The 56833-nt window shown below is 56.7% G+C and carries 55 protein-coding genes, 1 tRNA gene and 2 pseudogenes (1 of these 58 cut by a window edge); 33 read left to right on the forward strand and 25 right to left on the reverse strand.

The annotated features are described in order from the left end of the window. Nucleotides 1-195 precede the first annotated feature (195 nt). A complete protein-coding gene (locus tag QPL96_RS05530; protein ID WP_303286150.1) occupies nt 196-1137 on the reverse strand; it encodes an electron transfer flavoprotein subunit alpha/FixB family protein in 942 nt (313 codons plus the stop codon). After that, entirely contained in the window at nt 1138-1887 is a 750-nt protein-coding gene (locus QPL96_RS05535; RefSeq protein ID WP_303286151.1) for an electron transfer flavoprotein subunit beta/FixA family protein, read from the reverse strand. 419 nt (nt 1888-2306) lie between these two features. Between QPL96_RS05535 and QPL96_RS05540 the strand changes: the two genes are divergently transcribed. Beyond that, on the forward strand, nt 2307-3959 hold the full coding sequence (locus QPL96_RS05540; protein ID WP_303286152.1) for an electron transfer flavoprotein-ubiquinone oxidoreductase: 1653 nt from the start codon (nt 2307-2309) through the stop codon (nt 3957-3959). 119 nt (nt 3960-4078) lie between these two features. On the opposite strand, the gene QPL96_RS05545 is transcribed toward QPL96_RS05540, so the two are convergent. The 6 genes from QPL96_RS05545 to QPL96_RS05570 all read right to left on the reverse strand — a co-directional run bounded on the left by QPL96_RS05545 (nt 4079) and on the right by QPL96_RS05570 (nt 8729). Next, the gene (locus QPL96_RS05545) at nt 4079-4540 is read right to left on the reverse strand and encodes a peptidylprolyl isomerase (RefSeq protein ID WP_303286153.1); all 462 of its coding nucleotides are present in this window, start codon (nt 4538-4540) and stop codon (nt 4079-4081) included. A 199-nt stretch (nt 4541-4739) separates the two neighbouring features. Beyond that, entirely contained in the window at nt 4740-5306 is a 567-nt protein-coding gene (locus QPL96_RS05550) for a DUF1285 domain-containing protein (protein WP_303286154.1), read from the reverse strand. A 103-nt stretch (nt 5307-5409) separates the two neighbouring features. Beyond that, nucleotides 5410-5859, reverse strand: a complete 450-nt coding sequence (locus QPL96_RS05555; RefSeq protein WP_303286155.1) for a histidine phosphatase family protein — start codon at nt 5857-5859, stop codon at nt 5410-5412. 24 nt (nt 5860-5883) lie between these two features. Further along, nucleotides 5884-6951: an NAD(P)H-dependent glycerol-3-phosphate dehydrogenase gene (locus tag QPL96_RS05560; protein WP_303286157.1), complete on the reverse strand. Its 1068-nt coding sequence runs from the start codon at nt 6949-6951 to the stop codon at nt 5884-5886. Nucleotides 6952-7014: 63 nt separating this feature from the next. Next, nucleotides 7015-7506, reverse strand: coding sequence for an STAS domain-containing protein (locus QPL96_RS05565; RefSeq protein WP_303286158.1), 492 nt, complete (start codon nt 7504-7506; stop codon nt 7015-7017). A 14-nt stretch (nt 7507-7520) separates the two neighbouring features. After that, nucleotides 7521-8729, reverse strand: a complete 1209-nt coding sequence (locus tag QPL96_RS05570) for a PP2C family protein-serine/threonine phosphatase (protein WP_303286159.1) — start codon at nt 8727-8729, stop codon at nt 7521-7523. Between the two features lie 114 nt (nt 8730-8843). On the opposite strand from QPL96_RS05570, the gene QPL96_RS05575 reads away from it, so the two are divergent. From QPL96_RS05575 to QPL96_RS05625, 11 genes are all read left to right on the forward strand, one after another. Continuing rightward, nucleotides 8844-10331 carry an HD domain-containing protein gene (locus QPL96_RS05575; RefSeq protein ID WP_303286160.1) on the forward strand — a complete coding sequence of 496 codons (1488 nt, stop codon included), beginning with the start codon at nt 8844-8846 and terminating at the stop codon, nt 10329-10331. A gap of 497 nt (nt 10332-10828) precedes the next feature. Then, entirely contained in the window at nt 10829-11785 is a 957-nt protein-coding gene (locus QPL96_RS05580; RefSeq protein ID WP_339750477.1) for an acyl-CoA desaturase, read from the forward strand. Beyond that, the gene (locus QPL96_RS05585; protein ID WP_303286163.1) at nt 11782-12249 is read left to right on the forward strand and encodes a nuclear transport factor 2 family protein; all 468 of its coding nucleotides are present in this window, start codon (nt 11782-11784) and stop codon (nt 12247-12249) included. Before QPL96_RS05580 ends, QPL96_RS05585 begins: the two co-directional genes overlap by 4 nt. After that, on the forward strand, nt 12246-13046 hold the full coding sequence (locus QPL96_RS05590) for an SDR family oxidoreductase (protein WP_303286164.1): 801 nt from the start codon (nt 12246-12248) through the stop codon (nt 13044-13046). The genes QPL96_RS05585 and QPL96_RS05590 overlap by 4 nt, the downstream gene beginning before the upstream one ends. Beyond that, nucleotides 13043-14308, forward strand: a complete 1266-nt coding sequence (locus tag QPL96_RS05595; protein ID WP_303286166.1) for an NAD(P)/FAD-dependent oxidoreductase — start codon at nt 13043-13045, stop codon at nt 14306-14308. Before QPL96_RS05590 ends, QPL96_RS05595 begins: the two co-directional genes overlap by 4 nt. Before the next feature lie 2 nt (nt 14309-14310). Continuing rightward, nucleotides 14311-15195: a DUF1365 domain-containing protein gene (locus tag QPL96_RS05600; protein ID WP_303286168.1), complete on the forward strand. Its 885-nt coding sequence runs from the start codon at nt 14311-14313 to the stop codon at nt 15193-15195. Next, nucleotides 15183-16457 (forward strand): cyclopropane-fatty-acyl-phospholipid synthase family protein, encoded by a 1275-nt coding sequence (locus tag QPL96_RS05605; protein ID WP_303286170.1) that lies wholly within the window; start codon nt 15183-15185, stop codon nt 16455-16457. Before QPL96_RS05600 ends, QPL96_RS05605 begins: the two co-directional genes overlap by 13 nt. Then, the gene (locus QPL96_RS05610) at nt 16454-16975 is read left to right on the forward strand and encodes a DUF2878 domain-containing protein (RefSeq protein ID WP_303286172.1); all 522 of its coding nucleotides are present in this window, start codon (nt 16454-16456) and stop codon (nt 16973-16975) included. Before QPL96_RS05605 ends, QPL96_RS05610 begins: the two co-directional genes overlap by 4 nt. Then, complete coding sequence (locus QPL96_RS05615; RefSeq protein ID WP_303286174.1) at nt 16972-17712, forward strand: hypothetical protein; 741 nt, start codon at nt 16972-16974, stop codon at nt 17710-17712. Before QPL96_RS05610 ends, QPL96_RS05615 begins: the two co-directional genes overlap by 4 nt. 81 nt (nt 17713-17793) lie before the next feature. Beyond that, nucleotides 17794-18606, forward strand: coding sequence for an exodeoxyribonuclease III (xthA, locus tag QPL96_RS05620; RefSeq protein WP_303286175.1), 813 nt, complete (start codon nt 17794-17796; stop codon nt 18604-18606). An 18-nt stretch (nt 18607-18624) separates the two neighbouring features. Next, the gene (locus QPL96_RS05625; RefSeq protein WP_303286176.1) at nt 18625-19254 is read left to right on the forward strand and encodes a TetR/AcrR family transcriptional regulator; all 630 of its coding nucleotides are present in this window, start codon (nt 18625-18627) and stop codon (nt 19252-19254) included. A gap of 41 nt (nt 19255-19295) precedes the next feature. On the opposite strand, the gene QPL96_RS05630 is transcribed toward QPL96_RS05625, so the two are convergent. Then, nucleotides 19296-19712 (reverse strand): phasin family protein, encoded by a 417-nt coding sequence (locus QPL96_RS05630; protein ID WP_303286177.1) that lies wholly within the window; start codon nt 19710-19712, stop codon nt 19296-19298. Nucleotides 19713-20050: 338 nt separating this feature from the next. Between QPL96_RS05630 and QPL96_RS05635 the strand changes: the two genes are divergently transcribed. After that, a complete protein-coding gene (locus QPL96_RS05635) occupies nt 20051-20482 on the forward strand; it encodes a TIGR01244 family sulfur transferase (protein ID WP_303286178.1) in 432 nt (143 codons plus the stop codon). A gap of 39 nt (nt 20483-20521) precedes the next feature. Continuing rightward, entirely contained in the window at nt 20522-21631 is a 1110-nt protein-coding gene (gene hemH, locus QPL96_RS05640) for a ferrochelatase (RefSeq protein ID WP_303286179.1), read from the forward strand. 29 nt (nt 21632-21660) lie between these two features. On the opposite strand, the gene QPL96_RS05645 is transcribed toward hemH, so the two are convergent. The 3 genes from QPL96_RS05645 to QPL96_RS05655 all read right to left on the reverse strand — a co-directional run bounded on the left by QPL96_RS05645 (nt 21661) and on the right by QPL96_RS05655 (nt 24515). Continuing rightward, nucleotides 21661-21876, reverse strand: coding sequence for a hypothetical protein (locus tag QPL96_RS05645; protein ID WP_303286180.1), 216 nt, complete (start codon nt 21874-21876; stop codon nt 21661-21663). Nucleotides 21877-22393: 517 nt separating this feature from the next. Further along, the gene (locus tag QPL96_RS05650; RefSeq protein ID WP_303286181.1) at nt 22394-23191 is read right to left on the reverse strand and encodes an endonuclease; all 798 of its coding nucleotides are present in this window, start codon (nt 23189-23191) and stop codon (nt 22394-22396) included. Further along, nucleotides 23184-24515: a DNA cytosine methyltransferase gene (locus tag QPL96_RS05655; protein WP_303286182.1), complete on the reverse strand. Its 1332-nt coding sequence runs from the start codon at nt 24513-24515 to the stop codon at nt 23184-23186. The genes QPL96_RS05650 and QPL96_RS05655 overlap by 8 nt, the downstream gene beginning before the upstream one ends. 246 nt (nt 24516-24761) lie before the next feature. On the opposite strand from QPL96_RS05655, the pseudogene QPL96_RS05660 reads away from it, so the two are divergent. Continuing rightward, nucleotides 24762-24899: pseudogene (locus QPL96_RS05660) on the forward strand (recombinase family protein); the annotation flags it as partial. 173 nt (nt 24900-25072) lie between these two features. Here QPL96_RS05660 and QPL96_RS05665 read toward each other — a convergent pair. Then, nucleotides 25073-25163: transfer RNA gene (locus tag QPL96_RS05665), tRNA-Ser, on the reverse strand. A 210-nt stretch (nt 25164-25373) separates the two neighbouring features. Between QPL96_RS05665 and QPL96_RS05670 the strand changes: the two genes are divergently transcribed. From QPL96_RS05670 to QPL96_RS05690, 5 genes are all read left to right on the forward strand, one after another. Beyond that, complete coding sequence (locus tag QPL96_RS05670) at nt 25374-26072, forward strand: Bax inhibitor-1/YccA family protein (protein WP_303286183.1); 699 nt, start codon at nt 25374-25376, stop codon at nt 26070-26072. A 123-nt stretch (nt 26073-26195) separates the two neighbouring features. Beyond that, a complete protein-coding gene (tusD, locus tag QPL96_RS05675; protein ID WP_303286184.1) occupies nt 26196-26612 on the forward strand; it encodes a sulfurtransferase complex subunit TusD in 417 nt (138 codons plus the stop codon). A gap of 2 nt (nt 26613-26614) precedes the next feature. After that, on the forward strand, nt 26615-26965 hold the full coding sequence (locus QPL96_RS05680; protein ID WP_303286185.1) for a DsrE family protein: 351 nt from the start codon (nt 26615-26617) through the stop codon (nt 26963-26965). A gap of 6 nt (nt 26966-26971) precedes the next feature. Beyond that, nucleotides 26972-27253, forward strand: coding sequence for a sulfurtransferase complex subunit TusB (gene tusB / locus QPL96_RS05685; RefSeq protein ID WP_303286186.1), 282 nt, complete (start codon nt 26972-26974; stop codon nt 27251-27253). A 3-nt stretch (nt 27254-27256) separates the two neighbouring features. Next, the gene (locus tag QPL96_RS05690; RefSeq protein WP_303286188.1) at nt 27257-27583 is read left to right on the forward strand and encodes a TusE/DsrC/DsvC family sulfur relay protein; all 327 of its coding nucleotides are present in this window, start codon (nt 27257-27259) and stop codon (nt 27581-27583) included. On the opposite strand, the gene QPL96_RS05695 is transcribed toward QPL96_RS05690, so the two are convergent. The 3 genes from QPL96_RS05695 to nfuA all read right to left on the reverse strand — a co-directional run bounded on the left by QPL96_RS05695 (nt 27570) and on the right by nfuA (nt 30023). Beyond that, entirely contained in the window at nt 27570-27941 is a 372-nt protein-coding gene (locus tag QPL96_RS05695) for a hypothetical protein (RefSeq protein WP_303286190.1), read from the reverse strand. The genes QPL96_RS05690 and QPL96_RS05695 overlap by 14 nt on opposite strands. Before the next feature lie 22 nt (nt 27942-27963). Next, entirely contained in the window at nt 27964-29187 is a 1224-nt protein-coding gene (locus tag QPL96_RS05700; RefSeq protein WP_303286192.1) for a DUF445 domain-containing protein, read from the reverse strand. Between the two features lie 248 nt (nt 29188-29435). Next, nucleotides 29436-30023, reverse strand: coding sequence for a Fe-S biogenesis protein NfuA (gene nfuA, locus QPL96_RS05705; RefSeq protein ID WP_303286194.1), 588 nt, complete (start codon nt 30021-30023; stop codon nt 29436-29438). A 233-nt stretch (nt 30024-30256) separates the two neighbouring features. On the opposite strand from nfuA, the gene metH reads away from it, so the two are divergent. From metH to QPL96_RS05725, 4 genes are all read left to right on the forward strand, one after another. Next, nucleotides 30257-33955, forward strand: a complete 3699-nt coding sequence (metH, locus tag QPL96_RS05710) for a methionine synthase (RefSeq protein WP_303286195.1) — start codon at nt 30257-30259, stop codon at nt 33953-33955. 33 nt (nt 33956-33988) lie between these two features. Then, on the forward strand, nt 33989-34225 hold the full coding sequence (locus QPL96_RS05715) for a DUF2970 domain-containing protein (protein ID WP_303286196.1): 237 nt from the start codon (nt 33989-33991) through the stop codon (nt 34223-34225). Between the two features lie 362 nt (nt 34226-34587). Continuing rightward, nucleotides 34588-36240 carry a nitrite/sulfite reductase gene (locus QPL96_RS05720; RefSeq protein WP_303286198.1) on the forward strand — a complete coding sequence of 551 codons (1653 nt, stop codon included), beginning with the start codon at nt 34588-34590 and terminating at the stop codon, nt 36238-36240. Further along, nucleotides 36233-36739, forward strand: coding sequence for a DUF934 domain-containing protein (locus QPL96_RS05725; RefSeq protein WP_303286199.1), 507 nt, complete (start codon nt 36233-36235; stop codon nt 36737-36739). The genes QPL96_RS05720 and QPL96_RS05725 overlap by 8 nt, the downstream gene beginning before the upstream one ends. Nucleotides 36740-37000: 261 nt before the next feature. On the opposite strand, the gene QPL96_RS05730 is transcribed toward QPL96_RS05725, so the two are convergent. Further along, nucleotides 37001-37999 carry a YhdH/YhfP family quinone oxidoreductase gene (locus tag QPL96_RS05730; RefSeq protein ID WP_303286200.1) on the reverse strand — a complete coding sequence of 333 codons (999 nt, stop codon included), beginning with the start codon at nt 37997-37999 and terminating at the stop codon, nt 37001-37003. A gap of 23 nt (nt 38000-38022) precedes the next feature. Next, on the reverse strand, nt 38023-39087 hold the full coding sequence (sohB, locus tag QPL96_RS05735; RefSeq protein ID WP_303286201.1) for a protease SohB: 1065 nt from the start codon (nt 39085-39087) through the stop codon (nt 38023-38025). 229 nt (nt 39088-39316) lie between these two features. Between sohB and QPL96_RS05740 the strand changes: the two genes are divergently transcribed. Then, a complete protein-coding gene (locus tag QPL96_RS05740; RefSeq protein ID WP_303286203.1) occupies nt 39317-39631 on the forward strand; it encodes an SCP2 sterol-binding domain-containing protein in 315 nt (104 codons plus the stop codon). A 98-nt stretch (nt 39632-39729) separates the two neighbouring features. Here QPL96_RS05740 and QPL96_RS05745 read toward each other — a convergent pair whose 3' ends face one another. The 4 genes from QPL96_RS05745 to QPL96_RS05760 all read right to left on the reverse strand — a co-directional run bounded on the left by QPL96_RS05745 (nt 39730) and on the right by QPL96_RS05760 (nt 43686). Continuing rightward, entirely contained in the window at nt 39730-41436 is a 1707-nt protein-coding gene (locus QPL96_RS05745; RefSeq protein ID WP_303286204.1) for a chemotaxis protein, read from the reverse strand. Nucleotides 41437-41654: 218 nt separating this feature from the next. Continuing rightward, nucleotides 41655-42365, reverse strand: coding sequence for a DNA polymerase III subunit epsilon (dnaQ, locus tag QPL96_RS05750; RefSeq protein ID WP_303286206.1), 711 nt, complete (start codon nt 42363-42365; stop codon nt 41655-41657). Between the two features lie 39 nt (nt 42366-42404). Further along, nucleotides 42405-42848: a ribonuclease HI gene (rnhA, locus tag QPL96_RS05755; protein ID WP_303286207.1), complete on the reverse strand. Its 444-nt coding sequence runs from the start codon at nt 42846-42848 to the stop codon at nt 42405-42407. Continuing rightward, nucleotides 42760-43686: a class I SAM-dependent methyltransferase gene (locus tag QPL96_RS05760; RefSeq protein ID WP_368388905.1), complete on the reverse strand. Its 927-nt coding sequence runs from the start codon at nt 43684-43686 to the stop codon at nt 42760-42762. The genes rnhA and QPL96_RS05760 overlap by 89 nt, the downstream gene beginning before the upstream one ends. A gap of 96 nt (nt 43687-43782) precedes the next feature. Here QPL96_RS05760 and gloB point away from each other — a divergent pair, with 96 nt between their 5' ends. The 7 genes from gloB to QPL96_RS05795 all read left to right on the forward strand — a co-directional run bounded on the left by gloB (nt 43783) and on the right by QPL96_RS05795 (nt 52884). Next, entirely contained in the window at nt 43783-44577 is a 795-nt protein-coding gene (gloB, locus tag QPL96_RS05765) for a hydroxyacylglutathione hydrolase (protein WP_303286208.1), read from the forward strand. Nucleotides 44578-44745: 168 nt separating this feature from the next. Beyond that, nucleotides 44746-46446 (forward strand): LysM peptidoglycan-binding domain-containing protein, encoded by a 1701-nt coding sequence (locus QPL96_RS05770; protein WP_303286210.1) that lies wholly within the window; start codon nt 44746-44748, stop codon nt 46444-46446. A 12-nt stretch (nt 46447-46458) separates the two neighbouring features. After that, nucleotides 46459-48282: an extracellular solute-binding protein gene (locus QPL96_RS05775; RefSeq protein ID WP_303286211.1), complete on the forward strand. Its 1824-nt coding sequence runs from the start codon at nt 46459-46461 to the stop codon at nt 48280-48282. Nucleotides 48283-48297: 15 nt separating this feature from the next. Further along, nucleotides 48298-49383, forward strand: a complete 1086-nt coding sequence (locus tag QPL96_RS05780; RefSeq protein WP_303286213.1) for a microcin C ABC transporter permease YejB — start codon at nt 48298-48300, stop codon at nt 49381-49383. Then, the gene (locus QPL96_RS05785) at nt 49380-50408 is read left to right on the forward strand and encodes an ABC transporter permease (protein ID WP_303286215.1); all 1029 of its coding nucleotides are present in this window, start codon (nt 49380-49382) and stop codon (nt 50406-50408) included. Before QPL96_RS05780 ends, QPL96_RS05785 begins: the two co-directional genes overlap by 4 nt. Before the next feature lies 1 nt (nt 50409). Beyond that, entirely contained in the window at nt 50410-52008 is a 1599-nt protein-coding gene (locus QPL96_RS05790) for an ABC transporter ATP-binding protein (protein ID WP_303286216.1), read from the forward strand. A gap of 90 nt (nt 52009-52098) precedes the next feature. Then, nucleotides 52099-52884, forward strand: coding sequence for an enoyl-ACP reductase (locus tag QPL96_RS05795; protein ID WP_303286217.1), 786 nt, complete (start codon nt 52099-52101; stop codon nt 52882-52884). Nucleotides 52885-52973: 89 nt separating this feature from the next. On the opposite strand, the gene QPL96_RS05800 is transcribed toward QPL96_RS05795, so the two are convergent. Next, nucleotides 52974-53387 (reverse strand): PilZ domain-containing protein, encoded by a 414-nt coding sequence (locus tag QPL96_RS05800; protein WP_303286218.1) that lies wholly within the window; start codon nt 53385-53387, stop codon nt 52974-52976. A gap of 23 nt (nt 53388-53410) precedes the next feature. Continuing rightward, on the reverse strand, nt 53411-55234 hold the full coding sequence (locus QPL96_RS05805) for a DUF1631 family protein (RefSeq protein ID WP_303286219.1): 1824 nt from the start codon (nt 55232-55234) through the stop codon (nt 53411-53413). 175 nt (nt 55235-55409) lie between these two features. On the opposite strand from QPL96_RS05805, the gene QPL96_RS05810 reads away from it, so the two are divergent. Beyond that, on the forward strand, nt 55410-56486 hold the full coding sequence (locus tag QPL96_RS05810; RefSeq protein WP_303286221.1) for a 3-deoxy-7-phosphoheptulonate synthase: 1077 nt from the start codon (nt 55410-55412) through the stop codon (nt 56484-56486). Nucleotides 56487-56514: 28 nt separating this feature from the next. On the opposite strand, the pseudogene cobA reads toward QPL96_RS05810, so the two are convergent. Beyond that, nucleotides 56515-56833, reverse strand: a pseudogene (cobA, locus tag QPL96_RS05815) (uroporphyrinogen-III C-methyltransferase); its annotated part runs 428 nt beyond the window's last position; the annotation flags it as partial.

The following is a 56833-nucleotide window of genomic DNA, read 5'->3' on the forward strand; positions in this document are numbered from 1 at the left end:
GCATGATTCCATCCTTGATAAACTAAATCCATTTAGTTTCGCAAAGCCAGGAGCCCCACTTCCTGCGGGTGCCCTGTCGGCTTTATACAGGAGGACAGTAGCAAAACAGAGGCTTGGAGTCCATCGTTCTTGCACAGGATTGCTCGATAATAGAAAAGGCACCCAAAGGTGCCTTTTCTAAATCTGAACAGAAAGTTACAGAACTTTCTTAAGCTCTTCCTCAAGTTGCGGAACTGCTTCGAACAGGTCCGCTACCAGCCCGTAATCGGCAACCTGGAAGATTGGCGCTTCTTCATCCTTGTTGATCGCAACGATCACCTTGGAATCAGACATACCGGCCAGGTGCTGAATGGCCCCGGAGATACCAACGGCAACATAAAGCTGCGGAGCCACAATCTTACCGGTCTGGCCAACCTGCATGTCGTTCGGTACGAAACCGGCGTCGACAGCGGCACGGGATGCGCCAACGGCAGCGCCCAGCAGATCAGCAATCTGCTCCAGCATCCTGAAGTTGTCGCCGTTCTGCATGCCGCGGCCACCGGAGATAACGATACCTGCACTGGCCAGATCCGGACGGTCAGACTCGGCTTTCTGCTCGCTTACGAAAGAAGACAGGCCGGCATCCTTGACCACGTCCAGCTGCTCAACAGCAGCGGAGCCGCCTTCGGCTGCAACAGGATCGAACGCAGTGGGGCGAACGGTGATGACCTTGATGCTGTCGCTGGACTTCACAGTCGCGATGGCGTTACCCGCGTAGATCGGGCGAACGAAGGTATCATCAGACTCAACGCGCATGATGTCGGATATCTGGGCAACATCCAGCAGCGCAGCAACGCGCGGCATGAAGTCTTTGCCCGTGGTGCCGGCAGCGGCCAGGATATGGCTGTAGCCTTTGCCCACTTCAGCAACCAGCTCACCCAGGTTCTCGCCCAGGAAGTGACCATAAGCCGCGTTATCAGCAACCAGTACCTTGTTAACGCCTTCGGCCTTGGCGGCTGCTTCAGCAACCGCACCACAGTTCTCACCGGCAACCAGTACGTCGATGTCTCCGCCGATGGCCTTGGCAGCCGCTACAACATTCAGGGTCGCCTGTTTCAGGCTGCTGTTGTCATGTTCAGCAATTACAAGGATGCTCATTCAGATCACCTTCGCTTCGTTCTTCAGTTTATCGACCAGCTCGGCAACGTCGGCCACTTTTACACCCGCCTGACGGGAAGCAGGCGCTTCAACCTTCAGGGTGGAGAGGCGCGGTGTAATGTCGACACCCAGATCGGCCGGGCTCATGTTGTCCAGCGGCTTCTTCTTGGCCTTCATGATGTTCGGCAGGGAAGCGTAACGCGGCTCGTTCAGACGCAGATCCGTGGTGACAACCGCCGGCAGGTCCAGGGAAACGGTCACCAGACCACCGTCTACCTCACGGGTTACGTTAACCTTGTCGCCGTCAACAACCACTTCGGATGCGAAGGTGCCCTGGCCCATACCGGTCAGCGCCGCCAGCATCTGGCCAGTCTGGTTATTATCGGAATCGATGGACTGCTTGCCGAGGATGACCAGCTTAGGCTCTTCCTTTTCAACAACAGCCTTCAGCAGCTTGGCCGCTTCGAGAGACTGAACCTCCTCGTCCGTTTCGACGTGGATACCACGGTCCGCACCCAACGCCAGCGCAGTACGGATCTGCTCCTGGCAGGCTTTCGGGCCAATGGATACCACCACAATTTCACTGGCAACACCTTTCTCTTTCAGACGAACCGCTTCTTCTACAGCGATTTCGCAGAACGGGTTCATTGCCATCTTGACGTTGGCGAGGTCAACACCGGTGTTGTCCGGCTTGACGCGCACCTTTACGTTGTAGTCGATTACTCGTTTTACAGCGACCAGAACCTTCATAGATTCCTCGTTCTTCTACGATGGGTTTATGACTTGCAGTCCTCACACGAAGCCTGCCGAAATTCCGTGCGCACTAATGATGGAGGCAACGCTCAGCAGAATCAATAGCCTCAGACGACGCGCCAGGACTGATGCTTCAGCCAGTTTCCCGGTATTGACTGGAAATGGCCGTGAGACGATACTTGGTTTCGACTCAAAACACACGATATTTCAGTGTGCTCCTACAATGCCAAAGGACAGACCAAATTTCAAACAAACGTTTGTTTGATTCATCAAATACGGTATTCTTTGCTGTAAACAAGTCGGTCTAGCTGACTTGTGCCAGTCGTCTATAGGCAGTTTTACCGGTATGATGGCGACCCAGAAAGATTCTGCCTGCGGGCACATAATATCCATTAAAGAAGTTTGAGGAGACCAACGTGGAACGCGAATCGATGGAATTTGATGTTCTGATCGTCGGCGGCGGCCCGGCGGGCCTGTCGGCAGCTTGCCGTGTCATGCAACTGGCACAGGAAGCTGGCGAAGAACTCACCGTATGCGTGGTAGAAAAAGGTTCTGAGATCGGCGCTCACATTCTGGCCGGCACCGTATTCGAGCCCACTGCCCTCAACGAGCTCTTCCCTGACTGGAAAGAGAAAGGCGCCCCGCTCAACACGCCGGTTACCCGTGACGACATTTTCCTGCTGAAGAACCAGGAAAACGCTACCAAGATCCCTAATGCGTTTGTGCCCAGGAACATGCACAACCATGGCAACTATATTATCAGCCTGGGCAACTTTTGCCGCTGGCTCGCGGAGCAGGCTGAAGGCCTGGGTGTTGAGGTTTATCCGGGCTTTGCCGCTTCCGAAACCATTGTTGAGGACGGCCAGGTTAAAGGCATCATCACCGGCGACATGGGCGTTGCCCGTGACGGGTCCGAGAAAGACGGCTACATGCCAGGCATGGAACTGCGCGCCAAGTACACCCTGTTTACTGAGGGCTGCCGTGGTCACCTGGGCAAGCGCCTGATCAATGACTTCAAACTGGATGAAGGCAAGGATCCGCAGCACTACGGAATTGGCATCAAAGAGCTGTGGGACATCGATCCGGCCAAACACGAGCCGGGGCTGGTTGTACATACCACCGGCTGGCCGCTGAACGAAACCGGTTCCACCGGCGGTTCTTTCCTGTACCACCTGGAAAACGGGCAGGTTTATGTGGGACTGATCACTGACCTTTCCTACAGCAACCCACACCTGAGCCCGTTTGAAGAATTTCAGCGCCTGAAGCTGCACCCGGAAGTGAAAAAATATCTGGAAGGCGGCAAGCGCGTCGCCTACGGTGCCCGAGCTATTACCAAGGGTGGCTTCAACTCCCTGCCGAAAATGAGTTTCCCCGGTGGCCTGCTGCTGGGCTGTGACGCGGGCACCCTGAACTTTTCCAAGATCAAGGGTTCCCATACGGCCATGAAATCCGGCCTCCTGGGCGCCGAGGCTGTGTTTGAGGCGATCAAGGATGGCAAGAGCGGTGAGGAAATTACCAGCTTTGAGGATCGCTTCAAGGACAGTTGGCTATACAAAGAGCTGTATGATGAGCGTAACTTTGGCCCAGCCATGCACAAGTTCGGTAACGTGATTGGCGGCGCGGTCGCCTTCTTCGAGCAAAACATTCTGCGCAGAAGCCTACCGTTCACCTTGCACGACACCACGCCGGATTATGCCACCCTGAAGCTGGCCTCTGAGTGCAAGAAAATCAGCTATCCCAAGCCGGATAACAAACTGACTTTCGACCGCCTGTCCTCGGTGTTTATCTCCAACACCAACCATGAGGAAGATCAGCCGGTACACCTGAAGCTGACTGATCCGGAGCTTCCAATCCGGGACAACCTGCCGAAATACGACGAGCCCGCGCAGCGCTACTGCCCGGCGGGTGTGTACGAAGTGGTTGAGAAAGACGACGGCAGCGGCAAGCGTTTTCAGATCAACGCCCAGAACTGCGTTCACTGCAAGACCTGTGACATCAAGGACCCGGCCCAGAATATTACCTGGGTGACGCCGGAAGGGGGCGGAGGCCCGAACTATCCGAACATGTGAGCCTGGGGTCAGATGAACCTTTCATCTGACCCCTTTTTTCGATCTGCCGGATAGCCGGTGAACTCGGGGTCAGATGAACTTTTCATCTGACCCCTTTTTCGCTAGCGCTTCGGAAAAGCTTAGTGAACGTGACCGTGCTCTTGCTCTTCGTCGGTCGCTTCGCGGGCTTCTACCACTTCTACGTCGAAGTGAAGAGTCTGTCCGGCGAGCGGATGGTTGGCATCGATGGTAACGGTCTCGTCGCTGACTTCAACCACGCGAACAACCTGGGGGCCGCCCGGGGTCTGCGCCTGGAACTGCATGCCCGGCTCGATGGTATCGACACCTTCAAATGCAGAACGCGGAACAGGCTGAACCAGCTCTTCGTTAACTTCGCCGTAGCCTTCGGCAGGTTCTACAGCAACCTTGACCTGATCGCCTGCATTCTTTTCGTTCAATGCACTTTCCAGTCCACCGATAATGTTCTGTGCACCTTCCAGATAAGACAGCGGCTCGCGACCTTCTACACGGGAGGAGTCAAGTTCCTCTCCCTGATCGTTGGTGAGCGTGTAATGGATGGTGACAACACGAGGTTGGGCCATGTGATCTCCTTGCGTGTCGCAATGACTGTTTAATTGATTTAGGCAATCGAAAGTGATCTTGAACAGCCAGACTGCACAGAGGGACTAACGACCACCGGGCCTCGTTAGAGAACCAGGCTCGTAACAAGTACGAAAACACAGTTTAACAAGTGACAAAGTGCATTTTCCACCGCCAATTCTTGGGGCTTGGTAAGGGTTTTCAACCACCCTGCCCGATTTTGTAGAAAATTCCGTGACTAAACACGCCCAGAGCCGGGTGGCCGTCTTCGTTTTGCTCGACCACATGTGCCACCAGGTCGTAGTAGGCGGCGGTCACCAACCGGGCCTCCACGCCATGCCGCACCGCCACAACCGGTCTTGGCTCCTCCGAGCAGGGATAGGTGCCAACCGCCAGCGGATGCTGCTGCCCGATTTCCAGGGATTCGCCGACATTGGTGGTCAGGGAAATCACCTGGCAGTCACCCTCACCGGTGACCTGCAGGGAATGTGCGAGCAGCGGCGTGTCCTCCACCTGAATCCGCCATTTCTCGACCGGCGTGACCAGGTAATATTCGCCATCTTCTTCCCGGCGCAGGATAGTGGAGAACAGCCGCACGATGGCCTCGCGGGCCAGTGGCTCACCCCTGAAGATCCACTGACCATTGCGGCTGATTCGCAGATCCATGTCGCCCGACAGCTCGGGGCGCCACTGATCAAGGGGCGGATTTCCGGGATTTTTCACGGTTTCCCCTACCTGGTGCGCAAGAGTTTCCGGATTCGTATGCATAATGGGGGCTCCCGGTTCAGTGAATTACAACCCGCGCATCCATTCCGCCCGAAGCATAGCCTGACTCGATTCGCCTGGATTCCGTTAGCGGGTATTCGGACTATCAGGGCAGAAACTGTGCTTTCAAGTCTGCGCAGCCGGGCCCCACCACAGGCATGTCGAGCATAACCGCCTGGGAGGTCATGAAGGGTATGCCCCGGCGATGGGCATCCACCAGCAGTGTGGCGAGGCTGCCAACCAGGGGCATGTGGGAAACAATCATCAGTGGTGATTGATGCTGCTCAATCAGCGCATCAAGGCATTCCCCGGGGTCGTCGTCCGGGGTAATGAACATTTTCTCTTCCACCGGGCAATTGAGGATCTCGGAGACAATCGCGGCGGTTTGCCGGGCTCTTAACAAGGGGCTGCTCCAGATGAGTTTCGGGCGCCAGGGGGATTCGGCTATCCCGGACGCCACTTCTGCCACTCCCAGCCTGCCGGATTCGGTCAGTTCCCGCTCTTGATCCAGGGTGTGCCAGCCGGCTTCACCGTGGCGCATGATAAGCAATTGCAAAGGCAACCTCCACTAAATGGCCGGCTACTGGGTGATGGTGCGGGGTAGTATGAATTCCACGTCGGAATTCTGGACCGACATCATCAGGCTGTTAATGACTGCCTTGATGGATGCGGAACCATACAGAATCTCATAAAGGCCACGCACCAGCGGCATGTAAATACCAATGGCTTCAGCCTTTTCTTTTACCAGTTTCAGGGTATAGATACCCTCGGCCACCTGCCCCAGTTCCGCCACGGCGTCGTCCAGCTTCTGGCCCTGCCCCACGGCGTAGCCCACCCGGAAGTTCCGGCTTTTGGGGGACGTGCAGGTCACGATCAGGTCACCAACGCCGGCCAGGCCCATGAAGGTCATAGGGTTGGCGCCAAGGCTTACCGCGAACCGGCTCATTTCAGCAAGGCCCCGGGTGATCAACATGGCTTTGGCATTCTCACCCATCTCCAGAGCGGAAGCGAGACCCGCAACAATGGCGTAGATGTTCTTCAGGGCGCCGGCGAGTTCCACACCATAGACATCCACGTTGGCGTAAACGCGAAAATACTCGCAGCCCAGCAGGTCCTGAACAGCCCGGCGTACATCCGGGTCCTTGGCGGCAATGACGGTGGCGGTGAGGTCCCGGCCAACGATTTCGGCAGCCAGGTTCGGCCCGCTGAGCACGCCGATACGGCAGCGCGGAATCTCCTCCTGGAGAATCTCACTCATCAGCTTGAAGCCATACTCCTCGATGCCCTTGGTCAGGCTGACGACAATCTGGTCGTCGCGGAATTTATCGCAGTTCTCCCGGATAACGGCACGAAAAGCCTTGCTGGGTATGGCAACCAGCACGATTTCTGCCTTGCTGACGGCGTCGGCAAGGTTCGTGGTGGGCTGAATATCGCCGGTCAGTTCGATGCCCGGCATATACCGGCTGTTGATGCCGGTGGTGCGGATTTCCCTGGCCTGGGCCCCAGCACGCATCCAGAAGTGAACGCGGTGGCCGTTCTCTCCAAGCACTTTAGCCATAGCGGTGCCAAAACTGCCGCCGCCGAGAACCGCCACGTCATGCACCGGCCCTGTTGCCTCGTTGTTTTGAGGCGTCGTTTTTTCAGACATAGTTCTTCCGTTTTTTAGGTCGGGTGTGAAACCGGTGTCGCCAGGCGCAGCAGGCGAGTGGCGTTAACCGGGCTCTTCACACTCCAGGGCGCGCACCAGATTCCTGAACTCTTCCCTGTTGCGTTTGTTCAGACCCATCAGAACCTTGTGGGCATCGAGAACCTTGTCCCGAACCTGCTGTTCGCTGGCCCTGAGAACAGGAATTTCTTCAAGTTCTTCAATACGGGACGCGGGTTCACGGACAATGATAAAGATCTTGTCGAATCCCATCGATGTGACAATGCGGGTAATGTCAGGATTGGTGGAAACCAGCGTGGGCAGGAAATGGCTCTGTTTCTGGGCGGCCATGGCAATTTTGGCCAGAAAGCCGAGCGTGGTGCTGTCGATGATCTCGGTTTCGGTGAGATCGATCACCACGGTCCTGAACTGGGGGTCCTGAGTGATGGACTCAACCAGATTGTCCAGCGTCGAACACAGGTTCAGCCGGATTTCACCGATAAACTTCAGGACGTAAATACCCTGTTTTTCAGCTTGCAGGATCTTGTAACCAGCCATGTTTCACACTGCCACTATTTTGACGAGGTGTTATCTGACCCATCCATAGTATCAGTAACCGACACAATAGCGATATCGTCCGGCAACTCTGTGATCTCCTCGAGATTCAGAGCTTCGCTAAGAGCTGCGATAGTGTGACGACCTCCGGATACGAGTTCAAGTAGTGTCTGTTCCTTTTCATCAAGACTTTTTTCCCGGATTACTTCCAGAATTCCATCTGAAAACAGGGTTAGGTGGAACGGTTTGTCCAGTGGCACCTCGTAAACTTCCCATTCCGGCGTTTCGAAAAGTCCCACCGGTAGCCCGCTTCCCTCCAGGAAAGCGGTTTCGCCGCCTTCAAATGACAGGATCGGCATCGGGAAATGCGCGCCAACCGCATACTGTAGCTTGCGTTCACTGACGGAAATGATGCCAACGAAGACGGTTACGTGTTTGCCGAGCCCGGTATCCAGCAGTTCCGAGTTGATACGTTGAAGGAACCGGTCCGGGTAGAGTATGTCGTCACTCGATCCGCGGCGGAGGTTGCGTTGCAGCCGGTTTGTAAGGTTCTTCAGCAACACGGTAACGAACGCGGAACTGGCTCCGTGGCCGGACACATCGGCAATGTAGACCAGAACCTTGTCGTCGGAAATCCGGAAGTAATCCAGAAAATCGCCGCTCAGATACAGCGATGGTTTGATCAGGTGGTCTATGCGCAGGCTACTCATCACCTGCTCACGCTCTGGCAGCATCCGCAACTGGACCTTGCGGCCTGCGCGCTGATCCGCCCGCAGCTCTGCAATGCCGTCCCGCAGATCCCGGTTGGCCTCTTCCAGTTCCTGCCGGTAAAGCTGGTTCAGTCGGTTGACCCGAACCCGGTCAAACAGCTTTCCTATGACATCATCCAGAGCGCCCTTGTCGTCGTTGCAGGGCTTCAGGACGAAATCCGCCGCGCCTGCCCGCAAGGCGCCGACCACATCGGCACTGGAACCACTGGACGAGCAGACCACGATCGGCGTGAAGGTCTCTGCTTCTTCAAGCCGGTTGGCCAGGTCCCGAATGACCTCTGGAGACAGATCTGCAAAGATGATGTCGGGAATGTTATCGTCAAACAGTGCCTTTGCGCTGGCGAGATCCGGGTAGCCAGTCACGTAGAAACCCCTCGCTTCAAGGTACCGGGCGAGATCCGTACGGGCTTTTTCATCGGCGTCTATTATAAGTATGCGCTCGGTGCGCGAGGTCATGGTGACTGCCCTAAACTACCAGCGATAAACGATAAATTGGCTTGATTAAGCCTATTCTGGCACGCCCCTGTGATATAACAAGGCCAGTTTCATGAAATTGGGAGACTCCATCTGATGCGACGTGCCGTTAATGATCTTCTCGGAGCCTATGACAAGCTGATCATGGACCCGGTTCACGGTGGTATTCCACTTTACCGGCACGAGATCCAGGTGATTGACCATCCGCTGTTCCAGCGGCTGCGGAACATCTGCCAGAACGACATCCTGAGCCTGGTATTCCCCGGCGCCACCCACTCCCGATTCCTGCACAGTATTGGTGTCATGCATGTGGGCACCCGCATGTTCCGCTCGATGATCGACGCCTATCTGCGGGAACGCCAGCTCAGCGATCAGACCGATCTGAGCCTGAGCCAGCTGGATGCCATCGACTACCTGGCAAAAACCATCCGGCTGGGCTGCCTGCTGCATGACAGCGGACATTCCAGCTTTTCCCATCAGTTCACCCAGGCCCGGCGCATCCGGGAACTGATGTCGCGGCCTGGTCGCTTCAGGGACCTCTGGCGGGGCCTGGACTACTCCGCTTATCACCCGGAAGAACCCCGGGAACTGGAGCACGAACATTACTCCGTGCGTGTCGGCCACGACGTACTGATGGCGGTGGGCCTGGAAGGTGCCGGCCTTCACGCCCGGGACGTCATCGGCATCATGGAGACCACAGAGGTAAAACCCAGCGAAACCTTCTGCCGCCATGCCCGAACCTTCTGGGCCTTTATCGCGGGTGAAGATGCCGCCGCCGGCTCGCCGCTGAGCGACAACATTCCAGGGCTGGTGATGGACCTTCTTTCGTCGATTGTATCCGGTGAGATTGATGCCGACCGGGCCGACTATATGCTGCGTGACGGCTTTCACTCATCGGTCACCATCGGTGGATTCAATCTGGACCATCTTCTCAGCAACCTGCGTTTTGGTTGGGATGTGTCGGAACCCTGGCTCGGGCTTGCCATCACCCAGAAGGGGCTGGGTGCACTGGAAGACTTCGTTTACAGCCGCCACCAGATGTACCGGAAGGTGTACGCCCACAAAACGGCTCTGGGCTTTGACTGGCTGTTGCGAGAGGCCATTAACGAGGTGCTGGATGATCCGGAGAATTTCCAGTGGGTGGATACCTGTTTAAGCGACATGGCCTACTTTTCGGAACTCACCGACAACTTCTTCTGGGAGGCATTCCGGAAAGTGGCCCGCAAACACCCGAAGAGTTTCTCCTTCTGCATTGTGAACCGGGTAAAGCTGAACCACCTGGACACCCGCGAAGACCTCACGGCCGAAGGTATTGAGAGACACAGCACATGGCTGGCCGGGGAACTTGCCCTTAATCCAGCTCAGGTGGTGACCTGTTCAATGCGGGCGCGGTTTTCCAACATCCAGGACAACTTCAACGGCATCAAGGTTCTGGTGCGCGAGCCCATTCACCGCAACCGGTCGCTGAAGAAGATCACCGATGTCAGCGCCTTCTTCAGTAAATTCAGCGACGGTACCATCACCCACTTTTACACCCGCCCGGATGTGACCACCGGCCGCCAGGATGCTTTCACTGAGCAGTAGGCACCGCAGTCATTCCGGCGGTCGGTCCACATGCGCTTTCGAACGCGCCCTCCACCCGGCCACCGCTGAGCCAGTCGCCCGCAAGCCCGAGCCCGCAATCCGGGAACCACAGAAGCCCTGGCTGTTCGCCGCCCTCTGAGCGGCCATAACGCCAGCGATGGGTGACAATGCCATTCTGGGCCCGGTAACCAACCCCGTCACTTCGCGGAAAGCACCCAGAAGCCCGCTGGCAACGTCTTCGGCGGGCGTATCAAATAGCCTTGCGTGCAGGCCGGGCTGGCGTGGAGCACCCACTACTGACCACTGTCATCACGACCAGGCTTGCTGGCGCATAACCGGCGAATCAACGGTTTAATTAAACATGGTTTATCGTGCATCCAATTCCGGTAGTGAGATCGTACTACCTCTCGTGAAAGAGGTTCAGCCACCGGCGGGCTGATCGTGTGATCAAGGTTCCGTTACCAATGCTTTTATTAATGAGAAAGGGCAATCAGGGTATGACCCGAGTGCAACATTGGCTTACAAACATTCTGAGGTGGTTCGATTCCGAGGCAGGCCCGGATCACATCGACACCACGTCCCGGTCATTCAGCGCCTTACGTGTTATACCGTTCATAGCGCTTCACATGGCCTGCTTGCTGGCCTTCTATACTGGGGTTAGTGCCTTCGCCGTTGGGTTCGCGGCCGCCTTCTTCCTGGTGCGAATGTTCGCAATTACCGGATTTTACCACCGCTACTTTGCCCACAAGACCTTTAAAACCAGCCGCCCAGCCCAGTTTGTGTTCGCTGTACTGGGTGCCAGCGCCGCTCAACGCGGTCCGCTCTGGTGGGCTGCTCATCACCGCCATCACCACCAACATTCCGATAAGGCGCAGGATCTTCACTCTCCCCATCATGGTGGCTTCTGGTGGTCGCATATGGGCTGGTTCACCTGTGACGCAGGATTCGCGACTGATGAACGGCGCATCCGCGACTGGCTGAAGTTCCCCGAGCTTAAGTTAATCAATCGGTTCGATTCCCTGGTACCGGCCCTGGCCGCTGTCGGTATTTACGCGCTTGGTGAAGCCCTGGCCGCCTGGGCGCCAGGCCTGGGAACCAATGGTCTGCAGCTGTTGGTATGGGGATTCTTTGTTTCCACCGTTGCGTTGTTCCACGCCACGGTCTCGATCAACTCACTGTCCCATGTCTGGGGCAAGCGCCGGTTTGAGACATCGGACGACAGTCGGAACAACTTCTGGCTGGCTCTGCTGACCCTTGGTGAAGGCTGGCACAACAACCATCACCGTTGGCCCCAGTCTGTGCGCCAGGGGTTCCGCTGGTATGAAATTGACATCACCTGGTACGGGCTCTGGCTAATGTCCAGGTTGGGCATAATCTGGGAGCTAAACCCGATTCCCAAACACATTCAGGAAGAAACACGCGAGCTGGATAAAGTGAGGAGGAGGAGACAATGACAACCGCTTCAAAAATCGAAGTGGGTGCGCGTAACCCGGCGGTGCCGGCAACGCTCGACAGCTTCCGGGCGCTGTTCAACGAACTCGACAAGGGCAATCTCAATAAACTTTCCCGGGTCTACAGTGAGGATATCCGGTTTCAGGACCCACTGAGCAGGGTTCAGGGGCTGGATGAGCTTACCCGTTATTTTACCGGGGCCTATGCCAATGTCATCTCCTGCCGCTTCGAGTTTGGTAAAGCCGTTGTTCAGGATGAGTGTGCGGCGGTTCCGTGGGTCATGCACCTGCGTCACAAGCGCCTCCGCAAAGGCCGTGAAGTTCAGGTGCAGGGGATCAGCCACCTGGAAATCCGCGACGGTATGGTGTGCTACCACCGCGATTACTTTGACGCGGGGGAAATGCTCTACGAAAACCTGCCGGTGATTGGCAGGGCCATTCGCTGGATCAGGGATCAGGCAGGATGAGAGATCGACTTCAGGAAACCTCAAATATCTGGATTACGGGCGCCAGCTCGGGCATTGGCGAGTCTGTAACCCGCGCTCTGGCACGCGGGGGGCACCGGCTGGTCATTACCGGCCGACGCCAGGGTGCGCTTGAGGAGCTTGCCTCTGTAGCGCCCGAAAGCATTATCCCGGCCGCGGCAGACACCACCAGCAAGCAGGACCTGCAAGCCATTGCCAGCACCCTGGAGAATCACGGGGACCTGAACATGGTGATTCTCAACGCCGGCACCTGTGAATATCTGGACATCGCTGATTACCGCAGTGATGTGATCGAGAAGAACATTCACACCAACGTGATTGGCACGGCCCGCTGCCTGGATATCGCCCTGCCCGCGTTGCGTCGCAGTCGGGCAAAAGGGCAGCCGGCAACCCTGGTCATTGTCAGCTCCTCGGCCTGTTGGTTTCCCTTCGGCCGGGCAGAAGGTTACGGCGCGTCCAAGGCTGCCCTGACTTACTTTGGCCATGCCCTCAGGGCGGATCTCGCCGCCGAAGGTATTGATGTCGTAGTGGTATCACCGGGCTTTGTGAAGACCCCGCTGACCGACCGCAACGATTTTCCCATGCCCTTTCTGGTCACGGCAGAGGATGCGGCGGAACGGATTGTCAGTGGTCTGGCCCGTGGACAGAACGAAATTGCCTTCCCAAAGCGGTTCACCTGGATGCTGAAGGCACTGGGCGCACTTCCCCGGCCATTGATTGACCGGATGTCGGCCTCCATGGCCCGTAAAAGCAACACCGAACAGGAAAACACTGGATGAGTAGTGAACGTCAGCGAATTGCTGTCATTGGGGCCGGCGTATCCGGCCTCACGGCTGCCTGGCTTTTGGCCGAGAAACACGAAGTTCAGGTTTTTGAGGCGGGGGATTACGCCGGTGGTCACACCAACACCGAACAGGTCGAAGCCGGTGGCAGAACCTGGCCGGTAAACACGGGGTTTATCGTGTTCAACGACTGGACCTACCCCAATTTCATCAAACTGATGGATCGGCTTGGCGTGCCGTCGGAAGTCAGCGACATGAGCTTCAGTGTGGATTGCAGCAGCACCGGGCTACAGTACAACGGCACCCGCCTCAATACCCTGTTTGCCCAACGCCGGAACCTGTTCAATCTGCCGTTCCTGAAAATGGTGCGCGAGATTCTGCGTTTCAACAAGGAAACCCGGGCGGACCTTGAGGCCGGTAATATCAACAACGAGGAAACCTTGGGCCAGTACCTGAAACGCAATGGCTATTCCCGTTATTTCAGGAATTACTACATCGTGCCGATGGGGGCGGCCATCTGGTCGGCGCCGGAGATTGTTCTGGAACAGTTCCCGATCCGCTTCTTCCTGCAGTTTTTCAACAATCACGGCATGTTGTCGGTGGAGAACCGCCCGATATGGCGGGTGATCTCCGGCGGTTCCGCCCAGTACGTGACCAGGATGATGGAACGCCTTGGCGATGCCACACACCTGAGCAGTCCGGTGAAAAAGGTGGTAAGGGATGAAGATGGCGTAACGGTTTCTGTGAGGGGCCAGGAACATCACTTCGATCAGGTGATTTTTGGCTGTCACAGCGATCAGGCCCTCGCCATGATTGCAGACCCGACAGACAAGGAACTGGATATCCTCGGAGCCATGGGGTATCAGAATAACGATGTTGTGCTTCACACCGACACTAGCGTACTGCCAGACAACCGGCGCGCCTGGGCGGCCTGGAACTATTTCATTCCTGCCCACAGCACTGAGCCCGTGTCGGTCACCTACAACATGAACATTCTGCAGAATTTCCACGATGCGCCGGAAACCTTCTGCGTAACCTTGAATCGAAGCCACGATATCGCCCCGGATAAGGTAATCAAACGCTTCGGGTACGCCCATCCTGTGTTCACACTGGATGCGGTGGCCGCCCAGGAGCGATATGACGAGATCGGTAACCGGAACCGCACTCACTTCTGCGGAGCCTACTGGTTTAACGGCTTCCACGAGGACGGTGTGCGCAGCGCACTGCGGGTAACCCGGGCTTTCGGGGTGGAGCTTTGACCATGAACAGTCAGTGGCTGGAGGGTACTGTCCGGCACAGGCGGAAGTACCCGGTGCAACACGAATTCAGCTACAGCACCGGCATGCTGGCCCTGGATACCGATGAGTGGGGCACGGTTGCCAGGGTCAGCCCGCTTTTCTCGCTGGAGCGCTTTAACTGGATGTCCTTGAAGCGCAGGGATTACTTTCGTCCGGACACAGAAGACCTGTCGGTTGCTGTCCGTGATCACGCAGAAGAAGCCACCGGATGGCGTCCGGACGGAGAAGTAGAGCTGATCACCCATCCCCGCTACTTCGGCTATGTGTTCAACCCGGTCAGTTTCTATTTCTGCTACCGGCCTGGAGATTGCCCCGCTGAAGGCGCGGTTCCCAAGGTCATCGTGGCCCAGATTACCAACACGCCGTGGCATGATCGCCATGCCTACTGCCTGGAAACCACGGGAGCGGAACCCAACCAGGCCGGCTGGCGCACCGAACACTTTGGGTTCAGCAAGCGCTTTCATGTGTCCCCGTTCAACGGGATGAACCAGCATTACGAGTGGACATTCAGTTTCCGGGGGCCGGAGCTGAGGATCCACATGAATGTTATGGAAGAAGGCCGCAAACATTTTGATGCCACCCTGGTAGTCCAACGCACCCCCCTTACTCGTAAAGATATGCACAGGAGTCTTCGAAAGTTTCCGCTTGAGGCTTTCAAGGTTGTGGCAGGTATTTACTGGCATGCCCTGCGCCTCAAGCTCAAGGGGGCGCCGTTCTACACTCACCCGGACAAACTTTCCGAAGACGACAGTGCCTGCCGCCGTGGACATGATGATTCCGGGCTGGACGTCACCCGTGCGGAAAACAATGACAAGACTCGTGGAAGGGTAAGCTCATGGAGAACCTGAATGCTTCGGTTGAAAACACCTCATCCGGCTCTGGCAGCCTGCCGGCTCTCAGCCGGTTTGCGAGGACCCTGGTGATTCAGCAGCTCCGGTTACTGGGCGAAGGCCAGCTGACGGTAAGGGAATCCGGGTTTGAAGACCTGATTTTCGGAGACGGCAATAGCCAATACGAGCCTGCAGAACTGATTGTCCATGATCACAGCACCTGGCGGGACCTGCTGACCGGCGGTAGCGTCGGCGCCGCCGAAGCCTATGTGGCCGGTGACTGGTCGACGCCCGATCTGGTTGCCCTGCTTCGGTTCTTCACCCGTAACGTCGACCGGATGAACGAATTCGAGGACCGGTTCAGCTGGGTCACCAAGCCCGCGCTGAAGGGCCTGCACTGGCTGAACCGGAACACCAGGGAAGGCTCCCGGAAGAACATCAGTGCCCACTACGATCTGGGCAATGATCTGTTCGAGACTTTCCTCGATCCGACCATGATGTATTCCTCGGCGATCTACCCGAGTGCCGGTTCCACGCTCGAAGAAGCCGCAGTCCACAAGCTGGACACCATCTGCCGGAAGCTGGATCTCACGCCCGGTGACCAGGTGATTGAAATCGGCACCGGCTGGGGCGGCTTTGCGATTCATGCGGCTAAACACTACGGATGCCATGTGACTACTACGACCATTTCCAGGGAGCAGCTGGAGCTGGCTAAAGAACGGGTCCAACAGGAAGCCCTGGAAGACAGGATCACCCTCCTGTTTGACGATTACCGTGATCTGGAAGGCCAATTCGACAAGCTGGTCTCCATCGAGATGGTAGAAGCCGTGGGCCCGCAATTCCTGGACAGCTATTTCTCCCAGATCAACGCCCTGCTCAAGCCGGATGGCCTGGCGCTTGTGCAGGCCATCAACATGCCGGAACAGCGTTACCAGAGAGCCCTGAAGAACGTGGACTTTATCCAGCGTTTTATCTTCCCGGGCAGCTTTATTCCCTCCTTCGGGGCCATCCTGGAGTCGGTTCGCAAGGAAAGCAAAATGGTGCTGACCCATGCCGAAGACACCGGGTTCCACTACGTACGTACGCTTCAAGACTGGTGTGAGCGCTTCATGGCCCAGCGCGACAAGCTGGAATCCATGGGCTACAACGAGGCATTCCGACGGCTGTGGCACTTTTACTTTGCCTATTGTGAAGCGGGCTTCAGCGAGCGAGCCATCGGGGTAGCCCAGCTGGTCTTCGCCAAGCCCGGCAACAAGCGCGAGAATATTCTGAGCGTATGATTGCCTCGGAAACAGCTCGTAACATACTGAATTTCCTTCTGTTTCAGGTAGGTTGGTTTGCCTGCGTGTTTTATCCGAACCTGATCGGTGCCGGTATTGTGGTTGTGTTTCTGGTCCTGCATTTTGTGCTGGTTAGTCAAACCAGGTTAACCGAGCTGCAGTTTATCGGCCTCGGAACCGTGGTCGGCTCCGTTCTTGATGGCATCTGGTTCAGGACCGGCATCCTGGACGACGGTACCGGCCAGGTTATGCTGACACCACCCTGGCTGGTGGCCATCTGGGCTATTTTCATGACGACCCTGAGCCATTCACTTGACTGGATCAGCAAGAAAGCGTGGCTGCCCTTCGTGCTTGCGCCCTTCGCCGGCCCATTTGCCTACTGGTCCGCAAGCCAGCTTGGTGCGGTGGAACTGCCGGAGCTGGTGCCATCACTGATTGCCCTTGGTTTTGGCTGGCTGGTTGTATTCCCACTGCTGTTGTATGCCCGCAGAACGCTTTATCCGGAGCTGGTGCGATGAAACCCCCTTTCTGCACTGTTTGTCTTGCCCTGATGGCAGCACCCCTGCCTGCCATGGCCCAGGATTTCCGCTTTACCGGAACTGCGAGCACTGAGGATGGCGACGTGATCTACGAGGAACGCCACTCGGTTGACGGCACTTGTGAGGGTGGCGTGTTCCGGCCCCAACAGCATGAAGTGGCCTATCACAAACCGGACGCAGCGGAGTCATTTGCCGGCAAGGCGCTTGAATACGACGCCTCAGTGTTTCGCCCGACCGTAGACTTTGTTCAGCCGACGTTCGATGAAAAAATGGTGGTCACCTACCCCGAGCCGGAAATACTGGTGATTGACTGGCAGACGCCCCGCGGCGATTCGGAACGCTTCGAGGTGGCGTATCCGCCCAACACCGTTGTCGACGCCGGTTTCGATAACTTTGTCCGCCGGAACTGGCAGCGCCTGGTGGCAGGCGAGTCAGTCGAGTTCCGCTTCCTTGGGCCCACCCGGGGCGAACACTATGGCTTTGTGCTCGAATCGGCGGAGAATGACAGGGTTGATGCCGACCATGTGGTCCAGATACGCCCCACGAGCATGGTGCTGAGGTTTCTGGTGAACCCCATTGTACTCGGATACAGCGACTCCGGTGCCCTCTCCGACTATCTTGGCCTGACCAATATCCGGAAAAATCAGGACAAAAATTATACCGCCCACATTCGCTATTCCGTAGACACCTACCCGGATTGTGAACTGACCCCCTGAAACTGTTGCCCCTGCCAGGGCAGACCCCGGGAGTCAGTGTGTTAAACTCCGGCGGGAACCAACGCCGGAGAGTTTTTTGCAATGATGTTCGTGTCTTTCAACGTCAACAGTATCCGTACCCGCCTGCACCAGCTTGAAGCCGTCATTAACGCTCTTGCTCCCGATTTTATCGGCCTCCAGGAAACCAAGGTTCAGGACCATGACTTTCCCGTCGAGGCAATCCGCGAGCTTGGCTACCACGTGCATTTCCACGGCCAGAAAACCCACTACGGCGTTGCCCTGCTCTCGAAGGTGGAACCGGAAGAGGTAGTCAAAGGCTACCCCTGGGACGGCGAGGACTCCCAGCGCAGGCTGATTACCGGACATTTTAATGTCAACGGCGAGCAGTTGACGGTGATTAACGGCTATTTTCCCCAGGGCGAAAGCCGTGACCACCCGGTGAAGTTTCCTGCCAAGGAAAAGTTCTACGCCGACCTGATGCGCTACCTGGACGAGCTCAAGAAGGCCGGCGGCCATGTGGTGGTCATGGGTGACATGAACATCTCTCCAACCGACAAGGACATTGGTATCGGCGCGGACAACGCCAAACGCTGGCTGCGCACCGGCAAATGTTCCTTCCTTCCGGAGGAACGGGAATGGCTCGGCCAGGTGGAAGCCCGGGGTTACACCGATGTATTCCGCCACCTTCATCCGGACGAGGCCGGCACCTTCAGCTGGTTTGACTACCGCAGCAAGGGATTTGAGCGCGACCCCAGGCGGGGCCTGCGAATCGACCTGATCATGGCCAACGACAGCCTGCTGCCGAAAGCCCGGCAAGCGGGGGTTTGCTACGACATCCGTGCCATGGAGCGGCCGTCAGACCATTGCCCGGTCTGGGCGAGCTTCGAGCTCTAGGGGCTGGCCCGGCGCGATATGAAAAAAATCAAAACCCGAGACCGCATCCTGCAAACCAGCCTGGCGCTGTTTAACAGCGTTGGCGAGCCCAATGTTACAACCTTGCTGATTTCCGACGAACTGGATATCAGCCCGGGCAACCTGTACTACCACTTCAAGAGCAAGGGTGACATCGTCGGGGAACTGTTCGATCAGTACGAACTGGACATGCTGGATCTGTTGACGGTTCCCGAAGACGCTGACATCTCTCTGGACCAGCAGGGGTTCTTTCTGCACCTGCTGTTTGAGACGGTGGCGCGTTACCGGTTTCTTTATCAGGATCTGGTGAATGTGCTGTCCCGGTACGACCAGTTGCGGGTGCGGTTCAAGCGGATTCAGAAGAAAAAAACGTCGGCATTCAGGGCAATCTGCGAAAGCTTCCGTCGGCAAGGCACCCTGATAATCGATCAGGAAGAGCTTGATTCCCTGTGTGAGCAGCTAACGCTAACCGCTTGTTACTGGAGCGCTTTCGATACGCTTTCCCATCTGGACGACCGGGAGTCGGTAGACCCCGGCAGGGGCGTTTACCAGATGATGCACCTGATACTTCCCTACCTGGCACCAGCCGACCGGGAAGAAGCCCGGCTGATGAGCCGGGACTATCTTTAAAGACCACCTTTAAAGACAACCGGCCCTGGTGATCGCTGGCGTTATTCTTCCTCGTCGTCTTCAGCCTGTTTACGCAGCCGTGCCAGTTCCCCCTCAAGCGCTTCGACCCGGCGTGCCAGGGAGTCAATTTCATCGCGACGATGGATACCGAGCCTTCTGAGGGCGCCCGATACCCGCTCGTCGAACATGTGTTCAAGACGGTCCCAGGTGCCCGTCGCCCTCTCGCGAACGCCTTCAACCCGGTCTTCAACGGATTTGATCTGTTTTTCAACGACACCCCGGGTTCTGTTCTCCAGTTGCTCGCCTTCCTGAACCAGTCGGTCGAAGAAACGACCGGTGTCTTCCTCGGCCTTGGTATAGGCACCCAGCCCCGCCAACCAGATCTGGCGCGCGGAACCCTTGATTTTTGCGGCCAGTTGCGCATCATTCTCCGGCTTATCGTCGTTTTGTTCAGACATGTAACAACCTCGGGTGCGGATATTTCTCTTGAAAGCCTATTGTATTACAGCTTGGGCGGGATTTCAGTCGGCCTGAAAACCGCTCAGTCAAAGGGCGCAGTATAAAGGCCTATCCGATATGAAAAAATGTTTTCAAACGAAAGTGGCTCTCGCTTGAAGTGTTCAGGATTTAGTCAATACTTCCCTATACCGGTGTCCCTACTGATGCCGGTTTGTCTGGAAGTCTTTCATGGATACTACTCGCACGCCTCTGCCCGGCATCCTTTGCCGGGCTTTTTTTTGGTATTATCGCCTATGGGTATATGCTCATCCCCCACCCATCCCGGAGGCGAAACCCCATGGATATCAGAAAGATTGATGACAACATCTCGGTAGCTCCGCAGATTTCCGTTGAAGACGTGGCAGAGGTCGCAAAGCTGGGGTTCAAAACCCTGGTAGCCAATCGCCCTGATCAGGAGGAGCCCGGGCAACCTTCCATGGCTGATATCGAAGCAACAGCCCGCGAGCACGGCCTGGCCTGGGTGTTCATGCCGGTGGAGTCCGGGAATATCACCGACGACGATGTAAGCCGGTTCGCGCCAGTGATCCGGGACGCTGAAAAGCCCGTACTGGCATTCTGCCGTTCCGGAACCCGTTGCACCGTGCTCTGGGCATTGAGTTCGGCCCGAAACACCTCAGCCGACGAAATCTTCACCAAGGCCCGCAACGCCGGTTACGACATCACTGGCCTGGCACCACGTATGGCTCGGCAGGCCGGAGAGAAAGGCTGACCTTTTCACAACGCAAAACCAACGCTCAGGATCGACCGCATGCAATTCAAAGGTTCAGAGAATTTCAGCCACGCACAGCCTGAGAGGCTGGGCGTGCTGGTAACCAACCTGGGTACCCCGGACGCCCCTACAACCTCCGCACTGCGCCGGTACCTCGCTGAATTTCTCTCGGACCCAAGGGTGGTGGAACTGCCCCGGCCTGTGTGGTGGTTGATCCTGCACGGCGTTATTCTGCGGATTCGCCCCAGGCGCAGTGCAGAGGCCTACGCCAGTGTCTGGCAGCTAGAGGGCTCGCCCCTGCTGCTGCACACTGCGAAACAGGCTGAGGGCATCCGGGAAGCGCTCAAGCGCAAATACGGCGCCAATGTCGTGGTTGGATTTGCCATGCGTTACGGCAACCCCTCGATTTCCCGCGTTCTGGACGAAATGCAGGAGCAGGGTGTTCGGAAACTTCTAATCCTTCCGTTGTACCCCCAGTACTCGGCGTCTACCTCCGCATCAACCTTCGATGCAGTTGCCCGCGATTTCACCAGACGCCGGTGGCTGCCGGATTTCCGGTTTATTTCCCACTACCCGGACTACCCGCCTTACATTGAGGCCATGGCGCGTCACATAGAGGCCCACTGGGCCAACCACGGGCGCAACCAGAAACTGGTTCTCTCCTACCACGGGGTTCCGCTGAAGTACCTGACCAGGGGCGATCCGTACCACTGTGAATGCCACAAAACATCGAGGCTGCTGGCCGGGCGGCTTGGTTTGAGCGAAGAAGATTACATGACCACCTTCCAGTCCCGGTTTGGCAAGGAGGAATGGCTAAAGCCCTACACGGACGAGACGCTCAAATCACTGCCTGGCAAAGGCGTTAAATCCATCGACGTGTTCTGCCCGGGATTCTCATCCGATTGCCTTGAGACCATTGAGGAAATCGCTGGGGAGAACCGTGAATATTTCTTGGCGGCGGGCGGCGAGGGGTTCAGCTATATCACGGCACTGAACGCCACGCCCGGGCACATAGAAGCGCTGGTGAAGCTGATCGAAGAGAATCTGCAGGGCTGGCAGGTACCCAGGAACGAGCCGGAAGCAGTGGCTGTGCGCCAGCAGAGGGCAGACGAGCAGAAAGAGCGGATCTATCCCGGCCGGAACCTCTGAGCTGCTGCTATTGGAAATACGGGGCAGCATCAGTTGCTCCGGTCTTCTCCCTCCTGACTATCCCCGGAAAGGTCAGGCATCGACTGGCAGAGAGTGCACGCACCGGTGTTCACCGCCGCGCCGCCGGCTTCAACGTACCGGGTCTTTTGGCTGGCCTTGCCCCGGTTCACCGACACAGAGAACTTCCGGTCACGACATTCCGCCGAACTGGCTTTGAATTGCCGGGGGTTTTGTGAGTCTGCCATAACGAGCCCTCGCGATATCACGACGCCCATTGTGAGGGTACCCTGACGTTAATCCAAGTAGGGAAAACCACTGGGAAAGTGAGTTGAAGTCGGGAGTTTCAGGTTAAAGAAGATGGAAAAATGGCGGTGGGCCAGGAAACTGCGCCGACACCCTATAACCCCAGAAACCACGGGAAATGCGGGATTCCGGTGGGTATGATGTGAAGTGGACCCCATCAGCAAAGAAGGGTCAGGCTGCTAATGCAGAGCAGCGGCAAATAACCGCGCCTTTGGATCGGCACATACAAGAGAGGCGGCGTAGAAGAAAGCACCGCTGCATGGACCATGGGGCTCACCCGAAACCTCTCGCTAACCTGTGGCCTGTACTCCAAAGGTAAGGCCGTGTCGGAACTGAAAGCCGCAGTCGATACCATCCCCGTGTGCCAATAACAGAGTAACAGTAAGCTCCGTGAGGGTGATCTTTATTCATCATCACCCTCAAACAATGCAAGCTCCCTCACAGTTTCTTCAGTGGGGCTCACTCGGACCTCGCGTATAGCTCCAGGTCCGCTTTCGTAATGCTTGCAGCGGGTACGAGGCGATAGTGTTTTTCCTGCACCACACACACCTCGTCATCCTGCATCACCAACTCAAACATTGCGATAAGGTTATCATCCATGAACTGCGCGGACACAGCACGGCAGGCCAGGTCTGGAAATTTTTGCTCGCAGAGCAGGATATCCTGCGATGTCTGGACTGATCCATGTTTGTCTTTTCCACCCTTTGCCTGCACCGGAATTACGAAGTGTTGTCCATGATTGTTCAGGCCAACATAAATTTCATCAATTTCGATCTGACCTATCCCTTTGACGGTAGTTCTGAGGTGGTTTTGCAACGAGTTCGCAGTAACTCCCAAAAAAGTATCTACCAGTCTGTTGTACCTGACTTTCGCAAGGAGAGCTTGCTCGTCGTTTAGAGCGTATGCGTTGATAATTTCCGGTGTTGAATCTGGAATCTTTACTTTTATTAGGTCGTCGCGCGGTACGATGCGATTGAGTTTCACGAGCTTGAAACGGTACTTTGCGCGGCCCGCGCCTACAATAATCCACTCAAGGTCATCGGGCGCAGTTTCCTGAATGGTTTGAGGGAAGTCGTTTCTATACCTGAAGGAATAAATCACGTCGCCGGGATTCTTTGGGAGCTCGACCTGTAGTTTGTTTGCACAATCAATCAGTTCACTCCGCTCGAAGACAAACTCAGTTATGCCGGACTGGTAATGGTTACCAAATATTTCCGCGATCAGGGCGCTGTATCGGTTTTGCTTTTTCTTAGGCATTAGCTTCCTCAGTGATTGCAGCTTGCAGGGCCAGAGTCAGTTGTTCCGCATCTTCCGCTTGCTCAACAGCTTTAGCAGTCTTTCGTGTCCTCTGAGCTATGGTGTCGACTGGGACACCGAACTTTTTCGCGGCCCTGCTCATGTCCATGTGAAGCAGTTCGTCAGCACCGAGGTTAATGTGTTCAGCGGGATGAACCGGGGTATAACGGAGCGCCTCTGCAATTTGCCTGGCCACAGATCTTCCCAGCATGGGCGGAACACTGTTTCCGACCTGCCTGAAGCCATGCCATTTTGTTGAATGGAACCTGAACCAGTCGGGATAAGAATGGAGCCTCGCAGCTTCACGCACGGTGATGACCCGTGGTAACTCAGGGTGGATCGGTCGTGGTGAGGTAAAGGCACCCCTCGCACTATCGGTCCCGGCCCGCAAGGTATTGCACAGACCCTCAGGATCAAGTTTTCTGAAACGGCTCACTGGCTCCGTCTTGCCGGGTTCAGTAGCAAGGAATCGAGACTGGGATAACTCCGTGTGTTTTGTTCGTAAGCTCGATGTCAGCAGTGAGTTATCAAAACGACGGAGGAAGCTGTAGTCTGACTCATCGGTTTGTTGGCCCCTGAGGATTCGTGCATATGTCGATGTGGTTTCCCAGTCAGTCGCAACCGTGTCTGAATCGACAAGTTCAGGGAATTCGTTAGCGTCCGGCAGGTCACCGATAGCTTCCTTGACAGTGACCATTCCATTGTATGGCTCGGGATATACAGGCAGGGGTAGGCCACGCCTGGCCCCCATGAGAAATAGCCTCTGGCGCGACTGCGGGACACCGTAGTGAGCCGCATTCAGCACCTCGTAAGGGTTGACCACATCATAGCCCGAGTCCGTTAGGGCCTTGATCATGTCTTTAAGAAACTTCACGTGCCTGCCAACTGTCAGGCCCTTAACATTCTCAAACACGAAGTAACGGGGCTGAAGTTCGTAAACTAGGCGCACGTAGTCTGACGCCAGCTGATTCCGGGGGTCATCGAGAGTGCGTTTACCGATGAGTGAAAATCCCTGACACGGCGCTCCGCCGAAGACGACATCGATTTGTCGATTTCCCAGATCAGCACGCTGCCGGATGTCCTCACCTGTCAGATCTGTGACACTCGCGCAGATGACCTTAGAGTACGGAAAGTTGTACTCGTGCGTAGCACAATGAATTGGGTCAATCTCTACGGCAGCCGCCACATCGAAACCGGCCTGTTCGAAGCCCAGGGATAAACCACCAGCACCTGCGAACAGGTCAATGCCAATTGGTCTTTCTTGTGTTTTGCGTGATGAGGCCATGTGTTGTTACTTTTCCGTTTCTGCGAGCGCGACAAGACTCCGTGCCGTCTACCGTGACAGTCAACCGAATCGAAAATTAACACAAAATTCGTCTGTATTCTTTAATCGCGTGAACATCTGGCTTCCCCGGTACCCGCCCATGCTTCGACCTCTGGCGAGTTCTTTCAGGCTTTGCGCCTCACGGGAAAGGGCTGGGGCCAAGCCTGCTCGGCAAAGTGTCCACTTGAGTAAGCTGACCCATTCCAGCTGCTACAGCTTCAGATGATAGGAGCCTTTGCTGAGTTCGAGCGGTCGATGATCAGGGAGCACCAGCGGGAAGGCATAGCAGCCGCTAAGGCCAAAGGTAAACAGATAGGGGCAAAGCGTAAGCTGACAGATGAGCAGGTGCCAGAGACTCGCTAATTTCCGTCCATAAACGGCGTGTTTGAGAGCTTTTTGTCTGGCTATGGATGACCAGAATCCGGTGCCATGAATATACACTTTATGGTGTCGGAAATGGTCAACAGCAGGTCAATAGGGGCTGTGTAAGGTGCTGATTTTTCTATGAAAATATAAAATGGCGGTGGGCCAGGGATTCGAACCCCGGGACGGCTACTAACCGTCGGCGGTTTTCAAGACCGCTGCATTAAGCCACTCTGCCAGCCCACCGTTTTCCCATTGCCGCCATTGCGACAGCGGGAAGCATGATACCGGAATTGCCTGTGCTGTCAACGCCCTGCATAAAACCCACCGTATTTTCCAACATTAACGGTCTTTAATGGAATCCAGGGGCCAGTTTCATGTCGTAAACGATTGAAAGTTGCGTATCTGACACTATGATGAGATACAGTATCCAGTCGTTATAAAACGGAGATGACAATGGCAGACAAACGTTTCGGCGTTCAAAATTCTCAGGGAGCCTATTCTGCTCCCCAGACCGAGCGTGCAACCACAGGAATCAGCGCTGACGCGATGAGTGTGTTGCGCAACACCTACATGCTACTGGGTATAACCCTCGCCTTCTCGGCGCTTACCGCTTTCCTGAACATGAACGGAACCCATCCGGGTTTTCTGATCACCATTGTGGGATACATCGGTCTGCTGTTCGCGACCTATAAGCTGAAGAACAGCCCCTGGGGTATCGTGACCACCTTCGCCCTGACCGGCTTCATGGGGTACACCCTTGGCCCGATCATTGGCGCATTCGTTGCCGCCGGAGCCTCTCAGATCGTTGCTCAAGCGCTGACGCTGACTGCAATCGCCTTTGTGGGCTTGTCCGCAACGGCAATCATCACCAAGAAAGACTTCAGCTTCATGTCCAGCTTCCTGACCGCCGGCGCGTTTGTGCTGATCGGCGCCATGCTACTGGCCTTCCTGATGGAAAGCTCTGCCCTGCAACTGGCGGTATCCGCAGGCTTCACCATTTTCGCATCCGTTATGATCCTGTTTGAGACCAGCCAGATCATCAAGGGCGGCGAGCGCAATTACATTATTGCGACGGTCGGCCTGTATGTTTCAATCTACAACCTGTTCCTCAGCCTGCTGAACCTGCTGTCCGCGTTCAGTGGCGACAACTGATACCGGGCTGGAATAACCCGCTCCAAAACCCCGGCAGTTGCCGGGGTTTTTGCTTCAGGTACTTTTTGCTTCAGGTACACTGAAAACACCCGGAACATCCATAACCACAAACGAACCAGAATCATGGCCGATACCTCATCTGAAACCTTCACCCTGGTCATTACTGGCGCACCTTATTCCTCCCAGGCCCCCCAGACGGCCCTGGGCTTCGCCAGGGCTGCCACGGACGCAGGCCACCGCATCGCCCGCATCTTCCTCTACGGTGACGGTGTTCATCTCGCCTCGGCACTGAGTGCGCCCCCCTCTGACGAGACGCACTGGCCAAAGGAATGGGCGGGCTTTCTCGAACACCATGGCATCCCCGGAATAGCCTGCATTGCTTCTGCGTTGCGCCGGGGTCTGGTGAACGAAACCGAGCAGAAGCGCTACGCGTTACCTGGTTCCAACCTGCTTCACCCTTTCGAAATCGCCGGCCTGGGCGAATGGGTTGAGGGCCGTATGATGTCTACACGAACACTCTATTTCCACGCCGGAGGCTAACCATGAGCACCCTGATCATGATAGACCAGCCACCCTATGGCACCTGGAACGGGCGAGAAGCACTGGACATGGCATTCTCCCTCGCTGCGTTCGACCAGTCGGCATCGCTGCTGTTTACCGGTGCGGGAGTCATCTGGCTGAAGCGGGCACAGGATGCGGCCGGCATAGCGCAGAAGTCGGTGGAGAAAAACCTGTCGGCAGCGCCCATTTTCGGCATTGAGGCGATCCTTGCAGACCGTTCAGCCTGCCAGAGGTATGGGCTGGATGAGGCCTCGCTTATTACCGGCGTGACTCTGGTGGATGCCAACGGAGCCCTGCTCGATCAATACAACCACACCGCGTTTGCAGGTTAACCGGACATGAGCTCATTCAATACCCTGCATATTCTGAATAAATCCCCGCAGCACCCCAGGGCAGCGCAATGCCTCGCCTTGCTATCCGAGGGAGATGCCCTGTTGCTGACCGAAAACGGCGTTTTGTTGCTCTGTGCAGGGAGCCTGCCGGCTATGGGCAAGGTATTCGCACTTTCGCCGGACGTTTCCGCCCGTGGTATCGGTAATACGATTGGTGATGCGACATTGGTGGAGTTTGGCGATATGGTGGCATTGTCGCTTCAGGCCCAACGGGTAATCAGTTGGTAAGCCATGACAAGCAGCACGATGCCGGAACGCAATAACGAAGGATTTCTTGAGGATGCCCGCGCCTGGACGGAAGACATCGCGATCAGGATTGCGGCGGATGATAGTATTCAGTTAAGTGAAAATCATTGGGAAATCATAATGTTCCTTCGTTATTTTTACAAGGAACATGAAATGTCGCCACCCTCAAACAGGCTGTTCGTGAAGGCCGTGAAGGAGGCACTTGGAGAGAACAAGGGCAACAGCATCTACCTGATGCAGCTGTTTCCCGGCACACCTGCAAAAACCGCCTGCCGGATTGCCGGGCTGCCCCGGCCGACTAACTGTCTGTAGGGCGCTCGGAGGGCTTGCCGGGGTTTTCCCGTTTATCCCGCTCAAGGTCTGCCGCAGTCCCAAGGAAACTGCTCAGCCCGTTTTCAAACAGCCCGGAGCCGAACTTCAGAAACTGGCGGGTCGATTCCTTGACGGTACCGTCCAGGGCCCTCTCGGGCAGTTCTCGCAGCGTGTCTGCCACACCCTTTTTCACTCCCTGTGTAACCGCCGGTTCAATTTCCCGGGATGCCTCGATCAGTTCGGCGACTTTGCGGTCCAGATAAGGACGAACGACGAAGCGCCAGAACCCTCCAAGTACGAGAAACACGGCGACAGCCGTAACCAAAGCCTGAACGGTAAGTGATGCCCAGAGAGGCATGGCCTTCCTCCTTAGTACGCCCTCAAAGGAACAGGGCGTAGTTTTCCTGGAATGTCAGGTATGTGAGGGACAGGAACTGCAGCAGTCCCGCCAGACCGCCGAAAATGCCGCCAACGATCATCAGCTGGCTTTCCTCCTCCCGGAAAGCCGGGCGAAGAATGTCCTGGAATTCGGAGGGTTCCAGGGCTTTCATCTGGCCTGACAGGACCTCCGCCACGACCGGCGCCCGCTCGCGGTTAAAGGCGGGATCACTGAACACATCATGGGTTGCCAGCAGGGCTTTCTGGTTCATGGCCTTTTTCAGTTCCGTGTAACCCGTCATGCCCACGGTTACCTGCGCTGCCAGTTTCATAATGACAGAGTTGTCCAGCAAAGGCCGCAGGTGCTTCTGGATGATAGCCCGGGTTCGGTCACCGTGACTGCCGTTTATCATGGCATCGGCCACTTTTTCCACTGTCATCAGTTCTTCGGCCACCAGCTTCGCCCAGACATCACTGATCTCGGATTGGCGGCGCAGGAACAGGCCCTGGACTTTCCAGAACAGAAACCGCCGGGGCTTGAGCGGTGCGAAAATGAGGTTGATGGCGATCCAGTTGGTAACAAAGCCAATCACGAAGCCACCGAGCGGCAGCAGCCAGGGCTCCGGATACCTGGACCACAGCGGCACCAGAACCGCACCCAGAATACCGCCAATAATGGCGCCCCGGTTGATCACGGACCTGAGCTCAACCGCTCCCGCCTGCCTGAAGATCCGGTTCATCAGGTCCGGATGGGTTGCCAGCTCCCGGCTGAGCAGTGCCTTGAGGTCCACCAGTTCATCCAGATCGTCGCCAAAATCCTCCACCAGATCCTCAATCCGGGACGGTAACTGCTCCCTCGCCCACTGATAAATCCGGTTTTTCAGAAATACGGGGAGGTTATCCCAGAGCACCGGCTGGATTTCGTACATGACTTCATCAATGTACTCATCCATACGGGGCGTGACCTGGGAAATAACCTGCTCGACAATGCGTTGAGGTTCAAGCTTCTGGTAGACCGCATTCAGGTCGCCAAATTGCTGCAAGGTTCTGTCGAGGCAGATATGAGCCATTTTTTCGGCTTTGCGAGGGATAACGCCCTGCCAGCCGACAATCCCTACGCCGGTAAACTGAACGGGATAAAAAGACATCTGGATGGCAAGCCAGTTGGTGAACCAGCCAACCACAGCCGCCGTGAGCGGCAATGACAGAAGCGCAACGTCGAACAAGTTTGACCCCGGTTTGAGTGTGTAATCCGGTTAAGCCGGTAATATATCCGTCAACAAACACACGATTGTACCCGTGTGCTGTTTCTGTTTGTGCGACGAATGATAAAGCAACCGAGTGGTCACAACATTGGCCGTGCCGCCTTTGTGAACTCGGTATTACGGCAGCCTGGATGGCAGCTACCGCAGCCCAGGAGACGCGGTAGCTCACGGTGAGGAGCGCTTACTGCTTACTGCTTACTGCTTACTGCTTACTGGTAGTATGCGTTTTCAGTGTAGGAGTGATCGGTTACATCCCGCACGGCGGTGATTTCCGGCACCCGCTCCTTCAAGGTGGATTCAACCCCCTGTTTCAGGGTCAGGCTGACCGCGGAACAGCCCTGGCAGCCACCGCCAAAGCGAAGAACAGCCACGGACCCATCGACGATTTCCACCAGAGACACTTCGCCGCCGTGGGACGCCAGATTGGGGTTTATTTCAGACGCCAGAACATAGTTGACGCGATCCGGAAGGGGGGCGTCGTCGTCGATTTTGGGCACCTTGGCATTCGGCGCCTTGATGGTGAGCTGGCCACCCATCTGGTCTTTTGAATAGTCCACATACGCTTCTTCCAGGAAAGGCACCGAATTGTGGTCCAGGTACAGGGTGAACTTCTCGAGGTCTACCTGCTCGTCCGTGGGAACCACTTCGTTGGGCGGGCAGTAGGCCAGACAGGTTTCGGCATTTTTAGTGCCGGGCTGGGTCACGAAGATCCGTACGCCCATGCCTTCCACGTCCTGTTTTTCGATAAGTTGCGCGAGGTAGTCCCGTGCGGGATCTGTCACAGTAACCAATGCCATGTTTTCAACCCATTTGAAAGTTTGCAACTATTTTAAGGCAGTTCGCGGGAACATGAAAGACCAAGTAAAATAGTCGGGCTTTGCGAGGGGTGATGAATTTCCCGTATGCAAGCTCATTTCAGGAAGGCAATTGATAATGGTCATTGGCACTAAGACGGGCTCAGGCATTTTTGCTATGATCCCGCGCCATTGACTTCAATACAGCGTTAATAACGACACCCGGAAGTAATCCTATGACTGATCGTAACACCCGTCTCGACCAGCTCCACAAGGCCCTGCAGGAACGCATTGTGATTCTTGATGGCGGCATGGGGACCATGATCCAGAACCTGAAACTGGACGAGCAGGCCTTTCGGGGCGACCGGTTTGCCGATTACGAGCGGGAGGTTCAGGGCAACAACGACCTGCTGAACCTGACTCAGCCTGCCCTGCTCCGTAATATTCACGCGGATTACCTGGATGCCGGCGCGGATATTATCGAGACCAATACCTTCAACTCCACACGGCTGTCCCAGGCGGATTACGGCCTCGAGGAAATTGCCAAGGAGCTGAACGTGTCGGCGGCCCGGCTGGCCCGGCAGGTCGCGGACGAATATACCGCGAAGAACCCGGCCAAACCACGGTTTGTGGCAGGCGCGGTTGGTCCCACATCCCGAACGGCGTCGATTTCACCGGATGTGAACAACCCGGGGTACCGCAATGTCGATTTCCAGACCCTGGTTGATAACTATTACGAGGCGATAGAAGGTCTTGTTGAAGGCGGTTGCGACCTGATTCTGATCGAGACCATCTTCGACACACTGAACGCCAAGGCCGCGATTTACGCGACTCAGCAATATTTTGAAGACAGCGGCGTCACCCTGCCGATCATGATCTCAGGCACCATTACGGATGCCTCCGGACGCACCCTCTCGGGCCAGACGACCGAAGCTTTCTGGAACTCAGTGGCTCACGCCAGACCAATTTCAGTAGGCCTGAACTGTGCCCTCGGTGCCGACGCCCTGCGCCCCTATGTGGAGGAACTGTCCGCCAAGGCCGAAACCTACGTCAGCGCCCACCCCAACGCCGGCCTTCCGAACGAGTTTGGCGAATACGACCAGACCCCGGAGGAAATGGCCGAGATTGTCGAAGGTTTTGCCCGGGACGGTTTCCTGAACATCATCGGTGGCTGCTGCGGCTCCCGCCCGGACCACATCGAAGCCGTCGCCCAGGCTGTTGCCAAGTACCCGCCCCGCAAGATTCCGGAGCGTCCGAAGGCCCTGCGCCTGTCTGGCCTCGAGCCGTTCACCGGCGATGAAAACGCCCTGTTCATCAACGTGGGCGAGCGTACCAATGTCACCGGCTCCAAACGCTTCCTGCGACTGATTAAGGAAGAGCAGTACGAAGAAGCCCTGAGCGTCGCCCGGGACCAGGTGGAAAATGGCGCCCAGATTATTGATATCAATATGGATGAGGGCATGCTGGAGTCCAAGGAGGTGATGGTTACCTTCCTGAATCTGGTGGCTTCCGAACCGGATATCTCCCGGGTTCCCATCATGATCGATTCGTCCAAGTGGGATGTTATCGAAGCGGGCCTGCGCTGCATCCAGGGCAAGGCAGTGGTGAACTCCATCAGTCTCAAGGAAGGCGAAGAGGAGTTTATCAAACGCGCCAGGGACTGCATGCGCTATGGCGCCGCCGTTGTGGTTATGGCGTTCGATGAGCAGGGCCAGGCAGACACCTACGAGCGCAAGACACAGATCTGCAAACGCTCCTACGATGTTCTGACGGGCATCGGCTTCAACCCCGGCGATATCATTTTCGATCCGAATATTTTTGCCATTGCCACCGGTATCGAGGAACACAACAACTACGCGGTGGACTTTATCAATGCCACCCGCTGGATTCGAAAGAACCTTCCCTACGCCTCAGTCTCCGGCGGAGTGAGCAACGTGTCCTTCTCCTTCCGGGGCAACGATATAGTGCGTGAAGCCATTCATTCCGTGTTTCTCTACCACGCCATCAAGGCCGGCATGAACATGGGCATTGTAAACCCCGGGCAACTGGTCATTTACGATGAGATCGACCCGGAACTGAAAGAACGGGTGGAAGACGTTGTTCTGAACCGCCGCGATGACGCCACCGACCGCCTGCTTGAAATCGCCGAGCGCTACAAGGGCCAAGGCGGCAAAACCCACGAAGAGGATCTCGCCTGGCGTGAGTGGCCGGTGGAAAAGCGACTGGAACATGCTCTGGTAAAGGGTATTACCACCTACATCGTGGATGACACGGAAGCCTGTCGCCAGAGAGCCAACCACCCCATTGAGGTTATTGAAGGCCCGCTGATGGACGGCATGAACGTGGTCGGTGACCTGTTCGGCGACGGCAAGATGTTCCTGCCCCAGGTGGTCAAAAGCGCCCGGGTCATGAAGCAGGCCGTGGCACACCTGATACCCTACATCGAAGCCGAAAAAACCGAAGGCCAGAAAGCCAAGGGCAGGATCCTGATGGCCACGGTCAAAGGTGATGTCCACGATATCGGCAAGAACATCGTGGGCGTGGTACTTCAGTGCAATAACTACGAGGTGATTGATCTGGGTGTCATGGTGCCCTGCGACAGGATTCTGGACGCGGCGATAAAGCATGACGTCGATATTATCGGCCTTAGCGGCCTTATCACGCCCTCCCTGGATGAAATGGTCCACGTCGCCCGTGAAATGCAGCGTCTGGATTTCAACATTCCGCTGATGATTGGTGGCGCTACCACCTCCAAGGCCCACACCGCTGTCAAGATCGAACCCCAGTACAAAAATGACATCGCTCTGTATGTCTCGGATGCCTCCCGCTGTGTGAATGTGGCTTCGCAACTGCTCAGCAAGACCGCCAAACCCGACCTGGTGGGCGCCGCCCGTTCCGAATACGACCAGGTCCGCGAACGCCGCAAGAACCGGGGCGACCGCACCAGACTGGTCTCCCTGAAGGAAGCCCGGGATCGCGCGCCGGACATCCGCTTTGAGGGTTACCAGCCACCAAAACCAGCCTTCACCGGTATCCGGGTGTTTGAGGAATATGATCTCAACGAGCTGATCGATTACATCGACTGGACGCCGTTTTTCGTGTCCTGGGATATTTCCGGAAAGTACCCGGCCATATTTGATGACCCCAAGCGTGGCGAGGCTGCGCGGCACCTGTTTGACGACGCCCAGACGATTCTCCACCGGATGATCGACGAAAAGCGGGTATCCGCCCGTGGCGTCATCGGTTTCTGGCCGGCGAACCGGCGCGGAGACGACATTGTACTGTACACGGATGAATCCCGCTCCGAAGAGCTGGCTACCCTGCACCATCTTCGCCAGCAAGACGAGAAGGCGCCAGGCAAACCAATGATGGCCCTTTCCGATTTTGTGGCCCCTGAAGGGTCGGAAACCTGTGATTATGTGGGCGGTTTCGCGGTAACCACCGGCGTGGGTGCCGAGGAATTCTCGGTGGAGTTCAAGGACGCCAATGACGATTACAACGCCATCATGGTCAAGGCCCTGGCCGACCGGCTGGCTGAAGCGTTCGCCGAGCGCATGCATGAGCGGGTCCGGAAGGAATTCTGGGGCTACGCCGCCGGCGAGCAGTTGGGCAGTGCCGATCTGATCAAGGAACGCTATCGGGGCATTCGCCCTGCGCCAGGCTATCCCGCCTGCCCGGATCACACTGAGAAGGCCTCGCTGTTCAAACTGCTGGATGCCACCAACAAGGCCGGTATCCAACTGACTGACCACTTTGCCATGTTCCCGGCGGCAGCGGTGTCTGGCTGGTACTTTGCCCATCCGGAATCCAAGTACTTTGCGGTCGGGAAAATTGGCGCGGATCAGGTTGAGGACTATGCTGCACGCAAAGGCATTTCCAAGGCTGAAGCGGAACGCTGGCTGGCGCCCAGCCTGGCATACGATCCGGCGGAGTAAGCTTCAGATTCGACTGATAACAGGGGCGGCTTTATGAGGGAATCCTCCGGGGCGGAAAACAAGGATCAACAAAAACCAAAAGGACCCGGCGTTCTGAAAGTCATGCAAAGCATCCTGGCTGGCGCTTTCGGGGTTCAGTCCGACAAGCGCCGGGAAGAGGATTTTTCAAACCACAGCCCCTGGCCCTACATTATTGCCGGCGTGCTATTCACCGTCAGTTTTGTGGTGGCACTGATTGCGATCGTGCAGCTGGTTCTGGCCAGCCGGTAAGGTTATTGACTGGAGACCCAGACCACCGCCAATGCTACAGCCAGCATGACCAGCAGAACGGCGGCAACAGCATCCGCCTGGCTATCTGAGCGCACGGTCTTCTTCATGTCTTTTCCTCTTTCCGGGTTCAATGTCGCTTTCTTGTTATCGAAGTTCCAGCGAGGTGCAACGGCTCCGCTGACGCTTTTAAGTTAAGCAGGAAATTGATATTCGTCCAGTTCACTGTTCTGCCTGCTTATCGCCTGAATCGATAAACATATTTTGAAATAATCATTTTAAGAATAAAAGGCCGCTGTTATCCTTCACTGCAGATATAAGGCCGTCGGCCCGGATATGACGCTTTCAAGCAGGATCTTCCTACTATGTACGTATACGATGAACACGATCAGCAGTTAGCTGCTGAGAGGGTTGCCCAGTTTCGTGACCAGACCGAGAGGGCCCTGGCCGGCGAACTGGCTGAAGATGAGTTCCTTCCCCTGCGCCTGCAGAATGGCCTGTACATTCAGCGTCTTGCCCCGATGCTCAGGATCTGTGTTCCCTACGGCATGATGCGTTCTGACCAGCTTCGCAGGCTGGCACGCGTCACCCGTGACTATGACAAAGGCTACGCCCATTTCACAACTCGTCAGAACGTGCAGCTGAACTGGCCTGCGCTTGAGGATGTCCCTGACATTCTGGCAGAACTGGCCGAAGTGGAGATGCACGCCAACCAGACCAGCGGTAACTGCATCCGGAACACCACCACGGACCAGTTCTCCGGTGTTCAGTCTGACGAAATTGCAGACCCGAGGCCCTATTGCGAAATCATTCGCCAATGGTCTACTTTCCACCCGGAATTTGCGTTCCTGCCGCGCAAATTCAAGGTGGCCGTGAATGCGTCGGAGCATACAGACCGGGCGGCCATTCAGGTGCACGATATCGGCCTGCAGATGGTCCGCAACAATGCCGGTGAACTGGGTTTCCGGGTTCATGTTGGCGGTGGCCTGGGCCGCACACCGATGGTCGGGCCGGTGATTCGTGAATTTCTTCCCGAGCTGGATCTGCTCACCTATCTGGAAGCCGTGCTCCGGGTTTATAACCGGTACGGTCGCCGGGATAACAAGTTCAAGGCCCGTATCAAGATTCTGGTCAAAGCACTGACGCCGGAAGGGTTTGCCGAAAAGGTCGAAGCCGAGTGGGCCCACATCAGGGATTCCCCGACCCGTCTGACCCGCGACGCCATTGAGCGTATCCAGGGCTACTTCACCGAGCCGGATTACGCAGCACTCGAGAATGCCACGGACTTATTGGCTAGCCAGCGTTTCGAGCACAGAAGCTTTGACCAGTGGCTGACTCATAACGTGGACACCCACAAAAAACCGGGTTATGCCATTGTTACCCTGACCATGAAGAAGACCGGGACGCCTCCGGGTGATGTCACTGACCGGCAACTTGAACAGATCGCGGATCTGGCCGACGAATACAGTTTTGGCGAAATCCGGGTAACCCACCATCAGAACGTGGTACTTGCGGATGTCCGCCAGGATCGGCTGCTGGAGCTTTGGCGGGCCATCACGCCCATGGGGTTTGGCACTGCTAACCTGAACACACTGACGGATGTGATCTGCTGCCCCGGTGGTGATTTCTGCGCCCTGGCCAACGCCAAATCGATCCCGGTGGCCGAAGCCATCCAGCGAAAGTTCGATGACCTCGACTACCTGTACGATCTGGGCAATATTGATCTGAACATTTCCGGCTGTATGAATGCCTGTGGTCACCACCATGTTGGCAATATCGGAGTTCTCGGTGTCGACAAGAAGGGTGAGGAGTTCTATCAGATCAGTCTGGGCGGTTCGTCCCACCATGATGCCTCAATTGGCAAGATCCTGGGGCCGTCGTTTGCACGGAACGAGATGCCCGAGGTGATCGCCAAGATCATTGATGTGTTCGTGGATAAGCGCACCGAGGAAGAAACCTTCCTGGACACTTATCGCCGTGTTGGAATTGATCCTTTCAAGGAGCGGGTTTATGCCTAACGTTATTTCCCGGGATGGCAGCATCCGTCACGACAACTGGGTTGTGGTGCCCCGCCCTGCTGAGGGCGAGTCACTGGATATTCCCGCTGACCAGCCGGCGCTGATCCCGGCGGATCTGTGGCTGGCCGGCCATGAGCATTTTGCTGGCCGCCAGGACATCGGCGTGTGGTTCGACAGCCATGACGAGCCGGAGATCCTGGATGGCCGGGTGAATGAGTTGCCGGTGATTGCGGTGAATTTTCCGAAGTTCAGCGATGGCCGCGGTTACAGTATTGCGCGGTTGCTGCGGGAACGTTTCGGCTATGTGAGTGAGCTGCGGGCCATCGGGGATGTGCTGCTGGACCAGCTTCAGTTCATGAAGCGGTGCGGGTTCGATGCCTATGTGCTTCGACCTGACAAGGATATTACCAAGGCGGAGAGGTGCCTGAACTTCTTCAGCTTTGGGTATCAGGCGGCTACCGATACCGACATTCCCCTATTCCGGCGCCGGGCCTCTTAATAAGCCTTGGGAGTACGAAGAGAGGGAACTTGGTTTCCAAAACACGCTCCTTGCGGCACATCCCTGTGACGCTTGGGCTCCGCCATCCATGGCTCCGCACAGTTTTGGAAACCAAGTTCCCTCTCTACTATATCAGCTACTCGACCAGCTACTCGGTTGGTTCCAGGGAATTCTTTTTCCTGACTTTCCCGGTAGCTGCAGGTCGGATCAGGCGAAGCCGTAATCCGACAAACCAGGAAGCCTCTTCCTCAATCTTGCTTCTTACTTCGAGTGATCAAGAACAATCTTCCCGGAAGACTCACCCTTCAAGAACGCCTTCAACGCCCTATCCAGCTCACCTCGTCCGATATCGCGGGCCGAAGCTTCAGTCTTCGGACAGGCCCATTCACCCGCGAACTTCTTCCAGACCGCTTCTTTCTCCGCCAGAGGGATCTCAACGGAATCCACGCCTAGCAGGTTCACACCACGCAGGATGAACGGCAGCACAGTCGTCTGCAGCCCAGGTCCGGCAACCAGGCCGCAGCATGAGACGGAGCCGCCTGGCAGGATCTGTTTGAGGAGTTCGGCCAATGGGCCGCCGCCGACGGTGTCTACCGCGTTAGCGAAGATTGGTTTAACCATCGGTTTCTTTTCTTCGGCCAGGGTTTCGCGGCCGAGGACTTCTTTGGCACCCAGGGCTTTGAGGTCGTCGGCGTGGTCGGCTTTGCCGCTGATGGCAACAACGTCAAAGCCCAGCTTCGACAGAAGTTCCACCGCGACAGAACCAACTGCGCCGGAGGCGCCGGAAACCGCGACCTTACCCTGTGCGGGTTTCGCACCCATGGTCAGGAGTTTCTGAATGCAGAGGCCGGCAGTAAGACCGGCGGTGCCATAGATCATGGCGGTTCTGGCATTCCAGCCGGAAGGCATGGGCACACACCAGCCAGCAGGTACACGGATGTATTCACCGAATCCGCCGTCGGTGTTCATGCCCAGATCGTAACCGGTGACGATAACCGGGCTGCCTTCTTTGGGCGTGCCGGTGGCTGATTCCACCACTTCGCCGGCGGCGTCGATGCCGGGGGTGTGAGGGAAGGAACGGGTAACCCCTTTGTTACCGGAAGCCGACAGCGCATCCTTATAATTCAGGGAAGAGTGAGTAACCCGGATGAGCACGTCACCTTCCGGAAGGTCTGAGGTATTGAGGGTTTTTTCTGCCCCGACATATTCTCCGCCCTGTTCCTCAACGCGCCATGCTTTGAATTCGGTGTTGTTTGTCATGATTGTTCCCCGCTTTCTGTAGGCTACTGGATTTTCTGGTTGCGAAACGCACTCAGTATTTTCCAGACGGTGTGTTCAAGCGCTGTACTGGTTGCCAACCCGAGTTTTTCCGGGAGCGTCCGTTTGCGCTGGTAGGCCACTGAGACTACATCCGCCCTGTCGCAGGCTTCAATGAGATATTCGTCGGAGGTCTTGATCTCGTCGATCAGTTTTACCTCCAGTGCGCGCTTCCCAAACCAGATATCGCCGTTGGCTACCGCAGTTATATCCAGTCCCGGCCGACGTTCACTGACATATTCCTTGAACAGAACATGGGTATCCTCAAGATCTTCGAGGAACTTCTGACGGCCTTTATCTGTATTCTCACCGAAAATCGTCATGGTCCGTTTGTGCTCGCCAGCTGTCAGCACTTCGAAATCGACATTGTTTTTCTGGAGGAAGCGATGGAAATTGGGAAGCTGGGCAACGACACCGATAGACCCCAGGATGGCAAAGGGTGACGCAACGATTTTGTCGGCAACGCAGGCCATCATGTAACCGCCACTGGCGGCGACCTTGTCGACACAGGCGGTCAGGCGGACGCCCTTGGTGCGGATACGGTCCAATTGGGCGGCTGCAAGGCCGTAGGAGTGAACCAGCCCACCACCGCTTTCGAGGCGAATGACGACTTCGTCCTTTTCCGGGTCGGCTACGCTCAGTATGGCAGTGATGGCCCTGCGTAGAGGATCGGTATCGCTGGCTTTGATGTCACCATCAAAATCAAGCACATAGACCCGCCCTCGGCTCTCTTCCCTGGCATTATTCTCCTGCTTTTTCACCTTGGCCGCTTTTTTCTCGGCTTTCTGTTCTTTCTTCCGGGCCTTTTCAAACGCCTTGCGTTCGTGGTCAGACATCAGTCTGGCCTGAATGACCTCGCGCAATTTGCGGTACTTTTCATTGAGCTTTTCAATCTTGAGCTCTCCCTCGCCCTCATGATCGCCCCGGCCCTTCTGGGCTGCCGATATGATGACAGAGATCACGACCAGCGCAGCCACTGCAAAGGTTACGATTTTGGCCAAAAACAAACCGTATTCTGTCAGGAACTCCAAAGTGCTTCTCCAACTGAGTGTGCAAAGACAAGAGTGTAACTTACCGAATTTGTGGTGATAAGGAGAGCAAAAAAATTAAAACAAGCGTTCGATCAACCTTGACAGAACCGACCACTGACCATAAAGTCGGATTGCGAGGTCGGCTCCACCCGGGCACCCGAAAAGGCTCGTGAACCCAGGGACATCAAGCCGCCGTCATGACAAGACAACCATCAAAAAGGGTAAAACAATGTCTGTAGCTCAGGTATTTGAAAAGCTGGAACAGAATTTCAACGCAGACGCAGCGCAGGGCCTGGACCTGGTTTTCCAGTTCGACATCGAAGACGACAAAACCTACCATCTGGTCATCAACGATGGCACCTGCAAGATGCACGAAGGTGCCCATGGCGACCCCTCCGTTACCCTGATCATGAATTCCGAAACCCTGCAGGGCATCGTTTCTGGCGAGACTGACGGCATGCAGGCGTTCATGGCCGGCCAGCTGCGTGCTGAAGGCGACATGATGCTGGCTACCAAACTGGGGGAACTGTTCAGGATGGGCTGACAGCCCTGACCGGGTATAAAAAACCTGCCGTTTTGCGCAGGTTTTTTATACCCGGAATCAATTACTGGCCGCGGAACTGGACCGCTGCCCTCGCCTGCTCAAAGCCCTGCATCGTCGAGCGACGATTCGGCGAGTTTAAGCAGGTCAAGGTTCCGGTCTTCGCTCTTGCCCATGCTTTCTATGTAATATTCCAGGGATGTCAGGGCATCCGCCAGTGCCTCCAGCACCTGATCGGCCGGGGCTTCCCTGGCATCCAGCAGGCGCTCCTGGATTGACGCTGCAACCCGCTCGAGAACACTGGCAGAGGCGGGATCGTTCACCATTTGCAAACCGCCCCAGATACTGTGGAGTGTTGCCGGCAGGTTGGCGAGGTGGAGCTTGTCGTAACCGGATTCAATAAAGGCGGTTATCGCCCGTTTTGCCAGGGTCAGCGCGCCGCGGGCTTCATCGGCAACCACGTAAAGGGCTTCCCTCAGATACACGGACTCTTCCCGCTTTCTTTCGCCGCTGGCAAGAGCATCGGTCTCCGAGGTAATACCGCGGGTTACAATCTGCATGACCGCGTTTTCGATATCCAGAACCGAGTCGGCAAGGCGATAGAGCTCGTCGTCACCCGGCAGACGGGACTCTTTTTCCCAGCCACGCAGTTTGCCGGCCTCCGCCCTTGAAACAGCCGCCAGCTTGTTCAGATCAAGCATAACCAGGGTATTGGCCAGGCGCTCCAGCGCGTCCGCAATGGAAGACAGCTCCGCAAGATCTGGCTCAATTCCGCGCTCGATGATATCCAGCTTGTCTTTAAGCTGATTCAGTTCATCCTGCAGGGCTTCCGACAGGGATTTGAGCACGTCGGTACCCGGGCCATACAGGCGACGGGCGTGGGCCTCGAGCTTGGCATCCGAGTAGTCGGCCGGAGCAAGATGGTAGGCAGAAAGTACCTGGATGACTTCCGGGTTGGCCGAGCCGCTTCGGTAAAGCAGATAGACCAGATCACGGATCAGCGAATCCGGTGCATCTTTGGCTGTCGCTACCTTGCCGACATAAACCACTTCCCGGGCGTACTTTTCAATCCGCATGAACATGCGCTTGCGTGCCTTGGTGATCATCATGGCCCGATCAAGCATGGCGTCAGCCACGATACCCACCAGGCACCACATCTGGCCCATGGGTGCGCCCTGGCACAGACGGGCGAAACCTCGCGCCGCGCGGCCGATCAGTTTTTTGTTCACCGCATCGTTACGCTCACGAAGCATCCCCAGAAGTGCAACCTGGAAAGTAAGACGCATGCGCCGGGCCAGTATTTCGTATCCGGCCTCATCACCCTCGAAAGACTGAACGGAAAAACCGGCACAGAAATCCGGCCGCTCCTTGACATCGACATCAAAAAAACAGGATTCGGGATAGGGTTTTTCCCTGCGGGCTGCCCGGAGATCGTTGATAACCGGCAACAGGAGTTCGGGATGATCTTCCCGTTGCTGGTGGTAGTACTCCACGTAACGGCGAAGGATAAACAGTGCGCTGTTCAGTGTGGTCAGCAGGATATTTTTATCGTCATTGGCACCAACAGGTACGTCGTTGGCCATGGTCACCGCTTCCTGGCAAAGCAGGGTTCCGCCCCGCAGCTCCACGAGAATGAAAATGCCCCGAAGCTGGTTGATGAAATCCACACAGTTCTGGAGATCCTCACCCCTTTCGCGGTTTTCCTGAAAGCGTTCAAGGCTGGATTCTGCCTGCTTGATGGTCTGTTCTATTTCACTCTTGACCAGATCAAACGACTGCGATTTCGTCGCGAGAGACGACTGAACCATAAACGCTTCCCGTTAACTTTGCGGAGGCTACCGCACCCTCTTTGATGGACATTGGCCCGGTAATGGCGGGCCAGGCCTTTTTGTTGTGAGCCGGTCGAACCCTTTTCCGGCCAAAGCAAGTTCACAAAAAACTGGCGAACTTATCATTACTTATAACACAAAACTCAAGTAGCTCAAGAAAGGCGGAATGTAACATTTGGTACAGGCCGACCCAGTTCTCATTCCGCGCTCCGGAGTTTGCCCCACACGGTTTTGCCGGCCTGTTTTTCAAGGAGGGACATGAATTCCTTGTGGGCGTCACATTCCGCCACGGAAGCCCGGACCACGGGCAGTGGCTCCCTGTCTGGCGACAATCTGCGGATACCGCTGGCACCGCCGCCGCTTTCTGCGCTGGCATCCAGAGACAGAGCGGTCTGGCCGCCCGTCAGCAGTAGATAGACATCGGCCAGGATCTCGGCATCCAGTAACGCTCCGTGAAGCTCCCGGTTACTGTTATCAACACCGTAACGTTTGCACAGGGCATCCAGGCTGTTTTTCTGGCCCGGATGCCGGGCCCGGGCAATGGCCAGGGAATCCACAACGCCACAATGATCAGCGGTTTTTCGCAGCGGTTTCAGGCGTGCGAATTCGGCATCCATGAAGCCCACATCAAACGCGGCATTATGGATGACCAGCTCGGCCCCCTTGATAAACGCGAAGAATTCGTCGGCAATTTCGGCAAACTTTGGCTTGTCGACAAGGAATTCGTTGGTAATACCGTGAATGGTGATGGCGTCGGCCTCGACCTCACGCTCCGGATTAATGTAGACATGGTAGTTGCGCCCTGTGAGCCGGCGCTCCATTAATTCAACACAGCCAATCTCGATGATCCGATGGCCTTTTGCCGGGTCGATGCCCGTGGTTTCTGTATCCAGTACAATCTGTCTCATTACCTCTACCCGGTTATCCGCAGTCTGTTCATCGGGGAATCAAGCATTGGCGAGCTCTTCAACCCCTCGGTTGGCGAGCTCGTCTGCCAGTTCGTTGTCGGGAACGCCGGAATGCCCCTTGACCCAGTGCCAGTTGACTTTATGCTTTGCGACTTCGGCGTCCAGCTCGCGCCAGAGATCCTCGTTCTTCACCGGCTTTCTGGCTGACGTTTTCCAGCCGTTGCGCTTCCACCCGGCCATCCACTCAGTGATGCCTTTGCGGACATACTGCGAGTCAGTGAACAGCTCCACCTCACAGGGGCGCTTGAGCGCCGCCAGCCCCCGGATAGCCGCCATAAGCTCCATTCGGTTGTTGGTGGTTCCTGCCTCGCCGCCGTGCAGCGTTTTTCGGCTATCACCGTAACGCAATACAACGCCCCAGCCTCCCGGGCCCGGATTGCCCTTGCAGGCGCCATCGGTGTAAAGGATTACCTTGCCAGCCATTCGCTCTCCTGGATCCGTCAATCGATGTGTCAGTCCGCTTTATGCATCGGTGTTCCGTTTCGGCTGCACGCCCCCGGCTGCAACCCCGTGAGGCACCGACCGCTCCGGTGCCCGGTACGCTGATCACCTTGCTCTGGCGCCAGACAGGTCGCCTGGGAAGCCGGGCAGGCACGCGCTTCCTGGCAAGGATACAGTAATAGGCACCCACTGGCAGGAACCTGTTCCCGGATAGCCGATTATCAATCCGGCTGACGGTCTTCCGGCCACTTCTCTGTAGCGGTGACCGGAAAAAACGCGTAACGGAGGCCTCAACGTTGAAGCCCAGCAGGTGAAGCCAGTCCTCCATGCGCCCCCGCAGCAGGAAACGACCACCCCAGGGACCCTCTTTGCTCCGGAACAGGAGTTTCCGCATCCCCCAGAGACTGAGGGGATTGAAACCGATCAGGGCCATGGTGCCCTCCCCCCTGAGCACCCGCGCAGCTTCCCGGATAACCTGGTGAGGGTAGGGTGAAAAATCCGCGGTGTGATGCAGCACCACCAGATCCATGGAATCACCGGGAAATGCCAGCTCGTCGGCGTCACAAATGGCAACGCCATCGGGTATCTGGGGATGCCACCGGGGGGTTGTCATGATTCGCTGGGCAAAATCGGTGCCGGTGGCCAGGGGAAGCCGGTGGCTCACGCCAACCTGAAGCTGCCTCGCCCCGGTCAGGTGCTGCAACTCTGCCTCGACAAACCGCCGCTGATCGGCGAGCAGCGCCCTTCCCAGGGGGGTCTGGAACCAGCGTTCGAAACTCTCATGCCTGGCCGAAAAATCCACTGCGTCGGAATCACTCACCGTTGCGCCACTCCGTGAAGGCCGAACCTGTGGTTGGGGCCTTGTATTTAATGCTCTATCATATCAGTCACATTCGACAAGCACATGTGGGGCCCTATGCTAACCATTTCCGCGATACCTGCGTTCAGCGACAACTACATCTGGTGTCTGTCTGACGCCGCCAATGGCAAAGCCCTGATCGTGGACCCCGGGCAGGCGCAACCGGTTCTGGACCACCTGGCCGAACAGCATCTGACTCTGGATACCATTCTGGTGACCCATCACCATCCGGATCATGTGGGAGGCGTCAGGGAACTGCAGTCTGCCTTCGCCGGCTGCCGGGTGACCGGCCCGGCGGACTCTCCCTTCCAGGGCAGCACCAGCAAGGTGCACCCGGGAGATGAGGTGATCTGGGAAGACATTACCTTCCAGGTGCTCGGTGTTCCGGGCCATACCCTCGACCACATTGCCTACTTTACCGATATGGAGGTTGCAGGCCGGCCGGTTCTGTTCTGCGGCGACACCTTGTTTGTATGCGGTTGCGGTCGTTTGTTTGAGGGCTCGCCGGAGCAGATGCACCAATCCCTGCAGACCCTTCGGGCCTTGCCCGGAAAGACCGCCGTCTATTGCGCTCATGAATACACCCTGGCGAACCTTCGCTTCGCCCGTAGCTGGCTACCCCAGGACGAAGCACTGAAAGATTTTGAGGAACAGTGCCAGACAGCGCGGAACGCCGGCAAAGCGACAGTGCCCTCCGTTCTGGCAGATGAAAAGCGCCTCAACCCGTTTCTGCGCTGGGACGATCCCGCGGTTATCGATGCCGCCCGGTCCTACTGCACCAGGCAGGGGCTGCCGGCCGATTCGGACAGCGCCATATTTTCCGCCATCCGGCATGGCAAGGACAACTTCTGACGCCGGGGTGTACGCGATTAACAAATCCTCTCATCGACGTAACGAGAGGTTTCTTGCCCCTTGAAAAGCGGTCCCATAGAATCGTTTCAACTTTGTGACCGTAAATTGTTCAATATGCCGGATTTTCAGACGCGGGACCCGGCTTCAACCTGGAACCGGATGTCTCTTATGTCGGTCAGACGAATGTCGTTTTTGTTTCTCACCGCAGCCCTCATCAGCGGGTGCAGTATCCTGGACGGACAGGCTCAGGATAATCCCCTGGACTCTGAAAAAGTCACTGTAGCCGCGGGAGACGACAGCCTCAAACAGTCCGTTGTATCCGGAGAGAAGCGAGATGCTGCCCGTAATGAGCCGCTGGATGAAGCCATAGCGCCCGAACTCAAGACCACGGCAAGAAATGCCCGCGACAAGCTTGATAATCCGGTCCAGCCCTCCCCTGAGGCGGCAGTTGTTGAGAAAGATCTTTGGGCAAAACTCCGTTCCGGGTTTGCATTGAATCATGACGTGGACAACGAGCGTGTTCGTGATCAACTGAACTGGTATGCGAGCCACCCGGGCTACATCGACCGGGTGGTCGAGCGGGGAAGCCGTTACCTGTATTACATTCTGAAGCAGACTGAAAAGCGCGGGCTTCCAGCGGAATACGCCCTTTTACCCGTTGTTGAGAGCGCCTTCGACCCCTTCGCCTACTCTCATGGTCGCGCAGCCGGCCTCTGGCAGTTCATTCCCTCAACCGGGAAACATTTCGGCCTGAGACAAAGCTGGTGGCACGATGAACGGCGCGACGTTGTGGCCGCCACCGATGCGGCTCTTACCTATCTTGAACGGCTGGCAAACCGGTTCGATGGTGACCATACGCTGGCGTTGGCCGCCTATAACAGCGGTGGTGGCACGGTATCCAGTGCCCTGCGCCGTAATCGCAACAGCAACAGACCCACCGATTTCTGGTCACTTCAGTTGCCGCGCGAAACCCGCCACTATGTACCGAAACTGATCGCGCTGGCAAAGATCTTTGACAACCCGGAGGCCTATGGCATTGAACTGCCCGCGCTGAAGGACGAACCCTATTTCGAGATCGTCGAAACCGGATCCCAGCTGGATCTTGCACAGGCGGCGGAAATGGGCGGCGTGGACATTGATGAAATCTACCTGCTCAACCCCTCATACAACCGTTGGGCAACCACCCCTGAAGGCCCGCACCGTTTGCTGGTGCCGGTTGAAAATGCGGAAACCTTCCGGTCGGCACTGGCGCAGATACCGGCCAAAAACCGGGTTTCCTGGCGCAATTATGTGGTGAAATCCGGCGATAGCCTGAATTCCATCTCCCGGCGCTTCTCGACAACACCGAAGGTGCTTCAGCAGGTCAATAACCTGAACAGTGACCTGATCCGGATCGGCCAGCGCCTGCTTATTCCCTCTGCCTCCAAGGGCAGTGACGCCTATGTACTCAGCGCTTCCCAGCGCCTTGACCGTAAACAGTCCCGGGAGCGGGACGGCAGCAAGGTTCGGTATACCGTTCGCAAGGGCGATACCTTCTGGGACATTGCCCGGGAGCACCGGGTGTCCGTTCGCGAGGTTGCGGCCTGGAATGGCATGGCACCGGGAGACCCCCTGATGCCCGGCAAGGAGCTGGTTATCTGGTCGAAGACCAGCCAACCGACGGTATTGGCAGCCAGCAGCTCACGGGGCGAGGCGATGGTTCGGAAGGTGGGCTACCGTGTTCGCAAAGGCGACTCCCTGGCCCGTATTGCCAGCCGTTTTTCCGTAAATGTGCAGGACATCGCAAGCTGGAACGACCTGAAGATGTCACGTTATCTGCAACCCGGACAAAGTCTGGTACTCTACGTTGATATCCGAAACAGTCCCTGACGTGCGAGACTCATGACAAGAACACGGAAAGCCTCAACCCTTACGTCACTCTTTTCCGTACTGGCGTTCGTCGCCATACCCGTTTTCTCCCCGGCTTCCGCCGCTGGAACGGCTGAACCGAAGCATGGCATTGCCATGCACGGCGAGCCGAAATACCCGGCCGGATTCAGTCACTTCGACTATGTGAATGCGGAGGCGCCTAAGGGCGGCACCGTGAAGATGGCCGTGGTTGCCAATGGGTTTGATTCCTTCAACCCCTTCGATATCCGTGGCGTGGCCGCTGCGGGCATCAGCGACTACCTTTACGACACCCTCCTGGAATCCTCCGACGATGAGCCGTTTTCAGCCTATGGCCTGATTGCGGAATCCCTGGAAACACCTGGCGACCGCAGTTACGTGGTGTTCAACCTACGGCAACAGGCAAGATTTCAGGATGGCGAACCGATTACCGCCGAAGATGTGAAGTTTTCCTTCGAGACCCTTACCACCAGGGGCCACCCCTTTTTCAGAAACTATTACGCGGACGTCAGCAAGGTCACCATTGAAGGCTCCCACCGTGTCCGCTTTGATTTCAGCGGCACCAGTAACCGGGAACTGCCGCTGATCCTGGGGCAGATGCCCATACTTCCGGCCCATTACTGGAAAGACCGGGAGTTCGGAGAGAACGGACTTACTCCGCCGGTTGGCAGTGGTCCTTACCGCATCGGCAGCTTTGAGGCCGGGCGCTCGATCACCTATCAGAGGGTGGATGACTACTGGGCCCGGGACCTGGGTGTACGCAAAGGCCGGTTCAACTTCGACCGGATTATCTACGATTACTATACCGACGACACCGTCGCCCTGGAGGGCTTCAAGGCCGGCAGCTTTGACTTCCGCCTCGAGTCCTCCGCCAAGAACTGGGCCACCGCCTATACCGGTGAAAAATTCGAAAACGGCACGATTATAAAAGAGGCCATTGAGCATCATCGGCCAACCGGCATGCAGGGCTTTGCCTTCAACACCCGCAGAGAAGTGTTTTTCGACCCTTTGGTCCGTGAAGCTCTTGCCTATGGATTCGACTTTGAGTGGACCAACAAAAACCTGTTCTTCGGCCAGTACACCCGCACGGACAGCTATTTCGAAAACAGTGAACTGGCATCGACAGGCCTTCCGCGAGGCCGGGAACTGGAAATACTGGAAGCTTTCCGGGGCCAGCTCGATGACAATGTCTTTACCGAAGAATACACACCACCAGAGACAGACGGTCAGTCTGGCTTGCGGCAGAACCTGAAAACCGCGCTGGAGCTTCTCAGGAAAGCAGGGTATGAAATCCGGGACGGCAAGATGGTACATGGGAAAACCGGAGAACCACTGGCTTTCGAGATCCTGCTGTTTCAGAAAAGCTTTGAAAGGGTTGTCCTGCCCTTCAAGAACAATCTTGCCCGCCTTGGTATTGATATGGCTGTTCGTCTGGTGGACAGTAACCAGTATATCCAGCGTCTGCGTGAATTCGATTACGACATGATTACCCAGGTTATCGGTCAGTCAGATTCCCCGGGTAACGAGCAGCGGGAGTACTGGCACTCCTCAACGGCAGACGCGAAAGGTTCCCGGAATTACATGGGCGTGAGTGATCCCGTTGTCGACGAGCTGGTCAGTATGGTCATTCAGGCACCAGACCGGGAAGAGCTGGTACATCGTGTAAGGGCCCTTGACCGGGTCCTGTTGAACGGCCATTACGTGATTCCTCACTGGCACCTGACCCGGGACCGGATCGCCTACTGGAATTTCCTCCAGCGTCCCGCGGAGACCCCGAAAAACGGCGTTGATCTGAACAACTGGTGGGCAAAGCCCTGAGGAATCCGCCGATAAATGGGCATCTACATACTCAGGCGTCTGGCGCTGATTATCCCCACGCTGATCGGGATCATGCTGCTCAATTTTGTCATCGTGCAGGCCGCGCCGGGCGGCCCGGTTGAGCAGCTCATTGCGGAAATGGAAGGTCACGGCGGCAGCGCCCTGGCCAGGGCGTCCGGCGGTGGCAGCGGCGGTGAGGTGGCGGACGCCTCCGGCGACAGCCGCGGCTCCCGTGGCATTCCCGAGGAGCTTCTGAAGGAAATCGAAGTGATGTACGGCTTCGACAAACCGGCCCACGAGCGCTTTTTCAAGATGCTTGGCGATTATGCCACTTTTGACTTCGGAGACTCCTTCTTTCGGGAAAGAAGTGTTATCGATCTGATCCTGGACAAGATACCCGTGTCCATCTCCCTTGGCCTCTGGTCGACCCTGATTATCTATTTCATTTCCATTCCCCTGGGCATCCGCAAGGCCGTCCACGACGGCTCCCGGTTCGATGTCTGGACCAGCTCGGCCATCGTGATCGGCTATGCCATTCCGGGCTTCCTGTTCGCCATCCTGCTGATTGTCCTGTTTGCCGGCGGCAGCTATTTCGACTGGTTCCCCCTGCGGGGCCTCACGTCCTCGAATTTCGAGGAGCTGACCTGGTACCAGAAGGTTGGTGATTACTTCTGGCACCTGGCACTGCCGGTTACAGCGAACGTTATCGGCGGTTTCGCCACGCTGACTCTGCTCACCAAGAACTCCTTCCTTGATGAAATCGGAAAACAGTATGTGGTGACTGCCCGGGCCAAGGGGCTTGATGAAAAAGATGTGCTTTACGGGCACGTGTTCCGTAACGCCATGCTGATCGTTATCGCCAGCCTGCCCGGCGTGCTTGTTGCCCTGTTCTTCACCGGCTCGCTGCTTATCGAAGTCATTTTTTCCCTGGATGGCCTGGGGCTCCTTGGCTTTGAAGCCGCACTGAACCGGGACTATCCGGTGATTTTCGGTACGCTGTACATATTCACACTGATGGGCCTGATACTGAAGCTGATCAGCGACATCACATACGTACTGGTGGACCCGCGAATCGACTTTGAAAGCCGGGAGGGTGCGTGAGCTTCCGGTCTCTGACACCTGTTCAGCAAAGACGGCTGAGAAACTTCCGGAACAACCGACGGGGATTCTGGTCTCTCTGGCTTTTCCTCGCTCTCTTCGGCCTTTCCCTGGTGGCTGAGCTGATCGCTAACGATTCCCCTCTCATTGTTTCCTACAAGGGAGAGTTTTATTTTCCCGTTGTTGAATCGGTTCCGGAGGAAACCTATGGCGGCTTCCTGCCTACCGAGGCCAATTACCGGGATCCTTTTATTGCCGGTGAGATCAAGGCCAATGGCTGGATGCTCTGGCCACCCATCCGGTTCAGTTACAACACGATCAATTACGATCTTGAGGTCCCCTCACCGGCACCGCCCAGCGCGGAGAACTGGCTGGGAACCGACGACCAGGGGCGGGACGTCGCGGCCAGGGTCATCTATGGCTTCCGGATTTCTGTACTCTTTGGTCTGACACTGACCATCGCCAGCTGCATTGTCGGAGTCATTGTCGGCGCCATTCAGGGCTTTTATGGTGGCAAAATCGACCTGCTGGGTCAGCGCTTTATTGAGATCTGGTCCGGCCTGCCAGTGCTGTATCTGTTAATCATTCTTTCCAGTATTGTTCAGCCGAATTTCTGGTGGCTGCTGGGGATCATGCTGCTTTTCAGCTGGATGGGGCTGGTGGATGTGGTACGTGCGGAGTTCCTGCGGGCCCGTAATTTCGAATATGTGAAGGCTGCCCGGGCCCTGGGGCTGGACAACGGCAAGATCATGTTCCGGCATATCCTGCCCAATGCCATGGTGGCCACCCTCACCTTTTTACCGTTTATCCTGACCGGGGCGATTACCGGTCTAACCTCCCTGGACTTTCTGGGCTTTGGCCTGCCCTCGGGCTCGCCATCCCTCGGCGAACTGATCGCGCAGGGCAAAGCCAATCTCCATGCACCCTGGCTCGGGATTTCCGCGTTCGTGTCCCTGTCACTGATGCTCACCCTGCTGGTGTTTGTCGGCGAAGCCGTTCGTGATGCCTTTGATCCGAGAAAGAGCTGATATGAACCACCTGCTTCAGATTTCCGATCTTTCTATCCGGTTTGATCAGGGCCCGACAGCGGTCGATTCACTGTCACTGGCCATTCGTGAAGGCGAAACGCTGGCGCTGGTGGGTGAAAGTGGCTCTGGGAAATCCATCTCGGCGCTCTCGATACTCCGGCTGCTGGATGAGCGACACGCCAGTTATCCGGGCGGCAAAATCCTGTACCGGGGTGAGGACCTGCTCACTGCTAACGTGAAACGCATCCGCCAGATCCGCGGCCGGGAGATCGGGATGATCTTTCAGGAACCAATGACCTCCCTGAACCCGCTGCACACGGTGGAAAGGCAGATTGGTGAAACGCTCGAGCTTCACAAGGGAATGCGCGGCCCGCTGGCCCGGAAGCGCTCTCTGGAGTTGCTGGAGCTGGTTGGCATTCAGAACCCGGAGAGCAAGCTGGGCGCTTACCCCCATCAACTGTCCGGCGGGCAGAAACAACGGGTAATGATCGCCATGGCCCTGGCCAATGAACCGGATTTGCTGATTGCGGACGAACCAACGACCGCGCTCGATGTTACTGTCCAGAAACAGGTTCTCGAACTGCTCCGGGATCTGCAGGAAAAGCTGGGTATGGCGATTCTGTTGATTACCCACGATCTCACCATCGTGCACCGCTACGCGGATCGGGTTGCGGTGATGGAACGCGGCAAACTGGTGGAGGAAGCAGACACAAAAGACCTGTTTTCGTCCCCCCGGCATGCCTACACCAAAAAGCTGCTGGATGCGGAACCACCAGAAGCGCCTCTGGCACTGGGGCAGAATGCCGAGACACTGCTCGCCGTTGACCAGCTGGACGTTCGCTTTGCTATCCGGAAAAACCTGTTTGGCAAAGTGAAAGAGTCCTTCCATGCGGTACAGAGCGCCGGATTTGAGCTGAACCGCGGTGAAACCCTGGGTATTGTCGGTGAAAGCGGCAGCGGCAAAACCACCATTGGCCACGCCCTGCTCAAGCTCACCGCCAGCACCGGCAGCATCCGCCTCGCTGGGCAAGAGCTGGCGTTTCTCAACCAGAAAGGGTTCCGCCCCTGGCGCCGCCGGGTTCAGATCGTGTTCCAGGATCCGTTCGGAAGCCTCAGCCCGAGGATGTCGATTGCCGAAATTGTCCGTGAAGGCCTGGAGATTCATGATCGGCAAAACCCCAGTGAACATGACCGGAAAGTGATCCGGGCGCTCACCGATGTTGGCCTGGATCCGGAAGCCAGACACCGCTACCCCCATGAATTCTCAGGGGGCCAGCGCCAGCGGATTGCCATTGCCCGGGCGCTGGTACTGCAACCGGACCTGATTATTCTCGACGAACCGACCTCCGCCCTGGACCGCACCGTCCAGAAGCAGGTGATTGAGCTGTTGCGGGATATCCAGGCCCGTTATGGTCTAAGCTATATCTTTATCAGTCACGACCTGGCCGTTGTGCGTGCCCTCAGCCATAAGCTGCTGGTGCTGCAGCATGGCCGGATTGTGGAATACGGAAACGCGAGCGATATTTTCCAAGCACCCCGCGCGGACTATACCCGTGAGCTGTTGAATGCCGCGTTCTTTTACCAGAACTCAACTATTTAACAAAATTCAACTACGACTATTTGAGCGTTACCCCGGCCAGCCCACATCGGGGATAATGCACCAAAATCAGGAACACAGGGAGAACGACCCATGGGAATCCTCAGTGGCAAGAAAGCACTGATCGTTGGCGTAGCCAGCAAACTGTCCATCGCTTACGGCATTGCCGAGGCCTTCGCCCGGGAAGGCGCCGAACTGGCGTTTACCTATCAGAATGAAAAGCTGCAGCCACGGGTTGAGAAATTCGCAGAACAATGGGGCAGCAAGCTGACCTTCCCCTGCGATGTCGCCAGCGACCAGGAAATCGAGAATGTCTTCAAAGAGCTTGGCAAGCACTGGGACAACATTGACATCATCGTGCACGCCGTCGGCTATGCACCGGGCCACGAGCTTGATGGCAACTATGTTGACGTGACCACCCGCGAGGGCTTCCGCATTGCCCACGACATCAGCTCCTACAGCTTTGTCGCCCTGGCCAAGGGCGCCCGCAGCATGATGCATGAAGGCAGCTCGCTGATAACCCTGAGCTACCTGGGGGCAGAAAAGGTTCTGCAGAATTACAACGTCATGGGCCTTGCCAAGGCATCCCTGGAAGCAAATGTCCGCTATATGGCCGCCAGCCTCGGCCGGGACGGCATCCGCGTGAACGGCATTTCCGCAGGTCCGATCAAGACCCTGGCCGCTTCCGGCATCAAGAGCTTCCGCAAGATGCTGGCTGAAAATGCCAGGCGCGCACCGCTTCGCCGTAACGTGACCATCGATGAAGTGGGTAACGCTGCAGCCTTCCTGGCCTCAGACATGGCCAGCGGCATTACCGGCGAGATCATGTACGTCGACGCCGGTTTCAACATCACCGGCATGGGTGAACTGGAAGACTGAGTCTTTCTCCTCACCCTGAACCGAAGGAGCCGGCTTGATGCCGGCTCTTTTCGTCTGACTGGCTGTAAACTCCATGGCTGTGCACTCCCTCAGCCTTCAGCCATGGCCCTGGCCACCGCCTCCACCCACTCAACGTATGCAGTTTCATCGGACTCGATAATCCGCAAGCCCACCAAAAAGGCAGACTCGTGGGGCCGACACCAGACCACTTCCACCATCAACCGGAAGGGCTGGTCGTGATTGCCCAGAAACACCATCGCCGGCAGCAGTGCATCCAGTGAGAGCGGCTCGGCAGAAAACAGGCAAAGCCCGCCGGCCGAAATATCGCGAATACCACATACCAGCTCTTTGCCACCAAAGGCCGCGTCTTCCGGCATTCCCGGGGGGCCGGATTCGAGCTCCAGAATAGCCCGGGCCCGGGCAGTCAGCCGGTAATCCGCCCGGTTATCCTGATCAATACGGGGTTCGTGCTGCGTTCCGAAGTTGTAATCGTTATCTGTCATTGTTGTTATTCCTGCATCGGCGATCAATTTCGGCCTACCCGGATGCGGCCAACTACCCTGCTGAGGGTGTCATCGAATTCCGCGGAAGTTCCGAGAACCCGGATCCGGCCCTCAACAATACCCCCTACCAGCTCGTCTTCAATAAACTCGCGCCGGTTGAGCCCCAGCCGGTCTACAAACACCAGTTTTCTGGAGGCGTTGATACGTACTGCCAGTTTCAGCCTTGCCGGCTCTTCCGAAGCGTCGTCCGGCTGCACGACAATCCAGCCTCCCAGCTTGATGCCGTCGACCTGCTTCTCGGCCAGAAGCATTTTCTCCTTTCGGATTCGTTCCTGCTCAGCCTGCTCGTCAGCCATACGCTGCTCTTCCGCCAGCTGCCGTTGCCTTTCAAGTTCCGCCTCCCTTGCCGCCTCCAGTTCCCTGCGACGCTCCTGGGCAGCCGCTTTCCTGTGCCGGAGTTCTTCCGCCCGTAATCTGGCAGCCTCGGCGGCCTGCTCCCGTTGCCGGCGTTGCTTGTTACACACGCGGGCCAACAGTTCCACGGTCTCCGCAAGCACCTTACCAAAAGGCGTGGGTGTCGGCAGTGGCCGGATCTGCTGCTGAGCCAGGGTCTGTTGGAAGTCACTCCAGGGCTGAAGCCCCAGTTTTACGCCGGCACCGTTTGTCCAGAGAATTTCTGCCGATTCGCCCAGAAACGCATAGAAAAAGCGGCGTTGCTCGCCCGAACCTTCACCTTCGACAAACCACTGGCCCTCAAAGGCTTCGAATGCTTCTTCCGGGGGCGTTTTGAACCCCAGCCAGGCCGGATCCCATTGAAAATTGCCGGCCGCCGGAAGAGCATCAACCAGATCCGGCACCTCACCGCGAAGCCTGGACACCATAACGGCCTCAAGGCCGGACAGCGCATCTGCCGGTAAGGGCCTGCCGTGCACCCTGCCCCAGACGTCGAGAATCCGGTCTCCGATCTGCTCCCCCACATGATAGAGCCGGTTCCGGTCTTTATCCGAGAGCGAGGGGTCGCCAATCCAGACCAGCCATTCAAGGAGCTTGCTGGCGTGCCGGAAGGTTTCATCCTCCAGGCCGGAATTCCACACCGACTGTTTCAGCAGGCCCTGCCAGTAATCCAGGATAAACCGGACGATGGCTGCAGGCACCCGGCGCCCCTGTAATGCACGCCCGATCAGCGCCCTTGCAATCTGGTCCGCCTTGCGTTGTCTGGCCGCCCCTTGTTCTGTCTCCAGCAGCCGCTGCCTGAGCTTTCCGGCCTGGGCATTTCGTTTCGCCGCGTCTTCCCGCCACTGCCGGCAAAAGGCTTCCAGGGATTCCACGCTGCCGGACTCGAAACTTGCCGCTACGGCAATTACAAGGGCATCAAGCTGGTCAAGCAGAACCTTGCCGGAACGACCTCCGGAATCGTTCCAGCCACGCCACTCCTGCAAACTGTCCAGCCATGCCAGCAGGGTTTCGCTGAATGTTTTTTTCCCATCAAGGTGCATTCGCCAGGCCAGGTAAAACCGGAGCCGTGCAATCCTGCGAGCGAGGCCCGGGTGCAAGCCGCTGGTTTTCAGGAAAACATCCATGATGCGATCAGCAACGTAGGCAGCGTTGATCTGGCGGGCCGACCATTCCAGATGTACCGAGCAGATAACCTGGGTAACGCGCTCATCCCGTTGTTCAGACCAGCAGGAGAGCAGCAACGGGCGCCAGTCGCTTACAGCACCCGGCTCAAGCTTGCCTGCGGGGTAGGGAAGGTCAGGAACCCGGATACCGGCCAGGATGTCGTCTATTTTGCCCGAAACAGCCCGGCGGGAAGGCACATCCTTCGGTCTCTGCCTGTGTGGTGACATCCGTTCCCCGTACTCAAGAAGCGTTGAAAAGACCCTGTAAATGACGCAGTATAACCAACTCGCCGGGATTTACCGCAACCTTGCACCGGTGTTATTTGCGTCAAACTGTAACTCTGCTGGCACCATTGATCGCACATCAGGGTTGCAAGGATCAGAATCGGGGAAACAGAACAACATGTCGGGCAACAGACTAGAGAATTTGAACGTGGCGAGCCAGGAAACGCTGATCACTCCTGAAGCGCTGAAAAAGGAGATGCCACTCTCCGGGAAGGCCGCTGAGACCGTATCCAGGGGACGCCAGGCTATCTACGACATTATGGACGGCAAAGACCACCGGCTGTTCGTCGTCATTGGCCCCTGCTCCATTCACGACGTTGAAGCCGCCCGGGATTATGCCACGCGACTGAAGAAACTGGCCGACGAAGTCAGTGACACCCTGCTGATCGTCATGCGCGTCTATTTTGAAAAGCCCCGTACTACCGTTGGCTGGAAGGGCCTGATCAACGATCCGCACCTGAACGACACCTTTGATATTGAGCAGGGGCTGCATATTGGCCGCCGTTTGCTGCTGGACATCAACGAGCTCGGCCTGCCGGCAGCCACCGAGGCACTCGATCCGATTTCCCCCCAGTATCTCCAGGACACCATCGCCTGGTCCGCCATCGGCGCACGTACCACGGAATCCCAGACCCACCGGGAAATGAGCAGTGGCCTGTCCATGGCGATCGGCTTCAAGAACGGCACCGATGGCAGCCTCGATGTGGCGGTCAACGCCATGAAGTCTGTCTCACACCCCCACAGCTTCCTGGGCATTGACCAGCAAGGCCAGGTGGCCATCATTCGTACCCGGGGTAATCACTACGGCCACGTTGTTCTGCGTGGCGGTGGCGGCAAGCCCAACTACGATTCCGTCAGTGTAGCCCTGTGCGAGCAGGCCTTGGACAAGGCCGGCCTGCGCAAGTCCGTGATGATCGATTGCAGTCACGCCAATTCCAGCAAGGACCCGGCTATCCAGCCGCTGGTTATGCAGGATGTGACCCACCAGATTCTTGAGGGTAACTCCTCAATCCAGAGCCTGATGGTTGAGAGCAACATCAACTGGGGCAACCAGCCTCTCTCCGGGAATCTGGCCGACCTGAAATACGGCGTCTCCGTGACCGACGCCTGTATTGACTGGCCAACCACGGAGAAAGCCGTCCGGGATATGCGCGAGAAGCTGAAGGATGTGCTGCCGAAACGCAAGATCGGCTAGGCGCTTATCAGCATCAGAACGGGGAGCCTCAGCTCCCCGTCACAGCACCTACCCAGTCCAGCCGGTCCCTGAGCGCCACAACCTGGCCGACAATCACCAGTGTCGGTGCCTGAACCGCGCCCGCCTCCACCCTGTCGACAATATTGCAGAGATTGCCAGTCACCACACGTTGCTCTTTCGTGGTTCCCCTTGATACCAGCGCCACAGGCATGTCTTCAGGCATACCATGGTCGATCAGCTGCCGGCAGATAATGGGCAGACCCACCAGCCCCATGTAGAACACCAGAGTCTGGTTATTCTGGACAAAGTCCTGCCAGGGCAGATCGCAGGTATCGTTCTTGAGGTGG

The organism is Marinobacter sp. SS8-8 (assembly GCF_030540945.1).
GTDB lineage: Bacteria > Pseudomonadota > Gammaproteobacteria > Pseudomonadales > Oleiphilaceae > Marinobacter.

Excerpts from the sequence above, each read along its gene's own strand:
- QPL96_RS05530 (WP_303286150.1), bottom strand. The coding sequence starts at position 1,137 with ATGAGCATCCTTGTAATTGCTGAACATGACAACAGCAGCCTGAAACAG.
- QPL96_RS05535 (WP_303286151.1), bottom strand. The coding sequence starts at position 1,887 with ATGAAGGTTCTGGTCGCTGTAAAACGAGTAATCGACTACAACGTAAAG.
- QPL96_RS05545 (WP_303286153.1), bottom strand. The coding sequence starts at position 4,540 with ATGGCCCAACCTCGTGTTGTCACCATCCATTACACGCTCACCAACGAT.
- QPL96_RS05550 (WP_303286154.1), bottom strand. The coding sequence starts at position 5,306 with ATGCATACGAATCCGGAAACTCTTGCGCACCAGGTAGGGGAAACCGTG.
- QPL96_RS05560 (WP_303286157.1), bottom strand. The coding sequence starts at position 6,951 with ATGTCTGAAAAAACGACGCCTCAAAACAACGAGGCAACAGGGCCGGTG.
- QPL96_RS05565 (WP_303286158.1), bottom strand. The coding sequence starts at position 7,506 with ATGGCTGGTTACAAGATCCTGCAAGCTGAAAAACAGGGTATTTACGTC.
- QPL96_RS05570 (WP_303286159.1), bottom strand. The coding sequence starts at position 8,729 with ATGACCTCGCGCACCGAGCGCATACTTATAATAGACGCCGATGAAAAA.
- QPL96_RS05575 (WP_303286160.1), top strand. The coding sequence starts at position 8,844 with ATGCGACGTGCCGTTAATGATCTTCTCGGAGCCTATGACAAGCTGATC.
- QPL96_RS05580 (WP_339750477.1), top strand. The coding sequence starts at position 10,829 with ATGACCCGAGTGCAACATTGGCTTACAAACATTCTGAGGTGGTTCGAT.
- QPL96_RS05585 (WP_303286163.1), top strand. The coding sequence starts at position 11,782 with ATGACAACCGCTTCAAAAATCGAAGTGGGTGCGCGTAACCCGGCGGTG.
- QPL96_RS05590 (WP_303286164.1), top strand. The coding sequence starts at position 12,246 with ATGAGAGATCGACTTCAGGAAACCTCAAATATCTGGATTACGGGCGCC.
- QPL96_RS05595 (WP_303286166.1), top strand. The coding sequence starts at position 13,043 with ATGAGTAGTGAACGTCAGCGAATTGCTGTCATTGGGGCCGGCGTATCC.
- QPL96_RS05600 (WP_303286168.1), top strand. The coding sequence starts at position 14,311 with ATGAACAGTCAGTGGCTGGAGGGTACTGTCCGGCACAGGCGGAAGTAC.
- QPL96_RS05605 (WP_303286170.1), top strand. The coding sequence starts at position 15,183 with ATGGAGAACCTGAATGCTTCGGTTGAAAACACCTCATCCGGCTCTGGC.
- QPL96_RS05610 (WP_303286172.1), top strand. The coding sequence starts at position 16,454 with ATGATTGCCTCGGAAACAGCTCGTAACATACTGAATTTCCTTCTGTTT.
- QPL96_RS05615 (WP_303286174.1), top strand. The coding sequence starts at position 16,972 with ATGAAACCCCCTTTCTGCACTGTTTGTCTTGCCCTGATGGCAGCACCC.
- xthA (WP_303286175.1), top strand. The coding sequence starts at position 17,794 with ATGATGTTCGTGTCTTTCAACGTCAACAGTATCCGTACCCGCCTGCAC.
- QPL96_RS05625 (WP_303286176.1), top strand. The coding sequence starts at position 18,625 with ATGAAAAAAATCAAAACCCGAGACCGCATCCTGCAAACCAGCCTGGCG.
- QPL96_RS05630 (WP_303286177.1), bottom strand. The coding sequence starts at position 19,712 with ATGTCTGAACAAAACGACGATAAGCCGGAGAATGATGCGCAACTGGCC.
- QPL96_RS05635 (WP_303286178.1), top strand. The coding sequence starts at position 20,051 with ATGGATATCAGAAAGATTGATGACAACATCTCGGTAGCTCCGCAGATT.
- hemH (WP_303286179.1), top strand. The coding sequence starts at position 20,522 with ATGCAATTCAAAGGTTCAGAGAATTTCAGCCACGCACAGCCTGAGAGG.
- QPL96_RS05645 (WP_303286180.1), bottom strand. The coding sequence starts at position 21,876 with ATGGCAGACTCACAAAACCCCCGGCAATTCAAAGCCAGTTCGGCGGAA.
- QPL96_RS05650 (WP_303286181.1), bottom strand. The coding sequence starts at position 23,191 with ATGCCTAAGAAAAAGCAAAACCGATACAGCGCCCTGATCGCGGAAATA.
- QPL96_RS05655 (WP_303286182.1), bottom strand. The coding sequence starts at position 24,515 with ATGGCCTCATCACGCAAAACACAAGAAAGACCAATTGGCATTGACCTG.
- QPL96_RS05670 (WP_303286183.1), top strand. The coding sequence starts at position 25,374 with ATGGCAGACAAACGTTTCGGCGTTCAAAATTCTCAGGGAGCCTATTCT.
- tusD (WP_303286184.1), top strand. The coding sequence starts at position 26,196 with ATGGCCGATACCTCATCTGAAACCTTCACCCTGGTCATTACTGGCGCA.
- QPL96_RS05680 (WP_303286185.1), top strand. The coding sequence starts at position 26,615 with ATGAGCACCCTGATCATGATAGACCAGCCACCCTATGGCACCTGGAAC.
- tusB (WP_303286186.1), top strand. The coding sequence starts at position 26,972 with ATGAGCTCATTCAATACCCTGCATATTCTGAATAAATCCCCGCAGCAC.
- QPL96_RS05690 (WP_303286188.1), top strand. The coding sequence starts at position 27,257 with ATGACAAGCAGCACGATGCCGGAACGCAATAACGAAGGATTTCTTGAG.
- QPL96_RS05695 (WP_303286190.1), bottom strand. The coding sequence starts at position 27,941 with ATGCCTCTCTGGGCATCACTTACCGTTCAGGCTTTGGTTACGGCTGTC.
- nfuA (WP_303286194.1), bottom strand. The coding sequence starts at position 30,023 with ATGGCATTGGTTACTGTGACAGATCCCGCACGGGACTACCTCGCGCAA.
- metH (WP_303286195.1), top strand. The coding sequence starts at position 30,257 with ATGACTGATCGTAACACCCGTCTCGACCAGCTCCACAAGGCCCTGCAG.
- QPL96_RS05715 (WP_303286196.1), top strand. The coding sequence starts at position 33,989 with ATGAGGGAATCCTCCGGGGCGGAAAACAAGGATCAACAAAAACCAAAA.
- QPL96_RS05720 (WP_303286198.1), top strand. The coding sequence starts at position 34,588 with ATGTACGTATACGATGAACACGATCAGCAGTTAGCTGCTGAGAGGGTT.
- QPL96_RS05725 (WP_303286199.1), top strand. The coding sequence starts at position 36,233 with ATGCCTAACGTTATTTCCCGGGATGGCAGCATCCGTCACGACAACTGG.
- QPL96_RS05730 (WP_303286200.1), bottom strand. The coding sequence starts at position 37,999 with ATGACAAACAACACCGAATTCAAAGCATGGCGCGTTGAGGAACAGGGC.
- QPL96_RS05740 (WP_303286203.1), top strand. The coding sequence starts at position 39,317 with ATGTCTGTAGCTCAGGTATTTGAAAAGCTGGAACAGAATTTCAACGCA.
- QPL96_RS05745 (WP_303286204.1), bottom strand. The coding sequence starts at position 41,436 with ATGGTTCAGTCGTCTCTCGCGACGAAATCGCAGTCGTTTGATCTGGTC.
- dnaQ (WP_303286206.1), bottom strand. The coding sequence starts at position 42,365 with ATGAGACAGATTGTACTGGATACAGAAACCACGGGCATCGACCCGGCA.
- rnhA (WP_303286207.1), bottom strand. The coding sequence starts at position 42,848 with ATGGCTGGCAAGGTAATCCTTTACACCGATGGCGCCTGCAAGGGCAAT.
- gloB (WP_303286208.1), top strand. The coding sequence starts at position 43,783 with ATGCTAACCATTTCCGCGATACCTGCGTTCAGCGACAACTACATCTGG.
- QPL96_RS05770 (WP_303286210.1), top strand. The coding sequence starts at position 44,746 with ATGTCGGTCAGACGAATGTCGTTTTTGTTTCTCACCGCAGCCCTCATC.
- QPL96_RS05775 (WP_303286211.1), top strand. The coding sequence starts at position 46,459 with ATGACAAGAACACGGAAAGCCTCAACCCTTACGTCACTCTTTTCCGTA.
- QPL96_RS05780 (WP_303286213.1), top strand. The coding sequence starts at position 48,298 with ATGGGCATCTACATACTCAGGCGTCTGGCGCTGATTATCCCCACGCTG.
- QPL96_RS05790 (WP_303286216.1), top strand. The coding sequence starts at position 50,410 with ATGAACCACCTGCTTCAGATTTCCGATCTTTCTATCCGGTTTGATCAG.
- QPL96_RS05795 (WP_303286217.1), top strand. The coding sequence starts at position 52,099 with ATGGGAATCCTCAGTGGCAAGAAAGCACTGATCGTTGGCGTAGCCAGC.
- QPL96_RS05800 (WP_303286218.1), bottom strand. The coding sequence starts at position 53,387 with ATGACAGATAACGATTACAACTTCGGAACGCAGCACGAACCCCGTATT.
- QPL96_RS05805 (WP_303286219.1), bottom strand. The coding sequence starts at position 55,234 with ATGTCACCACACAGGCAGAGACCGAAGGATGTGCCTTCCCGCCGGGCT.
- QPL96_RS05810 (WP_303286221.1), top strand. The coding sequence starts at position 55,410 with ATGTCGGGCAACAGACTAGAGAATTTGAACGTGGCGAGCCAGGAAACG.